This window comes from Bartonella sp. CB10SXKL (genome assembly GCF_042195515.1).
In the GTDB taxonomy this organism is placed as follows: domain Bacteria; phylum Pseudomonadota; class Alphaproteobacteria; order Rhizobiales; family Rhizobiaceae; genus Bartonella.
The window spans coordinates 1-57,671 of the sequence record NZ_JBHION010000010.1; the positions used below are offsets into that span (position 1 = coordinate 1).

Below are 57,671 nucleotides of genomic sequence, written 5' to 3' on the forward strand. Positions count from 1 at the left end.
CGTATTAGAATACGCGGCACCTATGGAACGCAAGAGTTTGTTGATAACTACAAAAGCGCACTTGCCGAGTTACAAGGACTCATACTTCCTAAATCAAAAACCGGTAAACTTGTTGAAGGGTCATTTGCATGGCTACTTAAACAATACTTTAACAGCTCCAATTGGCATAGCCTTTCTAAAGTCACCCAAAAACAAAAAGAACTCATCCTTATGAAGGTATGTGATACCATAGGAAACATTCCATACCAAGCAATTGAAAAGAAACATATCATAGCCGGTGTTGAACGGCGTAAAGAAACACCAGCAATGGCTAGAAATTTTCTGAAAGCCCTTAATGGACTTTTTAATTGGGCGATTGATCAAGGTCTTTTGGAAAATAATCCAGCTTTAGGAATAAAAAGACCCCCCCTCAAAAACAAAGAGGGATTTCCTGTTTGGACAGAAGAAGATGTCGAAAAATATTATCAAAGATGGCATCATGGTACCCATGAACGTGTCTGGATTGATGTTCTTTTATATACGGGCTTGCGTCGTGGTGATGCGGTACGCATTGGCTGGAAAGATGTCAAAGACAATATTATTCATCTCAAAACAGAGAAAAGTAAATTCCAAACAGATGTTTTTCTTCCCATTTTACCGGAATTAGCTAAAACGCTTGAAACTGGTCCTATTGGAGAAGAAACATTTATCTGTAGTAAAGTGAATCAAAAATTCACCAAAGAAAGCTTTGGGAATGGATTTAGAGACGCTTGTAATGCGGCTGGAATTAAAAAATCGGCGCATGGATTAAGAAAATTAGCCGCAACACGTGCAGCTAATTCTGGAGCAACAGTATCACAATTGAAAGCAATTTTTGGCTGGACAGAAGATCAGATGGCATCCCTTTATACAAAGAGTGCAGATCGTAAAAGACTAGCTCTTGAAGCTATAAAAAAGCTCCAAAAAAGTTAGGGGCAGAGACAAAAAAACATAATAGAATCAAAGTTCATTAATTCCCTTATATTCTATATAATTCTTTGATTTTATTTACTCTATACCCGCCCCTTGGGCGTACCATCCTCCTTTTTTCTATGTGTAATATATTCATTTTATTTGTGTTTTTAAAAATGAGGGATGCATAAATAAAAACGAGAGAACAAGATTTTAAAAGGAATTTCTTCGTAAATTAAAAGGAATCTCTTTGTAAAAAGGATACAAGAATCATTAGGTGATTAATTTCTTTGTTGCATTTCGAGGATAGTGCTTTACTGCGCACAGTTATAACAATAAGAATCTATAAAATATAAGAATTAGAGTATTCTAGCTCGCGATACGGTAATTTTATAAGTCATATTCTTGCGTATGCTGTTAATTTTTAAATTAAACCAGCCACATCATTTATACGTTTTTTCCAACCTTCAAAACTGAAGTTTATCCCAAACGCATTTTATATGAAGCATTTCTAATTACAGTGCCTTTGTTATCACATTAAACTTTTTATAAATAAACAAACCGTAATCTTAGAGTTGAAATAGCAATATAAAAAATAGATGCTTATTCACCTCACACAACAAATCAAGAAACTATAATTCAGAATACGATCAATTTATTAAATGGAATCTCTGATAATAAAAACGCATAATCCCCGTCCCTCGGTGATCTAACTACCTTATCTATTAAACAGATTCTTCATCAATCATAGAATACTTATAGATTTATAAACACATCACTTCTTTTCAAGGATTAAACCCTCCAACAAAATTTTACACTCTATTGATAATATATTCTAAAAGCTCATATTTGAATGCTTTTTTCCCTTGTTTTTACTTTTCATTATAAAGTTGAAAGTGTTATATAAGTAGTATCGCTTAAAAGAAAAAGGATTTCTAATGGTAAAGATCAAAGTAGAAAACCCCGTTGTTGAACTTGATGGGGATGAGATGACCCGCATCATCTGGAAATATATCAAAGATAAATTAATCCATCCCTACCTCGACATTGATCTAAAGTATTATGATCTTTCCGTCGAAAATCGTGATGCAACCAATGATCAAGTAACAATCGATTCTGCCAATGCTATAAAAGAATATGGGGTTGGTATAAAATGCGCAACCATCACACCTGATGAGGCACGCGTTAAAGAATTTAAACTAAAAAAAATGTGGAAATCACCTAATGGTACAATCCGCAATATTTTAGGAGGAGTCATTTTTCGCGAACCCATTATCTGTAAAAATGTCCCTCGCCTTATTCCTAACTGGACAAAGCCAATTATTATAGGACGTCACGCTTTTGGCGATCAATACAAGGCAACAGATTTTAAATTTCCAGGAAAAGGGAAATTAAGTATTAAATTTGTAGGTGATGACAATCAAGTTATTGAACATGATGTTTTTGATGCTCCAAGCGCAGGGGTTGCCATGGCTATGTATAACCTTGATGAGTCAATTCGTGATTTTGCCCGCGCATCCTTTAATTATGGACTACAACGGAATGTTCCAGTTTATCTTTCAACAAAAAATACCATTCTAAAAGCTTACGATGGTCGTTTTAAAGATATCTTTCAAGAAATATTCGATATGGAATTTAAAACTGAATTTGAAAACCGTAAATTATATTACGAACACCGTCTTATTGATGATATGGTTGCTTCTGCATTAAAGTGGTCAGGTGGATACGTATGGGCATGTAAAAACTATGATGGTGATGTCCAATCTGATATTGTTGCCCAAGGCTTTGGTTCTCTTGGTCTCATGACTTCTGTTCTCATGACACCTGATGGTAAAATTGTTGAAGCAGAGGCTGCACACGGCACCGTAACACGCCATTACCGTCAGCATCAAAGAGGCGAAGAAACATCAACAAATTCTATTGCATCTATTTTCGCATGGACACGTGGACTGGCGCACCGTGCTAAACTAGATAACAATGAGAAATTAAAAAACTTTTCCACGACATTGGAAGAAGTTTGTATTAAAACCGTCGAAGAAGGTTTTATGACTAAAGATCTCGCACTTTTGATTGGGCCTAAACAAAAATGGCTTTCTACAACAGGTTTCCTCGATAAAATTGATGAGAATCTCAAAAAAGCAATGGGCAATTAAGTTATTAATTAAATTAAAATTCAAAGCTCTAAACAGAGCTTTGAATTTCTCTTGGCAAATTCAAAGAAGTACCTTATAAGTAAAAAGAGGATAAATTTTTATTAAATAGCAAAAAACGGTGAAAAAACAAAGCTGGTCTGCGCTTTTATTGGGTAAAAATGGTCTTTGCTTTTTAACATTTACAGGTGGTGTTGTATTACACGCTACCAATGTTTATATTGTTATTACTATTTTACCTTCCCTTATAAATCATATTGGCAATGAATATTATTCTTGGGTGGCGACTGTCTTTATTACAGCTTCACTCCTTGGTACTTCACTTGCAACAAAAATATTAGGGAAATTAGGTCCTCGCAACGCTTATGTTATCTCTGGTCTTATCTTTACCCTAGGCACTTTCTTGTGCAGCATTTCTTCATCTATGCCATTATTTTTAATAGGACGCTTTATTCAAGGATTGGGAAGTGGTTCTTTGTTATCTCTATCCTATTCCATGGTACGTATTGTTTTCAGCCCATCTTTATGGTCACACGCATTAAGTGTTATCTCTGGAATGTGGGGAATATCAACCTTGTTAGGACCAGCAATCGGAGGAATTTCTGTATATTATGGCCTATGGAGAGCATCCTTTTGGATCATTGGCGCATTAGCTATATTCTTCTCACTCATAGCCTTTAAAATTTTACCCAAAAAGAATGAAAACTATGTTCCAACATCCCCCCTCCCTCTTCTCCAGCTTCTCACACTCACCTTATTGATTTTTATCATCTCTGTTGGAGGAGCTATGGACACAACAATGGCAAAAATTTGCGGATTAGTTATCGGACTTAGTCTTCTCTTTGTTTTAGCAAAAATCGAATCATATAGCTTTCATCCTATGTTGCCGCGCAAATCCTTTTCTTTCTCTTCTGAAATTTTTCCTGTTTACGCATTAATACTCGTTATGACAACAGTCGTGTACAGTATAGAACTTTATTTACCACTTTTTCTTCAAGAACTTCATGGACAAGCTCCACTTATAGCCGGTTATATAGCAACACTTATGAGCCTAGGGTGGACGTGTGGAGCCCTCTCAAGTGCTGCTGTCTCCACAAAAAAAATTCGCAACATCATTATATACTCGCCCCTATTAAAACTGTTAGGCATAGCGATTCTTTTATGGCTCATACCAACAGAAGTTTCCACGCTTGAATATATTTTTATTATTTGCTTAGCACTATTTTCTATTGGAATCAGTGCAGGCATAGCATGGCCACATTTGCTCACACGAATTTTACAATGTACAAATGATGAAGATGCTCTCCGTGCCAGTGAATCCCTTACCTCCGTACAACTATTTTCAGCTGCATTGAGTGCAACTCTAGCCGGAGTTATCACCAATCTTGCCGGACTCTTTAATCCTGGAGGAACAATAGGAATGATCTTAGCAGCAAAAACTCTTCTTGTAGTGCTCATTGGTTTTTTATTTTGTTTTGCTATTCCATTAGCGCTGCGCATTTCTTACTGCATGTTAAAAAATCCAACAGGACATTCCAATAATTAAATAAATATAAAAATACCTTCTTCATTTTAAAAATGAAAAACATTAAGCATGCTTCTCCATATACCATGAGACGCAAAAAACCATTAATCCACACAAAGTTAGAACACTTCCTAAAACAGCTGTATATTCATAACTATAACCCAATTTTAAAACTAATGCTCCAGATTCTGCACCAAGAGCGTTGGCAATATTAAAAGCAGACTGCATTAATGCTCCTGCCAAAATCTGTCCCTGTAGTGCAACATCCATAATTTTTGTTTGTATAGAAGGCATAGCAGCAAAAGAAGTTCCAACAAAAAAGCATCCTATTGCCGCTGTTAACGGAGCATAGGATAAAAAGAAAAAAATAAAAAAAACAAATACGCTCCAAAGCATAGAAAAAAATATCATCGGCGAAATACCAATTTTAACAGCTAATTTAGGCCCCAAGAGATTTCCTATCACCATTCCCAATCCAACTAACGGCATAATAAATGGTACCAACTCAAGTGAAACACCAGAAATATGCATTAATGTTGGCTTGATATAAGTGAAAACAGAAAATAATCCTGACGCTCCCACCGACACCATCAACAAAAGAAGCCACACCTGCTTTTGCTTTAATGCACCCATTTCTTGCAAAGGATTCGTTTTTGGAAAACTTGAATCACAAGGAAAAAAATTCCAAATAAGCAAACAACATAATAAAGCGATCATCCCCACAAGGACAAAAGCAATCTGCCAACCAATAAGTTGACCAATCCAAGTAGCACTGGGTGCTCCCAAAACGGTTGCAATTGTTAAGCCAAGCATAACATATCCAACAGCTTTAGAACGTTCTTTCATTTCTACCATTGAAGAGGCAACCATAGCCGCAAGTCCAAAATAGATTCCATGGGGAAGTCCACTGAGAAAGCGTAATACTACTAATATGCTAAAATCAGAAACAAAGGCACTAGCAATATTTGCTAAGGCATAAAAAAGCATCAAGCCTATCAAAACAGTTTTGCGTGATACCTGAGCTGTTGCCACAGCTAAAAGAGGTGCTCCAATCACAACTCCTAATGCATAAGCAGAAATATATTGACCAGCGGTAGGAATATCAACATAGGAACTTCGTGCCATCTCTGGCAGTAGCCCCATTGCAACAAACTCTGCAGTACCAATAGCAAAACTGCCCACGGCAAGAGCTAAAATTATTAAACGTCGTATTCTCGAATCAATTCCCAATGCAAGAACCTTTTGTTGATAAGAATCCCTCATATCATCACTTCTGGATAGGAGTTTTAACTGTAAATATCTGTAATACACACAAACAAAAATTCAAAACATTGTTATACGCATGCCCAATAGTCCCCAATAAAGTTTTAGAAATATTTTTATATATAAAGCATTTTATGGAGTTTTAAGTAAGATTCTTTAATGGAAAATCTTTGAAAACCTCAAGATCATAGACGTATTCACCTATTTCTATCAGATCTACCAGATAATAAACTTTGTCTCCTCTTTTCAGCCGTTGAAATTTTACAGTGAAAACTTTAACAACGATATACTATACCCTATAAATAATTCTAAAATTTGCTGAATAATGCATTTCAAACAAGTGAACAATATCTCATCATTATCTTGATACAAAGATAAAACTTCTCCCCCAATTATTGTTGCTTTATTTTTGCTACCTAAATGCAGATCCCCCAAATCGATAAGCTATAATTTTAACTTTAGGCCATTCTTATAAATTATTATAGAGTCTTTTAAAAATTCTCATGATAATAGTGCTTGGTTTCTAGATTTATTAAATATCCTCTTTTAGGCATCTTTCCCCCTCCCTCACAGAGGAATCGCATCAGATATCTAACTCACTATCTGTAAATTAAAATATCCACGTAAATATATTATGATTATTTTCATATAAATTCTATAAACAAAGCAGAAAACAAATATAATAAGTTTTGTTTCAATATATATATTGATATTTTATAATATATGATAATTATTGTGATTAATATTTAATTTTTATTACATTAAAACTATAGCTTTTTAGTTTTACAATATTAATAATATTATATAAATCTCTTTAAATAATATTTATATTAATATATAAAAATAATAACAATATAAAATTATAACATTTTAAATATGTAATCTTATTTTAGTTTTATTTTAATTTTCTAAAAATTTATCTGTTCGATTGTATATAATCCATTCTTTACCTTTAATAATAAAAAACACAAAATATCTCATAAAAATACAATTTTCATACTTCTTTAAGAGTTCGCTAACGCCTCATTAACATTGTTGCTGTAAACAGTCATCAGAAACAGAAAAACTGTTTTTCTCCGGATCAGGTAGCGCGTACCGGAGTAACAGTTTCTGTTTTTATATAGTAATTAGAAACAGAATATGTGCCCTTATAAAACCGCACTGTTATATTTTAAGATAGTGAAATTTTATAATTTTGGAAGATGTTTCTAATTTCATATTTTTAACTAAATTTGTAAGTGCGAGAATAAATTCAATAAAAAAATGAGGCGTTATATTACGATTAATATTTTAGCGTCCTTGTGCCCATAGAGCACGCGTTTCAGCGCAAAAATCAGCATAACAGCCTTCCTCAATGGCATCACGAATTCCCTGCATAAGTTGTTGATAATAAAAAAGATTATTCCAAGTCAACAACATCCCCCCAAGAGATTCACCAGATTTGATCAAATGATGCAAATAAGCACAACTATAATCATGTGCTGCTGGACAAAGTGACTGTGGATCAAGAGGATGTGGATCTTCTGCATAACGCGCATTACGCAAATTAATTCTACCAAAGCGGGTAAAAGCTAAACCATGACGTCCTGCACGCGTTGGCATAACACAATCAAACATATCAACACCACGTGCAACACTTTGTAAAATATCATCAGGTGTCCCTACTCCCATAAGATAGCGTGGTTTATCCTCTGGTAAAATCGGACAAGTAGTATCCAATACTGCTGTCATAACACTCTGCGGCTCACCAACAGCAAGCCCTCCAATAGCGTAACCTTTTAAATCCATTTCTTTTAATGCTTGAGCAGAACGTTCACGCAGTTTCATATTATCACCACCTTGAACAATCCCAAACAATGCTTTATCTGGCTGATCTCCAAAAGCTGTTTTACAACGCAGCGCCCACCGCAATGAAAGTTCCATAGCTTCTTCCATTTCTTTTTCAGTTGCTGGTAATGCAATACATTGATCCAACTGCATCTGGATATCCGCACCAAGAAGTCCTTGAATTTCGATAGAACGCTCTGGACTCATTTCATAGTAAGCTCCATTAATGTAAGAGCGAAAAATCACACCTTGTTCAGTAATTTTACGGATTCCCGCCAATGACATAACCTGAAAGCCACCAGAATCGGTTAAAATAGGTCCGCTCCAGCGTGAAAATTCATGTAATCCTCCCAAACGCGCAACACGTTCAGCTCCTGGACGTAACATTAAATGATAAGTATTCCCCAAAATGATATCTGCACCAAGATCACGAATTTGATCCATATACATAGCCTTAACAGTTCCTGCCGTCCCAACAGGCATAAATGCGGGTGTACGAACACATCCTCGCCCCGTTATAATTTCTCCTCGACGTGCATACCCATCTTGAGCAATTTTTCTATAATGAAATGTCTTTATCATAACTCTCGTCTTTTTGATTCCATCAATGCATATCTCTATAGAAAGAAAAAAGATATCCCCTTACGCGCATTGTCATAAGCTTTATGAATTAATTTTTGATTCGCTCAATATTGTAACCAGCATCAAAAATTAAACGAGATAAAAGAACATTTCTTGTTAAGAAATCACCATAATAAAAGTGATAATCTAACTCTAGAAAAATAGTAAAATCCTTATAATATCATACCTCAAAATACCTACGCTTATCCTTAACAGAACTGCAAAATTATTATCACAATAATTTCATCTTCACATACTTCCATAAGCAGTAACTTTGTACCCATAAAAGAAAATTTTGAACGCATTGTACAGCTCACAATATTCTTTAACTTTTACAGATAAAAATTTTTCATCTACTGGGCACAGCGATCCTCACGCTTAATAAAAGTGCAAATGAACATAATCATTTATCCACTCACAATATTGAGATAGCTCTTGGCATTGGAGATAATTCACAAAAGAAATTAACGTGTAAATAAAAATACTTTAAAAAACTAAAAATGCTTTTTGTAAAGATTCTCAAATACCAAAAGCTCTATCGTAACATTAGAGGCTGAAAAAGCGTATGATGGTACCCGTTTGCTCCTTCACAAGCTTTAAAGATGGTGGTGCATAATATTTTATACTATTTATAGCTTTAAAACTATACATGCCATGAATGTCATCGTGGAAGTGAATGTTGATATGTACTGAGAAATGCTTCTTAAAAAACACGTAAATATGCAACACAAGTGTATTCCGTTTGGAGCGTTCCTCTATAAAAAAACGAGAAAAATAAAAGCGTAAGTCCATGCATAATCTTCATTATTTAAAAGATATTGCGTTAGATACTTAAAAAAGTAAAGTTGAATTAAAAAGGAGATGGCAAGACTAGCCATTTATTTCACTTCTGCGCCTTTATTATATTCTTCTAAGATTAAACTGTCTTCTTATTTTAAAGATTACGCCAATATATATATATAAATGCTGGTTTTCCACCTTGCTAAGAAAACTGGATGAGCGAGTAAAGCTCTTATCCGTCTTAATATGTGTTTCAAACATGCTTCTGCATTAGGATTGGATGTTGATTTACAAGCAGAAACAAAAGCACACGCTCTCTCAGGAAAGTAACATCATAAAACTATTAAGACCAGCAATGGATGGAAGAGAACTGCCAAATTTTTTATAAAACACTTTGCCAAACAACAACCATAATACAACAGACTTTGCGTTTTCTTATTCTGACAAGTGTTTGTACAAATCCTTTGCGTTATATTCTTAAGGAAGATCCGATTGAAGGAAATATATGGACAATGCTTAGCTCGAAATTATAAAAGGTAAGCGTGATACTACAAAAGAGTTTTGTGTGCCTTTATTGATCAGAAAAGAGTATTTTTTTCTTAGAAACTTACAATTAAAATCAGTATAGTTTATACTATTTTGCATCCGCAGCAATAATGGCTTTGGTAATTGAATCTGGATCTGAAACAGGTTCACCACGTTTAATTTTATCAACATTTTCCATACCTTCAACAACCTGCCCCCATATGGAATATTGACGATCAAGCCACGGAGCATCTGCAAAACAAATAAAAAACTGAGAGTTAGCAGAATTTGGATTCTGACTCCGTGCCATAGAAACTGTACCACGCTTATGAGAAAGATTTGAAAACTCTGCTGTTAAATTTGGTTTTTCTGCCCCCCCCATACCCGCACGTGATAAATTGAATTTTTCACTATCCTTCTTTCCAAATTGCACATCCCCTGTTTGCGCCATAAAACCATCAATAACGCGATGGAAAATAACATTATCATAAGCACCTTCACGTACCAATTCTTTAATACGTGCAACATGACAAGGTGCTAAATCAGCAAAAAGCTCAATAACAACTCTGCCCTTTGTTGTTTCAAGAATTAAAGTATTTTCTGGATTTTTATTCTCAGCCATATGGAAAGCTCCCTTGATTCATTTCTCAACTTGTAAAGTAGCAGCATTAATAACATCAGGATTTTTTACAGATCCATTATTATTTGTCGTACCTTTTTTTATTTTATCAACAACATCCATCCCCTTTATAACCTCTCCAACAACCGTATACTGACCGTTTAAAAAAGCAGCATCATCAAAACAAATGAAGAATTGAGAATTCGCGGAATCCGGATCTTGTGACCGTGCCATCCCAACTGTACCACGCTTAAACGGCTGTTTTGAAAACTCTGCCGGTATATTGGGATAATTTGAGCCACCCATACCAACGCGTTTCAGATCAAAATCTCTACTGCCTTTTTTTCCAAATTCTACATCACCAGTTTGTGCCATGAAATTAGGAATAACGCGATGAAACACAACATTATTATAGGCCCCCTCCTCTGTTAATCTTTTGATTTGCGCAACATGTTTTGGCGCCAAATCAGGACGCAGACGAATAATGACATCACCATCTTTGAGAGATAAAACAAGAAGGCTTGCATCGCTTGCTGGTCTAGGATTACCAGCGACAGCGGACAATGAAAAAAAACAAAACACACATATCAAAACAGCAAAAATTCTACGAGACACAATTATTCTCCCCTAAAAGATTGGAATTTCGAGCTCAAAGCTTGTGCAACATTGGGCGGTACAAATGGTGTCACATCACCTCCCATAGAGGCAATTTGGCGTACCAATGTAGAAGTTATCGCACGCCCAGAAACACTTGCCGGCAAAAAAACAGTTTGCAATTCAGGAGCCATAACGCCATTCATCCCGGCCATTTGCATTTCATAATCAAGATCAGTACCATCACGCAATCCACGAATGAGAAATGAAGCACCAACTTCACGCGCCTTCTCAATGAGAAGGTTGCTAAATGAAAGAACCTGCAATCGATTAGAATCTGCACCAAACAAGTCTTTCCCGACCTGCGTAATGAAATCAACACGCTCTTCGAAGCTAAAAAGTGTTTTTTTGTCAGCCTGTATCCCTATAGCGACGACCACCTTATCAGCTAACACAAAACACCCTTTCAAAACATCAAGATGACCATTTGTAAGAGGATCAAAAGAACCCGCGTAAAGAGCAATTTTCATGACTTTACTCCTTCCTCTTAAAAATTATTTTTCTTCGCTCATATCAACTGTATCAGAATGCTTCTCACCTTCATCATCTAATGAACTCGTATCATCTTCAGGTTCAGAAATACGTTCAACCGATACGACTCTTTCACCTTTGGCTGTATTAAAAATTGTGACTCCCTTAGTTGAGCGCCCAGCAGTACGAATTCCCTCAACAGGGACACGAATAAGCTGCCCCCCATCTGATACCAACATAATTTGATCTTGCGCCTTCACCGGAAAAGCCGCTACTAATTTACCAATTTCAGCTGTTTTAGATGGATCTGTTGCGCGAATCCCCTTTCCGCCACGTCCCGAAATCCGGAACTCATAGGAAGAAGAACGTTTACCATAACCAAATTCACTCACTGTCAAAAGCATTTGTTCACGTGCATGAAGTTCTGCATAACGTTCATCTGTTAACTCTGTTTCAGCACCCCCATCTTCTTCATCAAGAGTTATAACATCTTCAACATCAGCATCTGCACCAGAAGCACGCCGTTCATTCATTACACGTTTAATATAAGCAGAACGCTCAATGGACGTCGCCTCGACATGCTCTAAAATTGTCATCGAAATGACTTTATCGCCTTTAGCTAAATTGATACCACGAACTCCCACAGAATTACGCCCAGCAAAGACCCGAACATCAACAACTGGAAAACGGATACATTGTCCATTGGCTGTTGTTAGAACAACATCATCATGTTCTGTACAGGTTTCAACAGAAAGAATTTCATCTTCTTCATCAAGTTTCATCGCAATTTTACCATTACGATTAACCTGAACGAAATCTGATAATTTATTACGACGCACAGTTCCACGTGTTGTCGCAAACATAATATCTAATGCACTCCAGCTCGCTTCATCTTCAGGCAAAGGCATAATCGTTGTAATACGCTCACCTTGTTGTAAGGGAAGCATATTGATCAAAGCCCGCCCACGCGATTGGGGTGTCCCCAGCGGCAGTCGCCAAACTTTTTCCTTATAAACAATCCCACGTGATGAAAAGAAAAGAACCGGAGTATGCGTATTGGCAACAAACAACCGCGTTACAAAATCCTCATCCTTCGTGGACATACCAGAACGCCCCTTACCACCACGTCGCTGTGCACGATAGGTATTAAGAGGCACACGCTTAATATAACCACTATGGCTTACCGTTACCACCATATCCTCTGGCGCGATCAGATCTTCACTCTCCATCTCAGCGCTACCAAAACCAAATACGGTACGTCGCGGCGTTGCAAACTCCTCACGAAGAGCACTCAACTCATCCTTAACAATACACATAATCCGCACGCGTGATGCCAAGATCTCAAGATAGTCAGCGATATCCACGCCAATTTTATTCAATTCATCAGCAATTTCATCACGCCCAAGGGCTGTCAATCGTTGCAAACGCAATTCTAAAATAGCACGCGCCTGTTCTTCAGAGAGATTATAAGTACCATCCTCATGAATAATATGACGAGGATCATCAATAAGTTTAATCAAAGGCGCGACATCCATCGCTGGCCAGCGTCGCTCCATTAACTGTGCACGTGCTGTCTGCGGATCAGGAGCTTTGCGAATAAGCGCTATAATTTCATCAATATTGGCAACAGCAAGGGCAAGACCAACCAAAACATGTGCTCGCTCACGCGCTTTACGCAAAAGATATTTTGTTCGCCGACTGACAACTTCTTCCCGAAAAGAAACAAATGCACGAAGCATATCAAGCAACGTCATCTGTTCGGGTTTTCCCCCATTCAAAGCAACCATATTACAACCAAAGGAAGTTTGCAGCGGCGTATACCGATATAATTGGTTTAAAACAACTTCCGCAACAACATCTTTCTTCAGCTCAATAACGACCCGATATCCATCACGATCAGATTCGTCACGCAAATCAGAGATTCCTTCAATGCGTTTATCGCGCACCAATTCGGCCATTTTCTCAATCATCGTTGCCTTATTAACTTGATAAGGGATCTCACTCACAATAATTGCTTGTCGACCACTGCGAATCTCTTCGATCTCAACTTTAGCACGCATAATGATTGAGCCACGCCCTGTTTCATAAGCTGCACGAACACCAGAATGTCCGAGGATAATGCCCCCTGTAGGAAAATCCGGACCAGGAATAATTTCAATTATTTTATCGAGTGTGATATCGGGATTATCAATCAAAGCGATACAACCATCAACGACTTCACCAAGATTATGGGGAGGAATATTGGTTGCCATTCCCACAGCAATCCCCCCTGACCCATTAACCAAAAGATTGGGAAAACGCGCTGGCAAGACAACCGGTTCACGCTCACGCCCATCGTAATTATCCTGAAAATCAACAGTATCTTTATCAATATCAGCTAAAAGTTCTTCTGAAACTTTTTCTAAACGACACTCAGTATAGCGCATGGCCGCAGGTGGATCACCATCAACGGAACCAAAATTTCCCTGACCATCAATTAATGGATTTCTTAAAGAAAAGTCCTGCGCCATACGCACTAATGCATCGTAAATTGAAGCATCACCATGGGGATGAAATTTCCCCATAACCTCACCAACAACACCAGCAGATTTACGATACGACTTATTAAAAGAAAGCCCCATCTCATTCATAGCATGAAGGATACGTCGATGAACAGGCTTAAGACCATCACGGACATCAGGGAGTGCACGTGAAACAATCACGCTCATCGCATAATCGAGATAGGAGCGTTGCATTTCATCAATAATACTGATTGGTTCAATACCGGTTAGCACATCACGTTCTGGGTGTGGAGTAAGATCGGTCACAATTTCAAAACTTTCAAAAAAGAATCATTTCACTTTATTTATAGCGAAAAATACACCAAAATGCTAATTTCTCTCCCATGACAAAAAAGAAATTTAACAATATTTTTCAAGATGTTATTAATTTATATTTTAAATTACCAATAATAATTAACAATTTTCACTTCGCTAAACTTCAAAAATCTGAAACAAGCAAACCATAAAATGATCATAATACTGCAAATTAAAGACTCTTAAAAAGGGACATCATCATCTAATTTGTGTGAAAAACTTTCTCCCAATTGATTATTATTTTGACCAAAAGTATTTCTCTGATTTGAGTGACTATCGGCAAAGCCACCACTATAACTCCCTCCTTGACTTGCTCCTTGCTCCCCGCTCGCAGCTCCCCGCCCATCAAGCATTTGTAATTCGCCACGGTACTTTTGCAAAACAATCTCTGTTGTATAACGGTCATTTCCATTTTGATCTTGCCATTTTCGTGTCTGTAACTGCCCCTCAATATAAATTTTGCTGCCTTTTTTTAAATATTGCTCTGCAACTTTGACAAGGTTTTCATTAAAAATAACAATACTATGCCACTCAGTGCGTTCTTTTCGCTCATTTGTATTCCGATCGCGCCAACTTTCTGAAGTAGCAATACGCAGATTTGCCACTTGATCACCAGAATTCAAACGGCGGATTTCAGGATCGGCACCAAGATTACCAATCAAAATAACTTTATTAAGGCTACCAGCCATCGTATAAACTCCAAAATTTTAATTCGTAAAGTACTCTGTTCTATAACAGTTATAACCATCTTGACCTTCAATTTACATGTCGCAATTGACCATCAATATGGGTATGCTATCCTTTACCAATATTGTATTCAGTGTAATTATAACAAAAGATGATAAAAACGCATAGTTTATTCCACCACGAGAGAATAAAAAGCTGCTCATTTGTATTTTTTTCACAAAACTTATACCTTCCTTTTGCATTAAAGCAGTTAAACACATTGTAATTCTAAAAAAACAGTTTTATTCCATTTTAGGTGCTCAATTTTTGCCACATATGCCAAGGATAAAGTATGACTCATCAAAAATATATCTCCATTCGCGGTGCACGTGAGCATAACCTTAAAAATATTGATCTTGATCTGCCTCGTGACAAACTCATTGTTATAACAGGACTTTCTGGATCAGGGAAATCATCTTTAGCGTTTGATACAATTTACGCTGAAGGACAACGTCGCTATGTCGAAAGCCTTTCAGCCTATGCACGCCAATTTTTGGAAGTCATGCAAAAACCCGATGTCGACCGCATAGACGGTCTCTCTCCAGCTATCTCCATTGAACAAAAAACAACCAGTCGCAACCCTCGTTCAACGGTAGGTACCGTTACTGAAATCCACGATTACATGCGTCTTCTCTTTGCACGTATTGGTATTCCTCATTCTCCTGCAACAGGACTTCCTATTGAAAGCCAGACAGTAAGTCAAATGGTGGATCAAATTATGTCCTTACCAGAAGGAACACGAATTTTTATTATGGCACCCTTAGTGCGAGGACGAAAGGGAGAATATAAAAAAGAGCTAACAGAACTTTTAAAAAGAGGATTTCAACGCGCTAAAGTTGATGGAAAATTCTATGAAATCGCTGATATTCCACCTCTTGATAAAAAATATAAACACGACATCGATGTCGTGGTAGACCGCATTGTTGTACAGAAGGATATCACCTCTCGCTTGGCTGATAGTATAGAAACCTGTTTACAGCTAGCAAATGGGCTTGCCATAGCTGAAATGGCAGACCAACCCTTAGCACAAAAAGAAACGACAAAGGAATCTGCTCATAAATCAAAAAATGATACACACAAACGGCTCATTTTTTCAGAAAAGTTTTCCTGCCCAGTATCGGGTTTCTCTATTCCTGAAATTGAACCACGCCTTTTTTCGTTCAATAATCCTTTTGGGGCCTGTCCTCTCTGCGATGGATTGGGTATCAAAAAGGCAATGGATCCACTAAAAATTGTGCCAAATAAAAACCTTACCCTAAAGAATGGAGCCATTGCTCCTTGGGCTAAATCAGATTCACTTTATTATAGTCAAACCTTAGAAGCATTAGGAAAAGCTTACGGTTTCAAACTCACAGATCAATGGTGTGAACTCTCTAGTGAAGCACAACAGGCTATTCTCTATGGTACAAAAAGAGATGAAATTTCTTTTATCTATAAAAATAATTCTGGTTCGCATAAAATGACCCAACCCTTTGAAGGAATCATCCCTAATATGGAGAGACGCTGGAAAGAAACCGATTCTGCTTGGTCTCGAGAAGAAATCGAACGTTATATGTCTTCTTCGCCCTGCCCAGCTTGTCACGGTTATCGTTTAAAACCAGAGGCACTTGCTGTAAAAATAAACGGAATGCATATTGGGCAAATATCAGATCTTTCTATTCTAAAGGCAGATGATTGGTTTGCCAATGTTCATCAATATCTCACAGAAAAACAACGTAATATCGCGGTACGTATTTTAAAAGAAATTCGTGAACGCTTAGCTTTTTTAAATCATGTAGGATTGGAATATCTTACCTTGTCTCGAAATTCAGGAACGCTTTCAGGGGGAGAAAGCCAACGCATTCGGTTGGCATCCCAAATTGGTTCTGGTCTTACAGGCGTTCTTTATATTTTAGATGAACCATCTATCGGTTTACACCAACGCGATAATGAACGCCTTTTGGAAATGCTGCGTCATTTGCGCAATCTTGGCAATACAGTTATTGTTGTTGAACATGATGAAGATGCTATTCTCACAGCAGACTATGTTGTTGATATGGGGCCTGCCGCGGGCGTTCATGGTGGAGAAATCATAGCGCAAGGGACACCGCAGGAAATTATAGAAAATTCAGCCTCTCTCACAGGCCAATACCTTTCAGGAAAAATGGCTGTTAAAATGCCGACAAAGCGACGCAAAATATCAAAAACGAAAACACTTAAAGTCATTGGCGCCAAAGGCAATAACCTCAAAAATATCAATGCGAATATTCCTCTTGGAACCTTCACATGCATAACTGGTGTTTCTGGAGGAGGAAAATCAACATTTCTTATTGAAACGCTTTTCAAAGCAGCATCACATCATATCATGGGCTCTCATCACAGCCCTGCCAGCTATGACAAAATTGAAGGATTAGAATTTCTTGATAAAGTCATTGATATCAACCAGTCCCCTATTGGACGCACCCCACGCTCTAATCCCGCAACCTATACAGGTGCTTTTACACCGATTCGTGAGTGGTTTGCTGATCTTCCAGAATCAAAAGCCCGCGGTTACAAAGCTGGGCGTTTTTCATTTAATGTTAAAGGAGGACGGTGCGAAGCATGCCAAGGCGACGGAGTCATCAAAATTGAAATGCACTTTTTACCTGATGTCTATGTTACTTGCGATGTCTGTAAAGGAAAACGCTATAACCGAGAAACACTAGAAATAAAATTCAAAGGACAGTCTATAGCCGATATTTTGGATATGACAATTGAAAAGGCAGAAGAATTTTTCCAAGCTATTCCCGCTATTCATAATAAAATGGAAACTCTCATTAAAGTAGGATTGGGTTACATAAAAGTAGGACAGCAAGCAACCACACTTTCTGGTGGGGAAGCACAACGTGTAAAACTTGCGAAAGAACTTTCTCGTAAAACAACGGGACGTACACTCTATATTTTGGATGAACCGACAACAGGTTTACATTTTCATGATATTTCCAAACTTCTTGAAGTGCTTCACGAACTAGTCGAGCAGGGCAACACAGTTATAGTCATTGAACATAACCTTGATGTTATAAAGACAGCCGACTGGATTATTGATTTAGGACCAGAAGGTGGAGATCGCGGTGGTGAAATTGTTGCAATTGGACGCCCTGAAGACATCATTAAGGTTCCCGCTTCCTATACGGGAAAATTTCTAAAAGATGTTTTACTACGCCCATCTCTCTATAATTCCAATTCTTAGAAACGCTTTTTATTGTAAAATACAGCATACTAACAAAGCCTGTACTTTTATTATTACCTGTAAACCAACACCTAATTCCAGTAGTGCAACACGTTTGAAGCAAAGACTAAAAACAATTTAGCGCTTTATAAGCTGTTTCAGTTGTCGTATTGCCAAATAAGAATGCGCGCATAATTGCATATTTATTCTCTGTTTTGTTTATACCTGAAACGACCAGACAGCCTAAACTGGGAAAAATACGAAGTTTTAAGGGTATAAATAAGTTCCTATCTTTACATCACTTCTTAATTTATCTTTATGATTTCAAAGGAATCCGCGGCAATATCTTATAATGAAGATTGCCATTGCTTCACGCTTTTATTCATCGCGTTCCTTAATGGGATCATATTCCTCACGAAGGGACAAAACGCCCCAAACGGAATATATTTGCATTGCCAATTCACACATCTGTTTTAAAGAAACATTTCTCAATGCTCCCAAGCCCATTTCACAACAGCAGCTATGAATGCTATAATGATAAACTCATTTATTGTACACCACCATTTTTACGTTTATGAAGAAGCATAATCAGCAACATCACACTCTTTTCCAATATTTATCTCCCCTACTCCCTAATATTGTAAAGCCTTTAGTGATAGAAAGCTTTCATAAAAAACATTTTATTTTTTTTCAAATGTTGTTACCCACACACTCGTACTATTTATGATATATAAAGGTATTGTTTTGATTGATTGACGACAAAAAGATCTAAAATGAGAAAATCCTACGCTATTAGAGTTTCTCATTTAATGTGGAAAATGTCTAATTATCCTTATAAGTAAATGTGTTATCTAAAAAAAGAAACAAAACTCTTTTATTGTATAATTTGAATTCTTGTAAAAGAATTGTAAGGTTTTTTCCCAAAAAACAGTGTTTGACTGTATTCTACAAAAGAAACTCTCCTAAAAGAGCTTAGAGTATCATTATTTGCGACTTTTTGTGCACAAAGTATCTGTTGGACATCTTACAGTTGTCAATATAATGTGATGCAGTCTAAAAAGACAAAATAACGTTGGAGATAATTTCAGCATGAAAAAAATTGAAGCCATTATAAAACCTTTCAAACTTGATGAAGTGAAAGAAGCGCTTCAAAAAATTGGGTTACATGGTATTACAGTAACAGAAGCGAAAGGTTTTGGTCGTCAAAGGGAACATACAGAACTTTATCGTGGTACGAAATATGTTGTTGACTTTCTACCTAAAGTAAAGATTGAAATTGTTGTGTCCGATGAAAAACTGGAACAAACTGTTGATGCAATACGTAAAGCAGCTCAAACCAAACATATAGGAGATGGAAAAATATTTGTCTTTTCCATTGATGATGCAATTCGTATAGGCACGGACGAAACCGGTATCGATGCCCTTTAATAAATAACGAGAAAATTCACTTTTTTATCCACCTCAACGCCACATTAAGGAAATTGAATATGACAACCGCATCAGATATTATCAAACAGATTACAGACAACGAAATCCGTTTTGTTGATTTACGTTTTACTGATCCACGAGGAAAATTGCATCACATTACAATGGATATCGCAGAGATCAGCGAAGATACTTTTAGTGATGGTGTCATGTTTGATGGTTCTTCAATTGCTGGTTGGAAAACAATTAATGAATCTGACATGGTTTTAATGCCAGATCCAGAAACAGCACACATTGATCCTTTTTTTGCTCAATCTACTTTGGTCATATTTTGTGATGTACTTGATCCTGTCTCTGGTGAATTTTATCGTAGAGATCCTCGTTCTATCGCCAAAAGGGCTGAGGTTTATATGAAATCTTTAGGCATTGGAGATACAATCAATGTAGGTCCAGAAGCAGAGTTTTTTATCTTTGATGATGTGCGCTATAAAACGGACCCTTACAACACAGGGTTTAAACTCGATTCAAGTGAACTTCCCTCCAATGATGATACGGAATATGAAACAGGAAATCTAGGGCATCGCCCACGAATAAAGGGAGGCTACCTTCCTGTTCCGCCAATTGATTCCTGCCAAGATATGCGTTCTGAAATGCTCACAGCACTCAAGGATATGGGCGTACAGGTCGAAAAACACCATCACGAAGTAGCAGCAGGCCAACATGAATTGGGTATTCGTTTTGATACACTTGTTCGCGAGGCTGACAAGATGCAAATTTTTAAATATGTTGTACATCAAATAGCAAATAGTTATGGGAAAACAGCAACCTTCATGCCAAAACCAGTTTTTGGTGATAACGGCTCTGGAATGCATGTCCACATTTCCATTTGGAAAGATGGCAAACCCATTTTTGCAGGAAATGAATATGCCGGACTATCAGAAACCTGTCTGTTTTTTATCGGTGGTGTTATTAAGCACGCAAAAGCAATAAATGCTTTTACCAACCCATCCACAAACTCCTATAAACGTTTGGTTCCTGGTTATGAAGCTCCTGTTCTTCTTGCCTATTCAGCACGTAATCGTTCTGCATCTTGCCGTATTCCTATGAGCTCCTCACCAAATTCAAAACGCGTAGAAGTGCGTTTTCCAGACCCAACAGCAAATCCCTATTTGGCATTTGCAGCCCTTTTAATGGCTGGTCTTGATGGCATCAAAAACAAAATTCATCCCGGACATGCTATGGATAAAGATCTTTATGATCTTCCCTTAAAGGAACTTAAAGAAATCCCTACTGTTTCAGGAAGCCTGCGTGAAGCGCTTGAAGCACTTGACAAAGATCGTGGCTTTCTTAAAGCTGGCGACGTTTTTGATGATGATCAGATTAATTCCTTCATTCAAGTAAAGATGCAAGAAGTCTTGCGTTACGAAACAACACCCCATCCTGTTGAATTTGATATGTACTATTCTGTTTAAACAATCAATACGCATTCTTTTGATTTTTAAAATGGAGGCAAAAGCCTCCATTTTTGTGGATATTCTTCTCATGCAAAAGCGCAAGAGGCTTTTTGCTCGTCCGCTTTTCCTTTATAATGTGTTGAATCTCTTCAAATGAATTAACAAAGGTTTCTAATGCCGCGAATTTGTTTTCTCGTTCCCGTTCTTTTATGCATTGTCTTTATCACATCAACAACTAAAGCACATACAATAACCAACCAAAAACTTACAACTCTTGAGAAAGCAACATCTGCTTATAGTAAAGCACTTAAAAATGCCGATGCAAATGCCATCTTAAATGCTATTCCTCCCCAAGTCATCAACCGCTTAACCGCCAAAAAAAATCTTAATCAATCACAATTTCTACAAATCATGAAAAGCCAAATAGAACGGTTGGCAGAAAGTTACAAGATTGAAACGATCAACATTGATCAAAAACAAAAACGTGAAGGTACCCTTGATAATGGTACCCCTTATTTTGTTATACCCGTGGAGCTTGTAACCACAACAAATGCTGGAAAAAAATGCTCTATTCAAACTGAAATTATTGCCCTACTTCACGATAACCAATGGTATTTTATCCGTGGTAATGACGAAGCGCTCTTAACCATAACCAATGAACTATTTCCTGGACTTGATAAAGTAAAAACCAATCCTCAAAAAGTCACAAAAATACTCTGAGCCAAAAGAATGCACGTAAATAAAAGATTTACCCCTATAAACAAGTTGTAACAATTGTAGCAGCAGCCTTAAATTCAACTTTTTTATGAGCACGACGTGCTATTGTTTCTTTATCTATTCCCCATTGTTCCATCATCCAATCTTCATCTAAATGGGCAATAGACCAAGCATGATCAGCATCAATGTTTCCCGCAGCAACAGCAAGAGCAATGAGAGCAGATCCCGTTAAGGTTGTCATCATATGAAGTGCAGCAAGCATATAAGCAGACTCAACGCTACGTAAATAATGACTCACAGCTTGAAGTGCTTCTGGTGATTGTTCCACATGCATCAGCCCTTCTGTCAAATAAAACCTTGCACCCAGTTTTTTTTCTGCCCAATCTAATAAAGGATCCCATTGCTCAGATTGTTTTTGCACCAACTCTTTAGGTGTCTGTGCACGATAAAAGATCATATCACATGCAACGAAACGCAATAAATCTTCAAAAACCACCTGCATATCATCAGCGATACCATCAATAACAGTATTAACCAAACGCGTCATCGGCATTTTTGCAGGATCAACAACGTGCTTTTGGTTCTCAAATTCCTGAGCAACATATTCAGCAAACACTTCTGTTGGCACATGAAAATGACGCCTTGCGGGCGTTTTTACAGGACGTTCATCCAACAAAATCGTAAAGCCGACCTCCTCACAAGCGATCTTCACTTGCTTATAAAACCGTTTTGGGTGTGATTGGCATGAAAGATTTTGAATCTTTTGAACAGAACTCTTCTTATTCAATGGTATATCAAAACGATCCAAAATCTCACGCATATTGTTTACCTCTGATCTTTTCAAAAAAAACGACTGTTTTTTTAGGTTCTGTAGCTTCAATAAGGTTTAATCTGACCTTCTTAACGATTCCAAAGAAGAAAAAAGACCTTACCACCCCCCACTCTAATTTAAGAGTTATATTTCATGTTTCTTTTACAAACAAGACAATGATGATTGCCTTTTATATATTCAATACAATCATAATAGTAAAACAATTTTTAAAAGTATGATCTTAATTAAGAAATTAAATATATTGAGTTTTATGGCAAAGATGTTCACGCCTTACCAATTTGCTTATTATTCATCTACAATAGTATTATCAATATGAATAGATTCAAAAACGCTGCTCATCCAAAAAATGATAGAGCAGTACGGTTTACGTGTCATTCACCTTCGCTTAACCATTCCAATAATTCTCTAACATATCCAATAAATACCCTGCATAGAATTTTTCCTGCTCAATCACTCCCCTAAACGACGATGTTTTACGGCATGATAGAATAATGACAAGACAAAATTTATCGTAAATTTTCTTTCACATATACATGATTTTATAAAGCACTAAATTACTTAACGCATTGTGCTTGATGTACTCTACATATTACACTAGTTTAAATTTAGGCACATAATTATAAAGAATAGAGATCATGCAATCTGAAAATAATACTTTTATCTATACACTTGGCCCTGCAGATACTAACTGTGCAACTGCAGAATAATGGTGGCTTAACAATCACAATAAAAATATTTTGTCCACTGACTCGAGATCCCGTATTATCTTATACGCAACTCTTGAAGAAGCATTTAATGAACTTGCTCAAAAAAAAGATAGGTATCTCCTAAGCCGTGCTACTTACCCTGATTTGCATACACTCATATTTACCCGTTTAGGTGATATGCAATTATTTGACAGCTTTATCATGCCTACTCACTCTATGGTTTTAGCTAAACGCAATAACATTGATGAAATTAAAACCGTAGCGACTCATCCTGCCCCACAATCTCTGGTAGCTCATCAATATGACAAAGTATTTGCCAACAGCAATGCTGATGCAGCCGTTCTTTGTAAGGCTGAAAAAGCAAGATTCTTGTATCACAACATCGGTTGCGGCAAATCGCTATAGGCTGAATATTGTCGAAAATTTTGGACAAGTGCCAATGGCCTTTTTGCTCCACTCACTAAAGTCAACTAATCATGAAAAAATCTGAAGCGCTTCTTTCCATTGTTAACTTGGTTGACAAATTCCGTATGCGCCAAGAACGAGATGGGAGCATTAAAGAACCAACTTCAGCAGATAATAATATGATCAATGAATTGATCACTCTGCTGAACCACCATGCCAATATTCTTGACGGATTATCTCCAAAACTTTTAGCGACCATTTCTGATGATCTTCATCAGTGGATAATCAGCGGTTTAACGACCCCTCCTAAATTTGATAACACTTTGGCTGCTTTCAAAGCCCCATTACCAGATGCTCCCTTGTTTTTCTTGGCTCCAATGCGTGCAACAAATGGACCTGATCCAGAAGGATTCCGGCTGGAATTAGTTACAGGATATCGTCATGAAACGGCCTATCTTGCTGACGCCTCAAAATATACAAATAATTATGTATCACCTTTTCAATGTATAAAAATGGGAATAGCATCAAGAGGTTTTTTAGAAGGCAATTGCATTGTTCTATTCCCAGAATCTGTAGCGGCTGCTCAAAAAATTGATAAGCAAGCATTTGCTTTGTTTTTTTTTCAGTAAATTCTTTGATATTTACAACAAGCAAACAATTGTGGAAGCTGAACGTTTACTCGGTCGAGATAGTAAATTCCTGTTCGGTCAATTGCATAGTCGTAACTTATCTAAAGAAGACATTTACGATGCTCGCTGTTTGTGGGGCTATTATCATGACTATGCACATCATACCGGACCGCGGCCATTGGATAAAAATCTGTATATAAAATTAAATTGGTTTACAGGTCTTCTAGAAGAAACTAAAGTTGATTTAATTATAGTGCGTATTATGCTACAAAATCATCCAAAATTTTGGAAAGAAATAACTGAATTTATCCTATTAGAACGCATATTTCGTTATCCAAAAGATTCTGATCAGCATATGACATTCGATGCTGGTACAGGGATCTTGCTTTTTGAAATATTGATGCGGAACAAAGCATTGATTGAAACAAATCAAGGTTATCTTCAATTTGATTTGGAGCGTCTTGAAAAAGTAATAATATTGATGATAGCAGATATAGAAGCACTTGAAGCATTAGATGATGACGCTTATTTGGCAGGAGCTAAAGATTATATCCAAAATAATCTTGGAAAACCACAGACCTCAAAGTCACGATTTAATTTTTCAACATCATCTTATGCACAGCGAGTGATTAGAGGATTAAATCATTGAGTTTTATAAAAGGACGATTATTATTATTTACTTTTGCCATTCTAGCATTGTTTTCCATAAGTTGGTTATTATCTAAGAATTTGGTTAGCAATATACCCGTCATGCATGCGGTTGGACTTAGGTTGTTTGCCACCGCTGCCACCTTATGGCTGATTGCAATATTTCGTGAGAAAGCTGTTTTCAGATCCCTACCATTGCTTTCCATGATACCTTCTTTTTTAATTCTCTCAGTGTTAGGATTTTCGCTGTATTTTGTATGCAGTTTTGGCGCATTAAAATCACTCAAAGCCAGTGATTTAACCATGGTGCTCGCTACTATTCCAGGAATTACTTATATATTAGGTGCATTGACAAATGTCCTTAAATTCTCATGGCTGAAGCTTAGTGGAGTGATAATTGTCAGTGTAGCAGCTGTAGTATTCAATATAAATAGTGGAGAAGGTGGATATTATAACCTGATAGGAGTAGTGCTTGCCTTAACAGCAGCACTTTCTTATTCTGCTTATGGCTTATTGTCTAAACGTTATCTTAAAAATCTACCTTTGCTCACCTCACTGGCTTGGATCACGACAATTTCTGCAGCATCATTTATGCCATTATTTATTTTTGATCCTGCCCCACTCTTCTATCTTAAGTTAGAAGATATATTTAAAATATTGATTTTAGGAACTGTTTGCTCGGCACCAGTTTACGTATTATATCAAAAAGTTTTAGCCGAAGGAGGCGTATTATACGCCAACACTATCGGCGTATTATCCCCTTTTGCAGTGATTGCATGTGAATGGATAATCGGCTCGAGCCCTTCTCTCAATATGATCAAAATAATTGCTATGATTGTAGTTGTTATAGGGATGACACTCTTATTTATAGATGCATCAAAGGTATCTACATGGCAACATAAACGTCGTGCCCAAAATTCCAAATTTAATGAGGAAACAAAATGAAAAAACTTGCGTTAATTTGCCAGCGCAATGCAAAATTACCATTTATATTTGAAGCAGCACAAGCAGCTAATATCGAATTAATAATGATCTATGATACCGCTGAAAGCGCTCCCTCTCAACACCCCGCAGCAGTAACTTCAACTTGGCAACTTCCTGTTTTTGATAACCCAGAGGCAGCTCTAGACATTTTTGCAACAGGAGCAAAAGAACGCAATATTTCTGGGGTTATAACCCTTCGCGAAGAAGCCATCCTATGGACAGCTTTGGCTGCAAAAAAAATCAATACTCCAAGTATTGAACCAGAAATAGCAGCATTAACCCGAAATAAATATCTCATGCGTCAAGCTTTCGCTAAAGCAGGCTTAAGAACACCAGGATTCTTTTATATAGATCATCCAGAAGACCTATCAAAAACACAAGCCTTGGATTATCCACTCGTTATTAAACCCGTCTCTGGATGGGCAAGTACAGGCGTAATGTTAGCTAAAAATTCCGCCGAACTTCCTGATCTCATTAAAGCCGTATGGAATGTTCAGCATAAAGACATGGCACGTTTTAATGATAAAAGTAAACCTGTAGGTTTAGTCGTAGAACAGTATTTGCCAGGAAAAGAGTTTGTCGTAGAATGCTTTGTTGATACAGCAGGTGTACACGTTCTGGCCGTTGGAGACAAGGGACAGCCTGAGGGACCATGGTTTGAAGAAACAATTTATCGTCAACGCTGTGATATAGATGATCCTTTAATTATTGCTTTATGTGAGGCTGCATGCTCTGGAGTTAAAGCTCTTGGTATAAATATAGGTGCTGCCCATGTAGAGCTACGCCTAGATGCTCATAATTTACCTTATATCATTGAGATTGGCGCTCGTATAGGTGGATCGGGTGTCTCCCATTTTATTGTTGAGCAAGGTACAGGGATTTCATTTGCAAAACTATGTATGAATGCCGCTTTAGCTGAACAAACCCCAGACCTTCCCGATATACTCCCAGCTGAAAAAGTGGCGGCAAATTATATTATTCCTCTTCGTGGTCATGGACGGTTTTCTGGATTTTTAGGTCTAGATAAGGTTGCACAGCATCCTCAAACCGCCAGAACTATCATTTTCTTTGAAACCAATCATCTTTCACCACCTCCACCAGCATTTGGTGGATATCCTGGTTTTATTTTCTCTGTTCATAACTCAAACGAAGAAGCACGCAATTACCACAAATGGCTCGATGACACCTTAAGCATCATATGGAAACACCATGTTTATCAATAGTCCGATAAAGATATTTTTACTGCCCCTGAACTTTAATATAAATCTTATCGATACAAACGAACTCACAATGCGAATGCGATTGCCTAAAACTTTGCAAACATCTTCCATTAAAGGTACATATTTCAAAAAACAGGAATTGAGGAAGATATAATCTACTTTTACACCCCATTTTAATAAAAGCTCTTCAATGTTTCTATATTTGAAACAATAATAAAAACTTCTAAACGACTTTTTTGATACGATCAACCTCTTCTCCCCACGTCTTAAAAGAAGAAAAAAAGATCTTACCTCCCCCACTTTGATTTAAAACTTATATTTCATATCTATTTAACAAAGAAGACATGATCTTGTTCATATATTCAATACAGCCATTAGAACAATTTTTTTAAAGGATTTATCTTTATTAAGAACTGAAAATATTGAATTTGATGTTAAAAGTGTTCAAGCTTTACCACTTTTCTCATTATCCACCTACAATAATGCGATCGATACGAACAGCTTCAAAAACGCTTTTTGCAAAATTTTAAAGCATAAAAATACGCATCATCCACGAAACGATCGAGCTGTATATTGTACATATCTCCTCCTTTGCTTAACAGCAAAAGCTTTTAATCAACAGTTAATATCTCCCTGCCTTTCATGATTGATATCAGCGACCTCAAACGCCAGTACTTTACAGCATGATCGGATAATAAGGCTACTATTTTAAAAAGCTGATGACAAACACATCCCCAATATTTATAGCCAAAATAACACAAATAGATTCACAGTCTCATTATCATTTTTTTTGAAGCATTTAAGCTCCCCTATCAACCAGATAAAAAAATAAATCAACGTGATCCTTCCATACTTATTAAAACACATGATAGCATTATTAAAAGAAGCAATTAAAATTCTGCACCATCAATGGTTTAAATCCCGACAATAAAATAAAACTTTAAAAATTACATTTATTATTTTTAAAAAGATTTATTAAAAATGATAGCGCAAACCACCAGAAAAATGAACTCCAGAAAAACCAGCCTTGGTTAACCTATGCTGATAGCTAAGATCACTGTGAAGTGTAACTTTAGAAGAGAACTGCGCATTGATACCCAAACCTGTTTCTAAAGAAGACCCGAAAGAACCCAACTGGAAAACATCTTTAAAATGAACAAATTGTTCTTTATCAAAACAATGAGCAAGATGAATAGTGCCATAAAAAGAAATGATACGATCCTTTTCGGAGGCTGTAAATGTTTTACTTAAACGCCCACCAACACGCATAAACCATTGATCTATTTTTTTCATCTCAACATCAAATCCGTCAATATCACGAAACTTATCAAATTGAAGATGTTGATAAATAAGCTGAAATTGCGGATCAAAAATAAGACCTTCACGTCCTATCATAGACACTTTACCAGCAGAAAAAGAAACGTTGAGAGGTTTTGCTTTTAATGTCGCCGTCTTACCCCAAACACGGCTATGCACATCCCCTTTAAACAAGCCATAAGATAAAAGACCGTCTACGTAAAAATCAGTGTAATGTTTCACACTAGCATATGCCGTAAATGACCATTTATTAAATGTACTCTTTTGACTTTGTTCCACATTATGAGGTTGTAAGGAAAGTTTTCCATAGGTTCCCATAATCCCAAAAGATGTCGTATTATGTGCACTCTCTACCGTTTTAAGCAAAAGATCTGTTTCTATAGCGTTATAATCAACATGTCCATCGTACCCATATTTAAGTGTAGAAAGATCTGAGACATAACGATAACGTCCACCATAACTCTGAACAGATAAAGCAAAATTCCCTTCAACTTTTAATAATTTACGAGGAATAGACCGCCTAACGTGCAACTGCTTTTGTTGATGACTAATATCCATGAGCCCAACATGAAACAAAGCATTTGGTACCAGAAGGTAAGTGGGAACCTGTGGAACAACCTCCCTGATCTTTAACTCAGAAGGGGGAATAGCAGACACCTCTAAAGCAGGCTGAATATATTTACTTTCAAGGCGGAAATCCCAAAAATCTCCATCTCCTTCAACCAATCTTTGAGAAGTTTGTGCATTTCCAAGAGCAGAAGCTGGACCATAAGCATGAAGATAATATTGGTAAGGCAAACCCTCTAATGCGATATAAGCACGATTTAACTGAAAAGAATCCTCTGCCGCTTTTCCAGAAACCTGAATAAGTGAAATACTATGAGCATTTTCACCGGTTGCTATCTCACCCTGATTTCCTGAAACAAATTGCACATAAACTGTCGTTTTTCCAGAAACATCACCATGTATCAAAAGCCGATCAGTTTTTTTATTATCGAGCAAACCATCACTACTGAGATGTGTATTGAGATAAATATCTGCCCTATCTTGCGCACTATAAACTTCTTTTTCTCCCTTCCCAATATAAAGTGTCTGATACTCCTGAAACATTGGAATCTCAAAAGCAATAAAACTATCAGAAACTTTCACAAATGAAATAGACGAACTTGTACGGTTTGCAACTTGCAAATCTATCCCTTTTCTTTTTGTCAAAAACCATTTTGATCCCCCTGTTAAATAAAGTTCAGCAATAGAATCATCGGCAACACGAGTCCCTCCTATCAATGAAGAGGAATCAGCCAAAATCGCTACAGTCCCCCCCTTTTCAGCTGTTAATAATAAATCACCAAAAATTTTTGTACCTTCTGTTACTCCAATATAACTACGACTTTTATTACTATGAATAGCTGTTCCGTCTGGAACCTCAAAAATTGTCCTTTTCAAAAAGACAAGTCCCTGTTCATACGCATCATTTTCCCCATCCCTCTCAAAATACATACCATGTTTGTTACCGATTGCTTTAATTGTTGAATCTTCAATATTAACCCGTGAAATTAAAATATTTCCTTCCCTGCCATTATTGGATGGTGTGTTAGAATCTTGTCCAACTGTTAAAACATGAACATCCGTAGAAATAATATTCGTATTTTTTACATAAACAGAACCATGATGTTTTACATTGAAAACTGTATGTGTAATTTTTTCATTTGTATTTTCTTTGTCTTCTGTTTTTTGATATTTTGAAGCAATGGTAACACCATCTAAAGTCGCACTACCCCCTCTCCCCACATAAAGCGCAGCAGCATCATTCACATCAATAAATCCACTTTTCATCTGAATACTCGCATCAGCCCTAACGAAAAGAGCACTCTCTTGACCGATACCCAAACCTTCCACTTTAATTTCTGTATCCGTTAACGTAACAGATGCTCCTAGATTCTCTGCATAAGCAGCAATCTGAGAAGCCTCAATTGTTCCACGATTAACCTCAATCATTCCACTATCAGCTTTAAGACCTATTGATACATTTTTAAAAGCTGAATCGCTCAAAACAATTCTTCCTCCTCGTGATACAAAAACACCATAAATATCTTCTATACCTGCAGTAGCTTCAACCTCTACACGCATTGCCTGAATAACTGTATTTGGCTCCTGCACTACTATAGCAGCAGGTAAAATGAGAGACCGCCCCTCCCCATTCTTTTCTTTAACAGGTGCCGTGAATTTATATACTTTATCACTAATTGTATGCTTTGAACCATCACTGCATTCATAAGGTAATTTGTTTTTGTCACATGACAGTGATGTATATGAATGAGAATGTGCCTCATTTATATTTAACAAAAAAGAAAAAATAGCTGCTGTAAAAACGCACGAATACAAGTGATTGTTAGATACCTTGACTATCATTGTTTTTCAAAACTTTCTTTTTTCAACAAAAACAAAAAATGCTGGCAAAAAAAATAAACCACAAATTAAACACAACAAGAATGAAACAAACAAAATTATTTTATTTTTTATGATAAATTACAGCACTAAATAATATGTTTTGTGTCTTATGTAAAGAAAGAACAAAAAGTTTAAAAATACCATTTAGGATGACAATCCCTTTAAAGAATGCATCTCAAAAACCGCTGAAAACTGCAATTACAAAGTGCCGAAAAACCAATCTTTAAAAAAACGTGAAAAAATGCGAACTTTGAAGAGATACAATATTCAATTTATCTCACCACCGAAAAATTAAAATACAACAAAATGAGAATAACTTTTAAGATTAAACGATTAAAACGTTTTAATAAAACACAGCACAAATAAGATACAGTATACGAAATCTATAACCGCATTATCTCTTCAACCACAACAAAAAAACAAGAAATTGCACACTAATGTATAAGCTAATCTACATAATTTCTATATTAGAAATGCTAGACATCTGACAAAAAAATTTGAATTAATAAATGTAATATTTTAGATCTTTTGATAAAATCTAAATACAGTAAAACACTCACCATTTTGAAATTTAAAAACACAAAAATAAAATTTCATCAAAATCAGCTCTATGAAAGCTATCTGTTTATTATCGTTAAAGCAAATATTTTAGCAAAGCTATTATTTTCCATTCTTTATATTGAATAAATTTCTCTAAACAACAACTCACTATCCTCCGTTATCATCATCTGACAACGACATTATTGCTAATCTCGTAGCTGATGAATATAACTACATTGGAAACAAAAGACCGATATTTCTCTCTTCTCCCGTTTAATATTTTTATTCAATTATTGCTTTAAAAATCAACGTTCTACTGTTGGCGATCACTTGTGCAAAGCTTTTTTTATTTTCTGGCGCTTTTTATCATTTTCAAAACGTAACATCAAATCTCGCTCTTGTTTTGTCGAGTTGGTTACACCAAAAGTATCATTGTCCATAACCTGCTGATACCCTGCTACCATTAAATTGACTAAAAATGAATCACTTCGCGGCGCTGATGAAAAATAGATTCCCTTTGAATCTTGTAATTTGTACCGATAACCTGCTTTAGTCATGCACTCATAAACTGCTGCAAAATCACTTGCACGCGAATCCATATTTTCAGAAGAAGCGTAGATTGGTTTCCAACCACATTTTGACAGTGCTTGTTGGACCATAGACTTATTGACACCGGGCTTTTCCCATAATTCTAATGTCGATGGGGGAGGTTTGCTAATACACCCAGCAGTGCTTAATAAAATTATAGCACTCAATAATTTCAATGTTTTTTTCATTCCCCCTCCTTCAATATTTACGATAGAAAGACTGATAAGTCTTCTAATATTTGCTCACACGCAAGATGACTCTTGTTAGCATATAGATATTGAAGAAACAATCCCACCCACCCCATGCAAAAACAAGAATGTAAGGATTTTTGATTACAGCAGCCTCAACACTTAAGGTTGACATTCAGGTTGTTCTTTATGCTCTTGACAATGAGGACTATTCAAACGCCTCTCTACACTTCGCTGAGGAATAACTGCATCAGGTTGACAAATTGGAAGATTTTCATATTTCTCACACCACTTCATTCTTCCCAATTTATCTTGAAAACCTGCTTGGATCATACATGCATTCACAGACTCCTCTGCATTGAATTTCTCATCCATACTTTTTTCTGTATCAAGACGACCATCAAAATGCTGCATGCCACATTCTAATAGAGCTTTTTTGATCTCAAGCTGATCTGCACCGGGCTTTTCCCATGCATCTACAGCTGTTCGAGAAGGCTGCTCTTCGTAACATCCAGCCATAACAAATAAGGTTATCCCGCTTAACAATTTTAAAATATGCTTCATTTTCCTATCCTTGAGTAATTTTGATATTACGAAACAATCTATAAATTATTTTACATGCTGTTTTTTATTTCCAAAACAATGATGAACATTATCAGCCTATATTATTTTTATCTTTCCGAAGATTATGCCATAATTATTATAGCAAAAATACGGTAAAATTATTACTAAAACCATATTCTATCAACGATATGCTTATAATTATTATCAATATTTTGATTACAACCAAAATAGATATTTTATATCATTGCACCAACAGTTGTGGTCCCCATAAATAATTAGCATTGACATGCTGAATTAAGCTATCCCCGCACGGGCATGAGAAGCATGAAGGTAGGGATTGTTGATCATCACAAACAGCAAAACTTAAGGTTTGCATTCAGGTGCATTTTTATACTGTTTACAATAAGGGCTGTTCAAGCGCTTCTTGACACTGCGCCTCGGGATGACAGCACCTGGACGACAAATGGGAAGGTTTTCGGCTCTAAAAGTATAACATGGCCCACCCGCTCTTGCTACTTCTTCATCTTTATAGCGAAAACCTGATTGAAGCATGCAAGCATAAATTGTTGCTTTTGCATTGATGCTCTGCTTTCTATTTTCTGGATCGACATCATAAGGTGTTGGCATGCCACATTCTAACAGGGCTTTTCCTATCTCAGTAAAATCTGCTCCTGGCTTTTCCCACGCACTCAAATACCCTCCAGGAGTTTTATTAAACTGACATCCGGCTATACTCAATAGAGTTATCGCACTTAATAATTTTAGAGTTTGTTTCATTTTTTACTCCATGATTTAATTCAAGGCTTTTGTTCTAAATGAAATGTGCCATAAAAACTTTTGGCATTTATAACCCACATCTCCAAGACAAGTATAGGAGCTTATGGGATTCATGATCACTCTCCACCATTCTGTCCACCAGTTACTACCAGCAGGTATTGTCGCGTAGGTATAGCCATTACCGCCAATCCATCGGCTTACAAAGTCATATCTATGCCCATCAAAAAACCTGTTTCATGCGTCTGTGAATGGCTGCTATGATGGTCTGTCATGCCAACAATCGTCATACTTTCTCCCATTACATTGATATCTTGACCGGAAATCAGATGAGAAGCAGAAATCTTGGCTTCTCCTTGTGCGTCTAACACGATGTTGCCCGTCGCCCCAAGGATAGAGGAGACCGTTGTGGTATGCGATTAAGAACTATCGGACGATTTCTCATGCAAAAAGCCACTTGATGACGACTGTTTTTGCTGATCATAGTGTTCTTGAGCACCTTTTATGGTAGTATTGAATAATTTTGCACCGCAATACAGTTGCGGAGTGTATTTTGTCCGCCTCCACTTGTGATAAAAATTACTCTCGTATCAATATTATAAAAAATAAGTTTGATCCTTGCTATTGTGAGCGCAATAACAACAAGAGTTGTAACACTGTCACACGTTCATTGTTCTCTTTAATTTACTCTTCTATGAGATTTTATTGTGATACCTTGCTGCTCTTTATTAAAGTTTTTGCAAATACAATCATACAATGCCTCTAATGACTTTGTTATCCACTATTTTCTACTAACGCCAATCCTCTTTGAGAAAAAAATACATAAAGAACTTTATCTTCGATTCTAAAAGCAATAGTAGTTTTCTAAACAATAAAATTTAAACAACCAATTTTTTAAAGAGCTTAAAGAACAATTTTTACAATAACTTCTCTTGTGGAACAGAACTTCATTAATACGTTTAGAAAAAGATATCTGCCTATAATCTTGTATCTGGTAAAATCTATTTGCACTATTAGGCATTTTTACCTGAAAGACTTATATTGATTGCAGGGCTCACCATCAAAAAATGCCTAATATTTATATGATTTGGTCGTTACCGTAAGCAATGGCTCACAAAACTTCCAAAGCAAAATAATAACGAGCAGATTTTTTCAATCTAGATTGTTCTAACCTTTAGAGAATAACAATCAAACACCTGTTTTCCTGATGACATCAGCTATTTGTTTTGAGCTTTATCTCTATTCACATTTTATTGCTGTTTCTTTTGCTTAAAATTATAAAGTTTAAGTGCATAGAAACAAATAATAAGCCAAGCAATCCAACTAAAACCTATAATTAAAACCGGTCGTGTCTCATCAAAATACCATAACAGAATAAAAATAAAAACCATAAATAAAATAGAAAAAATCGATCCTATTGGCCAAAATGGAATGGGAAATTTTAAACCATTCTGTGCTTCTTTAGGCATCTTAATTCGCATAAAAAATTGTGAAAGTAGAATCATCATCCAAACAAAAACTGTCGCAAATGTTGCCATTGCGGCAATAAGAAAAAAAAGCTTTTCATGGTAAAAATAATTAAGGACAGCACCAAGAAGAAAGATACCGAAGATCATCAAAATAACAAAAACTGGTATACCATTTTTTGATAAATATTGAAACTTTTTTAAAGCATAACCTTCCTGCGATAAACCATGGATCATACGACAAGCACCATACATTCCACTATTCATTGCTGAAATAGCCGCTGTAACAACAACAATATTTAAAATATTTGCTGCATACGAAATCCCAAGATTTTCAAAAATAGATACAAAAGGGCTATCCATAAGACCAATCTCATTCCAAGGATAAAGAGACATTAAAATAGCTAACGTCATGACGTAAAAAAGCAAAATACGAACTGGAGTAGAATTAATTGCCTTTGAAATCGTTTGATGAGGGTTTTGAACTTCCATGACTGCCATGCCAATAATTTCTATGCCACCAAAAGCAAAAACAACAACACTAAAGCAAGCTAAAAAACCAAACCAACCATTGGGAAAAAGTCCACCATTTTTCCATAAATTATGAACAGTAACGGTAGAAAAATTTGCACCTTCACCCCACCCCCAAAAAATAATTGCTATTCCTAAAATAATCATCGCAATGATAGCGATAACTTTAATAGAAGATAGCCAAAACTCTAGTTCACCATAGACTTCTACAGCAGCTAAATTAATACCTGTGATGATTAATGTAATACTCAGTGCCCATACCCAAGGAGCAACATCAGGATACCAAAACCCCATATAAGTCGCAAAAGCTGTAATATCAGCCAAACCAACAAGAATCATCTCAAATACGTATGTCCATCCCGTTAAAAAACCTGCTAATGGTGATATGTAATTTGCCGCATAACGAGCAAAAGAACCAGGTAAGGGATTATGAAGTATCATCTCTCCTAGAGCCCGCATAACCATAAAAATAGCTAAACCAGCAATACAATAGGCAATCAAAACACTGGGACCCGCAAGCTTAATTGCCTGTGCAGACCCATAAAAAAGACCTGTTCCAATAGCAGAGCCAAGAGCTAAAAAAATAACTTGGCGCTTACTCATCCCTCTTTTCAGTTTATTTATTGCCATTTCTTTCCTTACTTTTTGAAATGCTGACAATCCACACAACGATAACAGCTTTATGATAAATAAAGCCTCATGTTTCTTTCACAAATATATTTCAAAAAACATCGAAGACCAGCCCGTCAAACACTTTGTTCTAAACAATAAAAAATACTTTTATTGCGAATTACTCAGCTTTTATAGCCTGCAATTTCGTATTATTTTATTTAAATAAAGTGATAATGAATTTTTTTATAATTGTCATTTAATTCATTTCGTATTCTCTAGTTTTTTACAGAGAAAATTAATCTTAATGTAATCTAAACTTTTAGGCTTCTATTTCCGTGCGCGGAAATAGAAGCCTAAAACTTCATAACAAACGCATTAACTATGCGTACAATTAATTTTTTGTTACTTTAAGAAAACTCTCTTTGAGCCCACAAAGCAAACTTTTTACGCCAATTGAATAGCTCAATCAATGATAATACGAATCTCGCAAGCCTTCAAAAGTATGAGAAATTGTATTTACAACCCATCTTTTAAGGACTCCAACTGTCTTAAAGATAAACTTTCCAATGGAAAAAAAATATGCGCTAAAAATAGAATCTTTGACTGTTGGCCTAATGATAGCATTCTCCTTATCTTCGGGATTTTGCCCTGAGATAGCAATAAAATCTTTGTTTTTCGCTAAAATCAGAGGCTCCTTCTCTTGGGCCACTATTGTAATGAAAACTTCCTCTGGAAAGCCACCTCTCCTACAATTTGCATGAATCTCAAGAATTTGAGAGAAAAAAATAACTGTTATTGATACACATAATCTAGCACTTTTAAACATTTCTTTCTCCTTTTTTATTTAAAATATCAAAAATGAAATATAAAATTCATAAAGTATTAACAAATAAGAAGAATCTACAATAAATTTTTTATTTTTACTTAATATAATACATATATTATAATTTGTACTTATAAAAATATAATATTACAACATATAATTTGTGAATATTATTTAACTTAGATTAAAATTTCTGATAGAAATCAGAAAGTATAGGTACTTTAAATTTATAGTTTCTATAAAATTATGATGCTAAATCAGATCCCTATAAAATAATAAAATATCTAGTTGACTATAAATAACATATATATACATAATTCATTAAATAATTCAAATATAGTATTGATCTTCTATATTTTCATATGAGGAAGTTTCAAAATTCAATATCCGCCCTTCATCATTGTCCTTAAAACAAATATTATTGAAAACTTAATGAAGGAAAAATTGTTTCTGGTAAAACAGATAATAAGTGCCCTTCACGCACAAGTATATGTGCTTGATGAAGATCTGGAGCCAGATAGCGATCTTCCTTAAGAGAAGCAACATTTTTGCGTAAACATTCCATAACAGATTGCAAAAAAGTACTTGTTTTTAAAGGTGCACGATATTCAATTCCTTGTGCTGCAACAAGCGTTTCAATGCCAATAAGTGTAAAAAGATTTTCGCTCATTACCAATAACCGACGAGCTCCATGACAAGCCATTGAAACATGATCTTCTTGATTGGCTGAAGTTGGGGTTGAATCAACGGAAGCAGGATGGGCCATTTGCTTATTTTCAGACATTAAAGCTGCCGCTGTTACTTCAGCAATCATAAAACCTGAATTAAGACCCGCATTGTGCGCTAAAAAAGCTGGAAGTCCATAAGAAACTGCTGGATCAACCATAAGAGCAATACGCCGTTGAGAAATAGATCCTATTTCACATAAAGCAAGAGCAATCTGATCAGCAGCAAACGCTACAGGTTCAGCATGAAAATTCCCACCTGATACAACTTCACCATTCCTTAAAATCAATGGATTATCTGTAACAGCATTTGCTTCAATAATCAGTGTTTTTGCTGCTGCCAGCAAAATATCAAAACATGCCCCCATGACCTGTGGCTGGCAACGTATACAATAAGGATCTTGTACACGCTCATCACCCCGTAAATGTGCTGCACGAATTTCTGAATCCTCTACAAGCTTTTCTAATGTTTTCGATACGGCAATCTGCCCATAATGTCCTCGTAAAATATGAATATCAGGATGAAATGGCGCCGTTGATCCCATGATGGCATCTGTCGTCAAGGCCCCTGCCAACAATCCACCACACAATGCCCGATAACCTCGAAAAAGACCGGCAAGTGCGAGGGCTGTTGATGTTTGAGTCCCATTAATAAGAGCTAGACCTTCCTTTGCCTCTAAAATAATAGGGGACAATCCCGCTTTCTCTAATGCAACAGCTCCACTCATACGAATATTTTGAAAAAATGCTTCCCCTTCTCCCATCATAACAGCCGCCATGTGAGCAAGTGGAGCTAGATCACCTGAAGCACCAACAGACCCTTTTTCAGGGATGACAGGAATGACGCCCTTTGCAAGCATATTTTCCAGCAAATTTACCAATTCTAGACGAACTCCTGAAGCTCCTCTTCCTAAAGAGATAAGCTTTAAGCTCATTATCAAACGCACAATATTTTCAGCTAAAGGTTCTCCTACCCCACAACAATGGGACAAAATAAGATTTCTCTGTAAAACAGTAACATCGTCCGCATCAATTTTAATGGAAGCCAACTTCCCAAAACCAGTATTAATACCGTACACAGGCTCACTTCCAGCAGCAATTTCAGCAATGCGCAGTGCCCCTTTCTCGATAGCTAAATGCGTGTCATTATGAAGTTTACTCACTTCACCATTAAAATAAATAGCCGCAAGTTCACTAAGCGTCACCTCGCTCGGTTTCAGTATAATAGTCATAATTTACTTTCTTTTTTATCAAAGTACAATGTTTAGCATTATTGATGCTTCTATAAAACAAAAAAACTATAACGACTCTTTAAAGCGAGAATACTTTTTTAAAGGTATTCCTTATAATGGAGTTATTATTCAAAAGTAGAATAGTTGACGATAAATGAAAATGAAATATTGACAAACACAACTAAGGTCATGGATTTCAAAAATAGATAACGCATTAATTTATAATTATAATCTAGCATGATTCATATTAAATGAGAGAGCGGAATATCTTAAGACTCTCTCATTCCAAATCTGTGTATGTTGAATCAATCAACACCATTCGCTTGCACGTCATAAGCGAAATTGGCGTATAGATAAAACTGTAAAAAAAAGGACTACTCCTCTTATGAGCCGTGTCAAGAGCTGTCGCAACATTGGGAGATGACAAAGTGTGTGATAGTGCAGGCTTATTTTTTTATGACGCGTAAAGATGAAGAACTCAATGGATTTATCATTAAGCTATTCCTACTAAACTTATAAAAATCTTAGACAGACAGCTGTCACAATCTATCATGATTGCAAAAATTAAACTCTATAGAAAATTAAAAAACTTATTCAACACATCACAACAGAGAAGAAATTGAGCTTTTTTGCTACTTCTAAAATTGTATTTAAAGCGCCAGATTTAAACCTAAAAAGCACATCTTCAATAAAACCACACAAGACTCGCCCTAACCCGTTATTTAAAATAAAAATAAAAGAAGTTTTCTTATATCAAAAAATTTAATTAACATATTGTTTTTATATTATATCTTTAAAAAAGAGAAATGCTCCATATAACATATTTATATTTTACTTTTTTGTTATATTGAATCTGAATTTAGAGATAATTTCAAAATGAGTTGTTTTTTAAAGGTGCTTCCAAGCCATTACCTTTTTTACTACAAATTTCTGATTATGATAATTTTTATACTTTTTCAGTTGTTTTTGTCAAAATTTATTAAAAACACTCTCATTTAATAATAAAAAACAATCATAAAAACAAAGAATTATCAAATATTTCTATTCAATCTACCTCTTCTTATTTTATAAAATAATCTGTTGTTAAACTGCAGTAAAGAAAGCGCTTCAATACTATAATGCAGTGCATAAATTTTCTATTTAAACTCTCTCATATCAAGTGAACAATGAAAATCAGACGTAATAAGATGTCAACGTGAATGCTGAAGAAAAAAACCGTCCCCCTCAAAATCTGCCTTAATAAGGCGTTAATTTCCTGAATACCGCCTACTCTGATGTGCTAAAAGAGCAAAAGTAATCATCGATATCAGATTATCCCGCATACATATAGAGCTCACTTCGATACAAAAGCTCCAAATTGCCTTGCACTTCATATTTCTTTATCAATGAGACCAATTGCCGCAAATATTCTTCCCCATAGCAAGCAATAGCGCGTTGCGCTTGCGTTGAAGAGCGGCTCATTCCAATAAAAGCTTCAGATGGGATCATCATCGTCCAATTATGCGTATGAAAAAAAATCTTTTCTGGATCTACCCCAAAGCCATCACTCATTTCCTGTAAAAAATCAAAATTACGATAATAACGGGAATAGTTCGGACTCATTTTTTCTAACAATGTCTCATAAGCCTCTAGAAATTCGCTATGCTTGAAATCGCGATTATTTTGAATAACCGCCATGACACCATTGACTCGAAGTTGATCTGAAACAGAACAAAGCAACTTGGGACGATCCATCCACTGAAACGCTTGCGCTGCAATGACAAGATCAACCTCGCCAATTTGAGGCAATAGGTCTTCGGCACGGCCCTGATACCACTGCACCGTAGGAAATTTTTTTCGCCCCTGCTTAATCATATCTGCCGATACATCGATAGCATGATATTGGTGCTCATTTCCTAAAAATTTAACAATTCCCTCTAATGCGATGCCTGTCCCAGCACCCACATCCACAATGGACAAATGCTTTTTGTTCTTAAAAGAATGGAGCATGGTTTTAAATAAAGTGAGGGGGTAGCGAGGACGATAACGATCATAATCATTAGCCAATCCATCAAACTTTTCACTTTGCCGTTGAACACCTTCTATCACAGGATTTTCCGCCTCCTTCACAATTACTACCATACATAGTTAAAAAGCCTTTTTTGTCCAATCTATTAAACATAACTTCTAAAGGAGTGAAAATAAGAACTGCCCTTACCTTCTATCTTTCCATAAGATTGATACTTACATTTTTCCCTTTTCCAATTGTGATCTGCACGTTGTGAAACACAAAAATACTACGAAAATAATATAATTTTCTGTAATAATAATTGATATAAATATTATTGAACTTTTATAATATGACATCTATATTACCCGTATTATTTTAATATCAACGAGTCACTTAAGCGTGCCTAAAACGCATAGAGATGTCGATTTATTGATAAATATGCCTGTTTATAAAATTTAAAATACTTTCCACCAAGAAGATAAACCCTATATAATACATAAAATATCTGTGGAGACATCTTTATGTTAAATGTACAAACTTCTTCAATTTCAATGTTTAAAATATTAAAACAATTTTCAATCGTGATTTTTTTGGCATGGTTAGTGCCATTTTTAAGTGGGTGCGGATTTAATACGATACCAACAAATGAAGAAAAAGCACATGCAGCATGGAGTGAAGTGCTCAATCAATATCAACGTCGTACAGATCTCATCCCCAATCTTGTAGAAACAGTTAAAGCTTACGCAGCTCATGAACAAAGCGTTTTCACAAATGTAATTGAAGCACGTGCTAAAGCAACGCAAGTCAACATTAATGCAGATATGTTGAATAATCCAGAAGTTATGCAGCAATATCTCAAAAATCAAGCAAATTTATCAAGTGCACTTTCGCGACTTATGGCTGTTGTTGAAAACTATCCGGATCTTAAAGCAAACCAGAACTTTCTTGCTCTTCAATCACAATTAGAAGGAACAGAAAACCGTATTTCCGTTGCGCGCCGCGATTATATTGAAACAGTACGTGCCTACAATACTGCACTCAAAACAATGCCGACGATGATTTGGGCAAAATTATGGTTTCGTGATGCTAAACCTATGCCAACTTTTACCATCGATACTGATAGCCAACAAACACCAAAGGTTAATTTTAATTAATGAAATCATTTCGATACTCTTTGCAACGTATTGTATTTCCACAATTATGGGCTTTTATCTGCTCTCTGTATTTAGTTGCTGCATTGGGAAGTATCGCTTGTTCGCAAATAAAATTTCCTCATTTAACAGGCTATGTTAATGATGTGGCTCATTTGCTCGATAATGCAACCAAGGAAGACTTGACAAAAAAACTGGCAGCACTCGAAGAGAAAACGGGAGATCAAATTGTTCTTGTGACACTCCCTACTCTTTCGGGCAATGATATAGAAACATACAGCAATTCTCTTTTTCGTACATGGGGATTAGGCCAAAAGAAGATCAATAATGGTGTATTACTGGTCATTGCACCGAATGAACGCACAGCACGTATCGAAGTAGGATATGGTTTGGAAGGAGAGCTAACAGACGCTCTTTCCTCTGTCATTATTAATAGCTTCATGATTCCTAATTTTCGCGAAGGAAATTATCAAAAAGGAATTGCTGAAGCAGTTGATGCAATTATCAAAGTTATTACAGAAAGTAATTCTGATTTTACTTTTCGTATCAAAGAAAAAGCTAAAATCGTTGAAGAACAACGTAAACAAGCTGAAAAAGAAGAAATGGTAATCAATGCAATTATGTTTTTAGCCTTTTTTATAATGTTTGGTCTTCCTATTCTTGCAATGATTTTTGGTAAAAAAGTGGGTCCACAAAAGTATCTCTGGCTGGGGATCATCTTCACACCTTGGTTTCTTAACTTAAGTGCCGGTGGCAGATATCCTGGTGGAAGGTTCGGTGGTCCTCGAGGTGGAGGGGGCTTTAGGGGTGGTGGTGGATCATCAGGTGGGGGCGGTGCAACAGGAAGATGGTAAAAGGAACGTGGATTTTTAAGCGTAGCAAATCTTCTTAAGATAAAATTTATGAACGTATTCTCTTTTATTCAACAATTCTATACCTTACTCTGTAATCACTTTTATTGATTACAATATAAACTCAAACATCAAGATAAATATTACCAATGACATTTGAATTGAAACATACGGATCGTAATCACTTATCACATCATTTTAATGCAATTCTAGGAAATCCACCCGTTGAATGGAAGATAAGTGATCATCTAGTTGAGTATCCTGAAGCTCTGCGTTATATGCAAGAACGTGTAGAAAAAATTCTTGCAAAAACCGCGCATGAACAAGTTTGGCTTCTTGAACACCCTTCCCTTTATACAGCGGGGACGAGTGCAAATAAAAAAGATCTTTTGGCGCCTAATTTATTCCCTGTTTATGAAGCAGGACGTGGAGGTGAATTTACATATCACGGTCCAGGACAGCGTATTGCTTATATCATGCTTGATCTTAAACGCCGAAAACAAGACATTCGTGCTTTCATTAGTGCATTAGAAGAATGGATCATACAGATGCTTGCAAACTTTAATATTAAAGGCGAACGCAGAGAAGATCGCGTTGGTGTCTGGGTTAAACAATCTCATTTCCCATCAAAACAAAATGATATTTATTCCGAAGATAAAATTGCAGCTATTGGCATTCGAGTGCGAAAATGGATAAGTTTTCATGGAGTTTCTATCAATGTTAATCCTAATTTAGCCCATTATTCAGGAATTGTTCCTTGTGGAATTACAAACCACGGTGTAACGAGCTTTCTTGATCTAGGTTGCCCTGTAGCAATGCATGATATTGATATTGCTCTCAAACACGCTTTTGAACAAATTTTTGGTCCAACAATTGATGTTTTCTAAGTGCATTGATTTTTAAATAAAAAACAGGCATAAAATTATTTTAATAAATATTTTATTTTATGAGGTAGATAGTTAAACGCTATGAGCGATAACAAAAAGGATCTTTTTAGTGTTTTAAATAAAGCCCAATCTCGGGTAAATACAAAAGAAAACACTCTGCAGCCTCCAATGAAATCAAAAGCGATGATTTCAAGAAAAAGTGCAAAAGATACGCAAGAAGATGACTATAATGCCCTCTCTATTCGAGTTCTTGAGGGTTTAGAGCCCGTGCGTTTACGCCCTGGCATGTATATTGGTGGAACAGACAGTAAAGCGCTTCATCATTTATTTGCCGAAATTATTGATAACGCGATGGATGAAGCTGTTGCGGGTTATGCAGATTCTATTGAGGTCTCATTAGATAGGAACGGTTATATAACCGTTACAGATAATGGACGCGGTATTCCTGTCGAAAATCATCCTCAAATGCCTGAGAAATCTACTCTTGAAGTTATTATGACACAACTCCACTCTGGGGGAAAATTTGATGGAAAGGCTTATCAAACTGCAGGTGGACTTCATGGAGTAGGAATTTCTGTCGTCAATGCTCTTTCTGATGATATGGAAGTTGAAGTTGCACGAGAACGAAAACTGTACCGCCAACGTTTCTCACGCGGTATTCCTCAATCTGGATTGGAAGATCTGGGAGATGTTTATAATCGTCGTGGTACGCGCGTTCGTTTTCATCCTGATCATGAAATTTTTGGTGAAAAAGCAGCTTTTGATCCAGAAAAAATCTATAAGATGACATGCTCCAAAGCCTATCTTTTTGGTGGCGTAAAAATTCGCTGGACTTGTGATCCCGTCATACTTGAAGGCGCAAAAAATATTCCTGAAAAAGCTGTTTTTCATTTTCCCAATGGGCTTAAAGACTATTTACTTGCGTCACTAAAAGATGAATATCGAGTAACGTCAGAAATTTTTTCTGGCAAAACACAACACAATAATGGCCATGGCTCGGTTGAATGGGCTATCGCTTGGCATGGTGGTGATTCTTGTGTGCAATCTTACTGCAATACGATTCCTACAGGAGAAGGCGGAACGCACGAAATAGGATTACGTCAAGCTCTTTTGCGTGGATTGAAATCCTACGCTGAGTTAATAGGAAACAAGCGCGCAGCGATTATTACGTCTGACGATATTATGATTTCAACAGCCGCAATACTTTCAGTCTTTATCAGTAACCCTGAATTTGTTGGACAAACAAAAGATCGCTTAGCAACCATTGAAGCACAGCGTATCGTTGAGAATGCAATCCGCGATCCTTTTGATCATTGGTTAGCAAATTCCCCGCAAGAAGCAACAAAACTTCTCGATTGGGTTATTGAACGTGCTGAAGAACGCGTTAGACGACGCCAAGATAGAGAAATAAGTCGAAAAACTGCTGTCCGCAAATTACGTCTGCCCGGTAAACTTGCAGATTGTAGCCAGAACCATGCTGTGGGTGCTGAACTATTCATTGTTGAAGGGGATTCTGCAGGAGGATCTGCTAAACAAGCAAGAAATAGAGCAAACCAAGCAATTTTACCTCTTCGTGGTAAAATCTTAAATGTCGCCAGTGCTGCACATGAAAAAATGAACTCAAGCCAAACAATTAGCGATCTTATCCTTGCTCTTGGATGTGGAACACGCTCCAAGTATCGTGAAAAAGATCTTAGATATGAACGTATTATCATCATGACAGATGCTGATGTTGATGGTGCTCATATTGCGTCACTGCTCATTACCTTCTTCTTTCAAGAAATGCCTGACCTTATTCATCAGGGACATTTATATCTCGCCGTCCCTCCCCTTTATAGAATATCGCAAGGAGGAAAAGTTGCTTATGCTCGTGACGACATTCATAAGGATGAATTGCTCAAAACTGAATTTACTGGAAAAGCTAAAATAGAAATCGGGCGTTTTAAAGGGCTGGGTGAAATGCGCGCAGAACAACTTAAAGAAACGACTATGCATCCTCAAAAACGTACATTGCTTCGTGTTTCTATTGATGCCGTGGAAATGCAAGAAACGAAAAAGACTGTAGAAAGTCTCATGGGAACAAAACCAGAAGCACGATTTCGTTTCATACAAGAAAATTCTACTTTTGCTTCTAATCTAGACATCTAATGTAAAAAATATCCCTTTCAAACCACTGCGGCTGCGTCAATCACGCGCAGCTGCGGATTGATCGTTCCATTCCAATAATTCAAACTAAGATGACCAGCTAAATGAATCATTTCACCAATATTTTCAAAAAGAAAATCACCAAGCGATGTCCCTACAGCACGAAAAGCAATTCCTTGCAGTTTTTTTCCTTCAACATTAGATACAATGAGGCGAAGATGTCCTTTACCAACTTCAGATAGATTCACCAGTCGATGAGAGGGAAGAACAAAAACAGGTGTTGCATTCCCTGCCCCAAATGGCCCTGCTTTTTCAAGCAATTCAAACAGCGCTTCATTAACACCAGAAGCAGAAAGAGAACCATCTATACTAAGAGATTTTTTTGCACGCAACTGTGAAACCATTAAAGAAACTTTTTCTTCTAGCCATTTTCGAAAAATTTCAATTTTTGTTGATTGAATTGTAATTCCTGCTGCCATACTATGTCCCCCTCCTTTTTCTAATAAATTTAATGTAACAGCTTCACGAACGAGTGCTCCTAAATCTATACCATTAATTGAGCGTCCCGACCCTACGCCATTTCCATCTTCTTTCAAAGCAATAGCAAAAACAGGACAAAAAAAACGCTCTTTGAGACGGGAAGCAAGAATACCAATAATTCCCGGATGCCATTCTTTATGTGAAATTACAAGCGATAATGGTATTTCTTGATCTTGATAAAGAGAAGTAATGTAAGATTCCGCTTGTGCTAATTGAATGTTCTCCATTTCTTGGCGTTCTTGATTAAGCCGATCTAATTGTTCTGCTATTCTGTCCACTTCATCTTTATTCTCACAGCTAAGCAAACGTGCTCCCAAAGCTTGATCACCAATGCGCCCTCCTGCATTAATTCTAGGACCTAACAAAAAACCTAAGTGAAAACTATTAAGCGGCTCCCCTATTCGTGCAACCTTTGTTAAAGCTGTTATTCCTAGATTATGCATAGAACGAGCAACTTGAAGCCCTTTTATCACAAAAGCACGGTTAACCCCCTGTAATGGAACGACATCACATATGGTTGCCAATGCAACAAGATCAAGCATACTTAAAAGATCAGGCAGCTGCCCTTGGAATTGTTTTTTCCGCAGCAAATGATGAACCCAAGCTAACGTAACAAAAACAACGCCAGCTGCACATAAATGCCCCTGTTTAGAAAAATCATCAGGGCGATTAGGATTGACAAGAGCAACGGCTTCTTGATGAATCTCTGACATTTGATGATGATCTAAAATCACAACATCAGCACCAGCAAGCCTCGCTGCTTTTACGGCATCAGGACTGTTTGCGCCACAATCAACAGTGATAATTAACCGAGCGCCTTCTTGCACAAGCTTCCTCATTGCTTGTTCATTAGGACCATAGCCTTCAACAATACGATCAGGAATATAAATTTTGACTTCAATACCAAAATAACGAAAAAAACGCGCTATGAGTGCCGATGAACAAGCACCATCAACATCATAATCCCCAAAAACAGCAACCTGTTCTTGATTGAGAAGAGCCTTAACAATACGCTCTGCAGCGCATTGCATATCCCTAAAACTTTCTGGATCAGGCATAAGCGTACGTAATGTTGGATTAATAAAAGCAACAGCCTCAGCTTCATCCACATCTCTTGCTGAAAGTACTCGAGCTAACTGATCTGGAAAGCCAAATTTTTGAGAAATAGCGCGCGCATTATTTATCCCTTGAACATCAAGGGCATCTAACCAAGCTTGACCACAAGCAGAAGATTCAACATTGAGAAAATAACGAGACCACTGCATTATTTCTTATTTTATAATGAAGAACAATAAAATACAATCATGCGTTAAAGATAAAATAGTTTTTTGCAACATTCATTTTAAGTTTAAATGGTCTACAAACTTCTTTTAATGGGGTATTATAATACCTTTCTCATAACATGTTGTTTTATAAAGTTTTTATTTTCTCTTGACGTCAATCAAAAGACATTATATCAGAGCAAGTAGTATGCGTTAAATATTTCGCTATGGTAACAATTTTCAACGCAAAACAGTAAAAATTCCCTTATATTAAAAGGGTTCTAATAAAGGATACTTCTATGGCAACTTTTTCACAAAAGCCAACTGAAGTGGTGAAAAAATGGGTTATTATTGACGCAGAAAACCTTGTTTTGGGTCGTCTTGCCACATTTGTTGCTAACCGCTTACGTGGCAAACATAAAGCTACATTTACTCCACATGTTGATGATGGTGACAACGTTATTGTCATTAATGCAGATAAAATAGCTCTCACTGGCAAAAAATATACGGATAAAAAATATTATTGGCATACCGGCTATATTGGTGGAATCAAACAACGTACAGCACGTCAACTTCTTGAGGGACGTTTTCCCGAACGCGTTATTGAAAAAGCAGTAGAGCGCATGATTCCTCGAGGGCCTCTTGGTCGCCGTCAATTGAAGAATCTACGTGTTTACGCTGGAAGCCAACATCCACATGAAGCACAACAGCCTGAATCTCTTGACGTTGGTGCTTTAAACCGCAAAAACAAAAGGATTGCTTGATTATGGCTGAAATTAATTCTCTTTCTGAGCTTAGCATAGTAACAAGTATTACAGAAACACATGAAAATGTTGTTCCTGTCCACGTGCAAAAGCTTGATTCACAAGGACGTGCTTATGCAACAGGAAAGCGTAAAGACGCTGTTGCACGCGTATGGATTAAACCAGGTTCTGGAAAAATCACAATCAACAATAAGGAATTTGACAAATATTTCGCTCGTCCTGTTCTTAGAATGATTCTTCGTCAACCAATTGTTGCAACAAATAGGGATACCCAGTTTGATATTATTGCAACCGTTGCAGGCGGTGGTCTTTCCGGACAAGCCGGTGCAGTGCGCCATGGCATTTCCAAAGCTTTAACCTATTACGAACCAGAACTTCGCTCAATCTTGAAAAAAGGTGGTTTTCTTACCCGTGATAGCCGCGTTGTTGAACGTAAAAAATACGGTAAAGCAAAAGCACGTCGTTCTTTCCAATTCTCAAAGCGTTAATTTCAATTTTTGTACAATGCATAAAGCCTCGGACAAAACCGAGGCTTTTTCCCCTACTAAAACAGACTTTTAGATGAATGTAGGAAAAATCTATACCGATTAGAAAAAACAAGAATGCAAAACAACCGCTTCTCTTAAGACAAAAGGCAAGAAAAATAAGCCGAAAAATCTCGAAACTTCAGTTTCAATTTTTAAAATCTGTTTTACTAACTTGAATATATCCACGTGCTAAAGCAGAAAAATATTTGCACGAAAACTTTAGCAATTTTATAGGCTTCTCAATATTTTTTTCTATCATCACTTAACAAGCTTTAGTCCACAAAATGTTTTACCATTGTGATAAAATGAGGGACAGAAATAGGCTTTGACATATATTCTTCACATCCACTGGCACGAATTCGCTCCTCATCGCCTTTCATAGCAAAAGCTGTTACAGCAACAACAGGAATTGATCGAAGTTCTTCATCTTCTTTTAATTGTTTAATAACATCTATTCCAGAGACCTCTGGCAACTGGATATCCACAAGGATAAGAGATGGCATTGATGAACGCGCCAAATCTAATGCCATAAGACCATTACGCGTTTCAACAGTTTCATAACCACTCGCTTCTACAAGATCACGGAATAACTTCATATTAAGCTCATTATCTTCCACGATCATGACTTTTTTTGACATTCGTATAACTCCACCCTTCTCAAATAAAATAGAGAAATAGAAATGAATCCACATTCTCTTTGCTTAAGATAAAATGATAAAATGAATTGTAAACCACAAAGAGATTAAAAGATTCCAATAAAAGCATTTTTTACAAATATTTGTAAGACGCATCACTATACTTATTCAGTTCATCAGTATAAAATCCACAATAACCATAAGTATTGTATTACCCTATATTTTTGAGTGAATACGCACCGTTTATGAATATCTCAATTCCAGCATATGCATTTTCATCATAGAAAAAATATCAAATACAAACTTAGCTCAAATGCGTATTTTGAAGAGAAAAAATTTAATTAACTTTAAAAAGCAGCTGATTATTTAAATTTAATGTCCCCTATACTGCCATCCCCCAACAATATCTTAATGATATTAAAGGATAAATTTACCATATTATTAAAAGTAAAAAATAAATAAACCGTGATTAAACATCACGGTTTATTTAATATAAAATATTCAACAACAGAATAATTCAAAGTTCATAAAGGAATTATCTTTTAATTCAAAGCCCATGCACTATAAGCAAAAGCATCGAATGCTCTTCCACCTGTCTCTCTGTTAGGACTCGGCGGTTTTCTAGTAAAGAAATATACAAGATATGCGATTAAACCAAAAATCGCTGCTTCCATCCCCATTAAACCCGCGACTTTTTGGACATTTTTCTCAGCCCCTTGTCCTCCAAACTGGCTAATAATCATATCAACAGCTTTAATAACTCTATTTTCCTGTGTCATTACAGAAATGAAACCAGCATTTTGAAATCTATCATTTAAAGAATCAGCATTGGCTCCTAAAACCTGTGAAAAGAAAATAGCTACTGCAACAAAACATACTATACAATGCTTGAATATTTTCATCATAAACACCTATTACAATATTTAATAAAATAAATTTTCTTTACCGCCCCCTCTAAATAGAAAACATTACATCATCTATCGATAAAGTATATTTATCTTCTAATAACAAAAAATATAATACAAAATTTAATTAACAGTTTTATTTTAATTGTTAATTTTATATTATATTACATTTACAATATATCCGTTACATGTTTATTTGAATATTGTCAATTATTTTATTCGTGTTTTAATAATGTATAATTTAATGGTAAAAATGTATTAAAATAAAATTATTTTATTATTTTTATTATAATTTTATCTTTATTATCATAAATATTATTAGATATTATAACATAAAAATATCAATATATTGTTTTTTTAGTTACACGTAATGTTTTTTATTTTTTGTATAATATAGTAAGATAAATATTTTTAAAATTTACAAAAAACAAAAAAATATTTTATTGAAATATTCTGTTAAAATAATTTTTTCTTAGTATAGATTGAGAAGAAATAGTTTTCCCAGCAAAAATTAGCGTAAGTATCAACTTAGCTCTTTGATTGAAAAAGCTAAATTAAGTAAGATAAGGGATAACTTTGGTGAACGCGCCAAATCTAATGCCATAAGGCCATTACACATTTCAAAGATTTCACAGCCATTCGTTTCTACAAGAACGTGGAATAATTTTAATAAAGTTCATTGTCTTTCAAGATTCTAACTTTCTAACATTAATATAATTCTACGACTTAGAGAAATAGAAATAAATACACATTCTTTCTAACCAAGATAAAATGATTAAAAATTTTAAACCTCAAAAAGACTATATTATGTACAATAAAGTATTTCTGTAATAATATTAAAAAAAGAGTACAGCCTAAAAACTTAAAGCTTAATGGGCATATTAATAAATATAAAAATAGCTAAACCGTGATTAGAAATCACGGTTTATTAATTATAAAAGATTCAAAAACAGAATAATTTAAAATTCATCAAATCAACATTTTTAATTAAGAGCCCATGCACTTCGAGTAAAAGCAGTGAATGCTTTTTCACCTGCGCTTTTTCTAGGATCCGGTGGCTTTCTAGTAAAGAAATATACAAGAAATGCGATTAAACCAAAAATCGCTGGCTCCATTCCTATCAAACCAGCCACCTTTTGGACATCTTTTTCTCTGCTTTGTTCCGAAAATTGACTAATAATCTCCTTAACAGTTTTAATAACTCTATTCTCTTGTTTCATTACAGAAATAAAATCAGCGTTTTGAAATCTACCATTTAAAGAATCGGCATTGGCTCCTAAAACTTGTGAAAAGAAAATAGCTACTGCAACAACACATGATATACAATGTTTAAATATTCTCATTATAATAACCTATTACAATATTTAATAAAACCTTACTCTCTAAACAGAAAACATCACATCATCTACCGATGATTCATATTTTCCTACTGAGAAGAGAATGATAATATAATACAAAAATAATTATCATTTTGTATTATATTTTTATTCTTTCCATATTTAATTTGTTTTGTCAATTATTCTATTTTTGTTTTAAGCTGACTGATTAGATGATAAAATTTTATTACAATAATATGATTATATTATTGTTTAAATTGTATTTTTTCTTCAAAACGATTGATTTTCTTAATCACAACATTTTTAAATCACAACATAAAAAATATTACTAAATTGTCTTTTTTATTACACATAATGGATTTTTTATATTGCTAGCATACAGTAAGCTAATTTTTTTTTCTTATTGTATGTTGAGAGGAAATAGCTAACCGAGTAAAAATTTAGCGTAAACAAAAATTTCGCTCTTTGATTAGAAAAGCTAAACGAGATAAGATAAGAGATAATATTGATGAAATCGCCAACTTTAATCCATAAAGCCATTAAACATTTCAACGATTTTACGACAATTCGTTTCTACAGAATCGCAGAATAACTTCAGTTTAAGCTCATTATCTTCCACGATCATTACTTTTTGATATTAATAGTGCTCCACCCATTCAAAATAAAATAGAGAAATAGATAATGAATACAAATTCTCTCTCTAACCAAGGTTAAAAAGATAAAAAATGTAAACTATAAAGAAACAAAACAACACCTAATAAAAGCATTTTTGCAAATATTTGTAATGCTCAGCATTATGTTTTTCAGTTTATCAAAATGAACTCCACAATAATCGTAAAATTATATTATTCTATATTTTTGAATTGATATGTAAAATTCATAGGTATCTAATGAATACCAATAAACTCACAAGTATTTTCATCGTAGTAAAGCTATCAATCACAAAAATTAATTCAAATACACATTTTGAAGAGAAAAAACTTACGTAACTTTGATATGCATAGATTTTTTTATCTGTAAGCAATCGGTAGTTTATATACCCAATTAAAAATTTATTCTTGTGATCTTATATTGTCTCAAACGCTTTTGTTATACATCAATACGAGCGATGCAATAACAAATCAAAATAGAACTTACTTATGTAATTTTAAACAAAACTTTAAAATGGACCACACATGTTGTTAATGCATTGTTAAATGCAAAAACAATCACAAAACTGTGAAAATAAAAAACTCATTATAAATGCTAATAACTTAACAGAATTTATTTTTTTGCTTTATATAATTTTTCAAAAAATTTGGTAAGAAAATATGAGTGATACGCGAAAAAGTTCTCAATCTTTTCAATCTCTATATCAAAAATCACATTATTTTCATCACTGATAATCAAAAACATATGATCGTTATCAGTTATTTTACAACATCAAATTAAAGCATTATTTTTGTTTATTGAAAAAGAAGCTGTCTGGATTTCTCTTTATTTTTTTGGACAAATTTAAAAACATAACTTTATTAATAACATATCTCATAATCTCTATAGAAAGATACTTAAATAAAGAATACTATAAAAAATAAAATGAATATTATTGATGATTTTTTATAATATCAGTTTTAATATGCGCTTTAGAAGCATAATATAATTTAAATCAATTTATTAATAATATTAATAGTATTTAAAGTATCTATAACACTTAAAATTTCTGAACTAAAATATATAGACTTATAAATAATATACCATTAAAAGATATTCTAACAATATTTCTTAGACATATTTTTTAATAACATATCTACAAAATTATTATGATTTTAGAGATATATTGCAGATATTCTATAAATTACCGTACACAATTATAAAAATGATGCACAACTCTAAAGGCCTCCTACTAGAGCACCATTTATAGTGCTGCCTACTGCTTCTCTTAGTATAGCTCCCTCCACAGCAGCAGCTACGATTAACAGGAACTATACCATCTATTTTCTATTGCAACTGCACCCGCTATACTTACGATTCCTCCAAGCACAGCACCTCCAACTGTCCCAACAGGCGCCACTATCATTGCTCCTGTTTGTCCTGTAGATTTTATTGTATCCCAATAATAACCCGAAGGACGGCATGAATTACCTGAAGCACGTGATGAGCTTGAACTCTCCTTTTTCTTTTATAGAAAAACGCATCATATCGATACAATTAAATTTGATTATTACGCGTTTTAGACAATTGTCAAACCTAATTTTAAATTAAAATAAAATAAAAACACCGTACAAAAAAATAATATTCGCAAATACTATTAAAATATAACACATTAATTTTTCTTTTTCTTAACAAAATCATAACTTAAAATGAGTTATGCATAAGAAAAATTAAGAGACTTCTCTTGATTTACTTGCACAACAAAGAAATATATTTATTACGTTATTGAAATTAATCTTATTGCTATCGTTTTACAGCTACTTGACTTGGTGAATACTTTTATTTTTCAAGCAATTATTGATGGAATTTTGCCTACTCAGCATGCTGAAAGTCTCTATGTGATTGTTGTCTTGATAATTGCTATCATGTTGTTTAGCACAACTCTTAGCTTTCTATCGGGCAACTTAAAAGCTTTATTCTATCAATTTTCTTATTGTTTAAGCAAAAAACTCATCCACGTAATAATATATTGAATGCACCAACAAAATCCGCACGAATAACCACATTCTACGCATATAAAAATTACCCACTTTGACAATTTTTTAGCACTATAACCGAAAAAGAACACATCTGGCTCGTATTATGAATGATACTAAATTGTATGCCATCTTACCATTGGCTTTTGTCATCAAGCTGCCATCTAAAATCGAACAGTTTAAACCTCTGATTTCTATTTCACGCTCCTTGCCAGTAACTGTGGGAATGCGGCCTATATTATTGTTCAATCTTATCTAACAATAAAAAAATCCTCATGTGAAAATTCTACATGCCTTATATCGCCAGAATAAATAACGATAATTTATGGTACAATAGAATTATTCACTCAATTTTTTTTATTTTTATAATCATGCTGACTTTCATTTCATCCCCCTAATCCATTAAATTTACGCATTGTTTTCTTATAACTTATGAAAGTCATGACCATGGAAAGAAAAGCGCTCAACAGAAGATATCCAATATTCCATTCGCCTTTACCAAGCAACAATGACACAGGCAAGGAAGCAGAAAAAGCCATGGGAAGCATAAACAAAAGCCATTTTACGATGCTTAAAGGATAAATTCCTATTGGCACAAATGAAAGCTCGTAAATCATTTCATGAAAATATTCGACAGGCATCTTACGGCTAATAATAAATGTTACAAAATTAAACATCATGAAAAAACAAATATTGACAATAAAAACACAAAATATTGCAACAATAAAAGAGATCCATCTTAGCTTAAGATCGGATATATTCGGTAATGATACAAATAAATAGGCACTAACATAAAGAACAAAGAGCTTGATCAGATTAAGAGGTTTACACCAACCAAACAACATCAACAACCAGATTGAAACGGGCTTTATCAAGTATGGTTCAATTTTACCATCCGCTACTTTTTCAAAAAACGTTTCAATAGAATTAGTAAAAATATTCAAAAATATTCCAAGTAAAACAAAGACAACAAAGATAAAATGGATTTCATCTCTGCTATAGTTACCGATCTTTCCTGAAAAAGAAGATATTCTATCAATAAATATGAATTGAATAAAATAATAGCATAGAGAAAGAATAAACTCCCCAGCCAAATTCTTACCATAAACAATCTGTCGGCGGATATTCAAACTGATAAAATGAAGGATTATTTTCATCTCAACCACCCGCTCCATTATATGCTTTCATCCCTTTATTCCAAGCAATATAAATTAAGAATAAAAAACACAAAATATAAGTAAAACTTCCGAAAATAAACTGCTGAAACAACGCTAAATTTTGCGTCGCGAAAAACTCGGCAGGAGCTGATATCATGAAACGATAAGGATTAAATTGCATAAGCGGAATAAGCCACACCGGCCAAAAAGATGGTGGTAAAAGAACACCACCAAGAAGCGTTGAACTGAGGATACTGAAAGAGAGTAATATATTGTACTCAATCACCCAAAAGCTTAATAGGGCAATTCCAAAAGAGAGTAAAAAACAAAGCAATTGTGATAGAATAACAACCAGAAAAAAGAACAGAAAAGCGATAACCAATCCCAGAATATTTTCATAGGATAAAACAAGCTTAACAACAAAAAGAGCCAATAACGGGATGCTATATAATACACTCTCCCCTAAAAAAGTAAAAAGCATTTGTGTCATATAACTAAAGGGCTTTGTAAGATATACTTCTAATTGACCTTCTTTAACATGATGAGAGAAAAACTTAATCACATTATAACCATTATTTAAGCGACCTAGGACTAAAGCAAAAGCATAATAATACATCATATCATAAAAGCTAAAGCCATTGATGGTGTTGCCCGTATCAGAGAAAAGTGCATTCCATAATAGAAGTTGAATAACAAATGGCGAAAGTGTCCCAATGATAATATCGGTAAAAAACATTGCTCTATCACTTAGAACAGTGAGTAATCCATTCTTGGCAAAAAGAAACATACCAAAGCAGTGGTTAGATAAATTCTTTAAATTTAACACGGAGCATCTCTTCAAGCGAGGGAGTGGATACAGAGAACGTACAGTTCAATTCGGTTGTAATTTCGCGTACAAAACGCGCAAAATCCTCACGGGGCAGCGAAACCTCCAGCGAGCATTCTTCAGCGTTAAAGTGCTTATCTTTTAAAGGAGTAGATAATTTCAACGCAATCTCATCAATTTTTTCTACAACAGCTGAAGGTGCAGCCATGTGTTCACAAAAAAGTGTCATTCTCACCAAAGAAGGAATGACATTTTTAAGCGCATGAAGATTACCATGAAACTGTTTCTTTCCTTTATGCAAAAGAATAATATCATCGACGTATCCATCAATATCTCCCATATCATGACTTGTAATGATATACCCAGTGCCACACTCCTTTTTCAGTTTTTTAAGAAGCTCCCTGATTTCATGCTTAGATGTAATATCAAGACCAATACTTGGCTCATCGAGAAACAACAGTTTAGGTCTAAAGGAGAGATTAAATGCCAATTCACTTTTCACTCTCTCACCCAGACTAAGCATCCGCACTGGCTTATCCATAATATGCTCAAGACCCAGCAACTCAGCGATCTCTTTAAGATCACGGGTAAAAGAGGAGCGTTCAAGACCATATAATGGTTGAACCATATCCAGACTGTAGCGTAAGGGCAAATCCCACCATAAACAATTCTTGTGACCAAAGACCACACCCAAAGACTTGAACAGATTTTTCTTCGCTTTATAAGGATCAACACCAAGGACTTTAACACATCCCTCATCAGCGTATTGTATACCAGAAAGTATTTTAATCAGTGTCGATTTACCCGCTCCGTTAGGGCCAAGAATTGCTAACGATTGCCCTGAAAAGAGGGTGAAACTCATATCTTTTAACACATGATGATTTGTATAAACCGGCTTGAAGAGAGAAAACACCTTGTTTTTAAAACCAATTCCTCTGTCAATGTTGCGATATATTTTTGAGACGTTATTAACGTCAATCAATAATGATCCCATCAGTCACTCCTAATTTCAATTTATCCCCCTTTTGAATGTTCCCATAATAAATATCTGTTTTGTTCACTAGAA

At 35.6% G+C, this 57,671-nt stretch carries 40 protein-coding genes and 2 pseudogenes; 18 read left to right on the forward strand and 24 right to left on the reverse strand.

The window, feature by feature from the left end:
* The 3 genes from ACFIK3_RS06310 to ACFIK3_RS06320 all read left to right on the forward strand — a co-directional run.
* Positions 1 to 951: tyrosine-type recombinase/integrase (locus ACFIK3_RS06310; protein WP_375676424.1), on the forward strand; the 951-nt coding region annotated here is incomplete at its 5' end.
* Between the two features lie 917 nt (positions 952 to 1,868).
* Positions 1,869 to 3,083 (forward strand): NADP-dependent isocitrate dehydrogenase, encoded by a 1,215-nt coding sequence (locus ACFIK3_RS06315; RefSeq protein WP_273791677.1) that lies wholly within the window; start codon positions 1,869 to 1,871, stop codon positions 3,081 to 3,083.
* 118 nt (positions 3,084 to 3,201) lie between these two features.
* A complete protein-coding gene (locus ACFIK3_RS06320) occupies positions 3,202 to 4,626 on the forward strand; it encodes an MFS transporter (RefSeq protein ID WP_375676425.1) in 1,425 nt (474 codons plus the stop codon).
* A 42-nt stretch (positions 4,627 to 4,668) separates the two neighbouring features.
* On the opposite strand, the gene ACFIK3_RS06325 is transcribed toward ACFIK3_RS06320, so the two are convergent.
* The 7 genes and pseudogenes from ACFIK3_RS06325 to ssb all read right to left on the reverse strand — a co-directional run bounded on the left by ACFIK3_RS06325 (position 4,669) and on the right by ssb (position 14,909).
* Positions 4,669 to 5,868, reverse strand: a complete 1,200-nt coding sequence (locus ACFIK3_RS06325; RefSeq protein WP_375674653.1) for an MFS transporter — start codon at positions 5,866 to 5,868, stop codon at positions 4,669 to 4,671.
* 1,290 nt (positions 5,869 to 7,158) lie between these two features.
* Positions 7,159 to 8,277: a tRNA guanosine(34) transglycosylase Tgt gene (gene tgt / locus ACFIK3_RS06330; RefSeq protein WP_273791486.1), complete on the reverse strand. Its 1,119-nt coding sequence runs from the start codon at positions 8,275 to 8,277 to the stop codon at positions 7,159 to 7,161.
* Positions 8,278 to 9,730: 1,453 nt separating this feature from the next.
* On the reverse strand, positions 9,731 to 10,243 hold the full coding sequence (locus ACFIK3_RS06335) for a peptidylprolyl isomerase (RefSeq protein ID WP_273791487.1): 513 nt from the start codon (positions 10,241 to 10,243) through the stop codon (positions 9,731 to 9,733).
* Positions 10,244 to 10,261: 18 nt separating this feature from the next.
* The gene (locus tag ACFIK3_RS06340; protein ID WP_375654505.1) at positions 10,262 to 10,855 is read right to left on the reverse strand and encodes a peptidylprolyl isomerase; all 594 of its coding nucleotides are present in this window, start codon (positions 10,853 to 10,855) and stop codon (positions 10,262 to 10,264) included.
* Positions 10,845 to 11,364 (reverse strand): annotated as a pseudogene (gene coaD, locus ACFIK3_RS06345) (pantetheine-phosphate adenylyltransferase). The gene ACFIK3_RS06340 and the pseudogene coaD overlap by 11 nt, the downstream one beginning before the upstream one ends.
* A 24-nt stretch (positions 11,365 to 11,388) precedes the next feature.
* On the reverse strand, positions 11,389 to 14,172 hold the full coding sequence (gyrA, locus tag ACFIK3_RS06350; RefSeq protein WP_273791490.1) for a DNA gyrase subunit A: 2,784 nt from the start codon (positions 14,170 to 14,172) through the stop codon (positions 11,389 to 11,391).
* Between the two features lie 230 nt (positions 14,173 to 14,402).
* Positions 14,403 to 14,909: a single-stranded DNA-binding protein gene (ssb, locus tag ACFIK3_RS06355; RefSeq protein ID WP_273791491.1), complete on the reverse strand. Its 507-nt coding sequence runs from the start codon at positions 14,907 to 14,909 to the stop codon at positions 14,403 to 14,405.
* A 329-nt stretch (positions 14,910 to 15,238) separates the two neighbouring features.
* On the opposite strand from ssb, the gene uvrA reads away from it, so the two are divergent.
* From uvrA to ACFIK3_RS06375, 4 genes are all read left to right on the forward strand, one after another.
* Complete coding sequence (gene uvrA, locus ACFIK3_RS06360) at positions 15,239 to 18,154, forward strand: excinuclease ABC subunit UvrA (RefSeq protein ID WP_375660585.1); 2,916 nt, start codon at positions 15,239 to 15,241, stop codon at positions 18,152 to 18,154.
* Positions 18,155 to 19,222: 1,068 nt separating this feature from the next.
* Positions 19,223 to 19,561 (forward strand): P-II family nitrogen regulator, encoded by a 339-nt coding sequence (locus ACFIK3_RS06365; RefSeq protein WP_015856528.1) that lies wholly within the window; start codon positions 19,223 to 19,225, stop codon positions 19,559 to 19,561.
* A 59-nt stretch (positions 19,562 to 19,620) separates the two neighbouring features.
* The gene (gene glnA / locus ACFIK3_RS06370) at positions 19,621 to 21,030 is read left to right on the forward strand and encodes a type I glutamate--ammonia ligase (RefSeq protein WP_273791493.1); all 1,410 of its coding nucleotides are present in this window, start codon (positions 19,621 to 19,623) and stop codon (positions 21,028 to 21,030) included.
* Between the two features lie 156 nt (positions 21,031 to 21,186).
* Positions 21,187 to 21,732: a hypothetical protein gene (locus ACFIK3_RS06375; protein ID WP_375621407.1), complete on the forward strand. Its 546-nt coding sequence runs from the start codon at positions 21,187 to 21,189 to the stop codon at positions 21,730 to 21,732.
* A gap of 34 nt (positions 21,733 to 21,766) precedes the next feature.
* Here ACFIK3_RS06375 and ACFIK3_RS06380 read toward each other — a convergent pair whose 3' ends face one another.
* Positions 21,767 to 22,549 carry an ATP12 family chaperone protein gene (locus tag ACFIK3_RS06380; RefSeq protein ID WP_375676426.1) on the reverse strand — a complete coding sequence of 261 codons (783 nt, stop codon included), beginning with the start codon at positions 22,547 to 22,549 and terminating at the stop codon, positions 21,767 to 21,769.
* A gap of 749 nt (positions 22,550 to 23,298) precedes the next feature.
* On the opposite strand from ACFIK3_RS06380, the gene ACFIK3_RS06385 reads away from it, so the two are divergent.
* From ACFIK3_RS06385 to ACFIK3_RS06405, 5 genes are all read left to right on the forward strand, one after another.
* Positions 23,299 to 23,673, forward strand: a complete 375-nt coding sequence (locus tag ACFIK3_RS06385; protein WP_375676427.1) for a hypothetical protein — start codon at positions 23,299 to 23,301, stop codon at positions 23,671 to 23,673.
* Between the two features lie 71 nt (positions 23,674 to 23,744).
* Positions 23,745 to 24,302, forward strand: coding sequence for a DUF6421 family protein (locus ACFIK3_RS06390; protein WP_375676428.1), 558 nt, complete (start codon positions 23,745 to 23,747; stop codon positions 24,300 to 24,302).
* A gap of 31 nt (positions 24,303 to 24,333) precedes the next feature.
* Positions 24,334 to 24,951, forward strand: a complete 618-nt coding sequence (locus ACFIK3_RS06395; RefSeq protein ID WP_375676429.1) for a DUF6421 family protein — start codon at positions 24,334 to 24,336, stop codon at positions 24,949 to 24,951.
* 80 nt (positions 24,952 to 25,031) lie between these two features.
* Positions 25,032 to 25,895, forward strand: a complete 864-nt coding sequence (locus ACFIK3_RS06400) for a DMT family transporter (RefSeq protein WP_375676439.1) — start codon at positions 25,032 to 25,034, stop codon at positions 25,893 to 25,895.
* Positions 25,892 to 27,157 (forward strand): acetyl-CoA carboxylase biotin carboxylase subunit family protein, encoded by a 1,266-nt coding sequence (locus ACFIK3_RS06405; protein WP_375676430.1) that lies wholly within the window; start codon positions 25,892 to 25,894, stop codon positions 27,155 to 27,157. Before ACFIK3_RS06400 ends, ACFIK3_RS06405 begins: the two co-directional genes overlap by 4 nt.
* A 972-nt stretch (positions 27,158 to 28,129) precedes the next feature.
* On the opposite strand, the gene ACFIK3_RS06410 is transcribed toward ACFIK3_RS06405, so the two are convergent.
* From ACFIK3_RS06410 to ACFIK3_RS06450, 9 genes and pseudogenes are all read right to left on the reverse strand, one after another.
* Complete coding sequence (locus tag ACFIK3_RS06410; protein WP_375676431.1) at positions 28,130 to 30,880, reverse strand: autotransporter outer membrane beta-barrel domain-containing protein; 2,751 nt, start codon at positions 30,878 to 30,880, stop codon at positions 28,130 to 28,132.
* A 905-nt stretch (positions 30,881 to 31,785) separates the two neighbouring features.
* The gene (locus ACFIK3_RS06415; RefSeq protein WP_273791501.1) at positions 31,786 to 32,235 is read right to left on the reverse strand and encodes a hypothetical protein; all 450 of its coding nucleotides are present in this window, start codon (positions 32,233 to 32,235) and stop codon (positions 31,786 to 31,788) included.
* Between the two features lie 162 nt (positions 32,236 to 32,397).
* The gene (locus ACFIK3_RS06420) at positions 32,398 to 32,799 is read right to left on the reverse strand and encodes a hypothetical protein (RefSeq protein ID WP_273791502.1); all 402 of its coding nucleotides are present in this window, start codon (positions 32,797 to 32,799) and stop codon (positions 32,398 to 32,400) included.
* A gap of 363 nt (positions 32,800 to 33,162) precedes the next feature.
* Positions 33,163 to 33,576, reverse strand: coding sequence for a hypothetical protein (locus ACFIK3_RS06425; RefSeq protein WP_375676432.1), 414 nt, complete (start codon positions 33,574 to 33,576; stop codon positions 33,163 to 33,165).
* 215 nt (positions 33,577 to 33,791) lie between these two features.
* Positions 33,792 to 34,082 (reverse strand): annotated as a pseudogene (locus ACFIK3_RS06430) (hypothetical protein); the annotation flags it as partial.
* A gap of 741 nt (positions 34,083 to 34,823) precedes the next feature.
* Positions 34,824 to 36,200, reverse strand: coding sequence for an amino acid permease (locus tag ACFIK3_RS06435; protein ID WP_273791505.1), 1,377 nt, complete (start codon positions 36,198 to 36,200; stop codon positions 34,824 to 34,826).
* 448 nt (positions 36,201 to 36,648) lie between these two features.
* The gene (locus ACFIK3_RS06440) at positions 36,649 to 37,008 is read right to left on the reverse strand and encodes a hypothetical protein (protein ID WP_375637448.1); all 360 of its coding nucleotides are present in this window, start codon (positions 37,006 to 37,008) and stop codon (positions 36,649 to 36,651) included.
* Between the two features lie 415 nt (positions 37,009 to 37,423).
* Positions 37,424 to 38,962, reverse strand: a complete 1,539-nt coding sequence (hutH, locus tag ACFIK3_RS06445; RefSeq protein ID WP_273791578.1) for a histidine ammonia-lyase — start codon at positions 38,960 to 38,962, stop codon at positions 37,424 to 37,426.
* Positions 38,963 to 40,273: 1,311 nt separating this feature from the next.
* On the reverse strand, positions 40,274 to 41,083 hold the full coding sequence (locus tag ACFIK3_RS06450; RefSeq protein ID WP_273791579.1) for a trans-aconitate 2-methyltransferase: 810 nt from the start codon (positions 41,081 to 41,083) through the stop codon (positions 40,274 to 40,276).
* A 390-nt stretch (positions 41,084 to 41,473) separates the two neighbouring features.
* Between ACFIK3_RS06450 and ACFIK3_RS06455 the strand changes: the two genes are divergently transcribed.
* The 4 genes from ACFIK3_RS06455 to parE all read left to right on the forward strand — a co-directional run bounded on the left by ACFIK3_RS06455 (position 41,474) and on the right by parE (position 45,989).
* Positions 41,474 to 42,106, forward strand: a complete 633-nt coding sequence (locus ACFIK3_RS06455) for a LemA family protein (RefSeq protein ID WP_273724085.1) — start codon at positions 41,474 to 41,476, stop codon at positions 42,104 to 42,106.
* A complete protein-coding gene (locus ACFIK3_RS06460) occupies positions 42,106 to 42,957 on the forward strand; it encodes a TPM domain-containing protein (protein ID WP_375664707.1) in 852 nt (283 codons plus the stop codon). Before ACFIK3_RS06455 ends, ACFIK3_RS06460 begins: the two co-directional genes overlap by 1 nt.
* A gap of 146 nt (positions 42,958 to 43,103) precedes the next feature.
* On the forward strand, positions 43,104 to 43,841 hold the full coding sequence (gene lipB, locus ACFIK3_RS06465) for a lipoyl(octanoyl) transferase LipB (protein WP_375631295.1): 738 nt from the start codon (positions 43,104 to 43,106) through the stop codon (positions 43,839 to 43,841).
* An 81-nt stretch (positions 43,842 to 43,922) separates the two neighbouring features.
* Entirely contained in the window at positions 43,923 to 45,989 is a 2,067-nt protein-coding gene (gene parE / locus ACFIK3_RS06470; protein WP_375660572.1) for a DNA topoisomerase IV subunit B, read from the forward strand.
* Between the two features lie 17 nt (positions 45,990 to 46,006).
* Here the strand turns inward: parE and recJ are convergent, their stop codons facing one another.
* The gene (gene recJ / locus ACFIK3_RS06475) at positions 46,007 to 47,791 is read right to left on the reverse strand and encodes a single-stranded-DNA-specific exonuclease RecJ (protein WP_375676433.1); all 1,785 of its coding nucleotides are present in this window, start codon (positions 47,789 to 47,791) and stop codon (positions 46,007 to 46,009) included.
* Between the two features lie 296 nt (positions 47,792 to 48,087).
* Between recJ and rplM the strand changes: the two genes are divergently transcribed.
* On the forward strand, positions 48,088 to 48,552 hold the full coding sequence (gene rplM, locus ACFIK3_RS06480) for a 50S ribosomal protein L13 (protein WP_015856544.1): 465 nt from the start codon (positions 48,088 to 48,090) through the stop codon (positions 48,550 to 48,552).
* 2 nt (positions 48,553 to 48,554) lie between these two features.
* Complete coding sequence (rpsI, locus tag ACFIK3_RS06485) at positions 48,555 to 49,040, forward strand: 30S ribosomal protein S9 (RefSeq protein WP_015856545.1); 486 nt, start codon at positions 48,555 to 48,557, stop codon at positions 49,038 to 49,040.
* Between the two features lie 311 nt (positions 49,041 to 49,351).
* On the opposite strand, the gene ACFIK3_RS06490 is transcribed toward rpsI, so the two are convergent.
* The 6 genes from ACFIK3_RS06490 to ACFIK3_RS06515 all read right to left on the reverse strand — a co-directional run bounded on the left by ACFIK3_RS06490 (position 49,352) and on the right by ACFIK3_RS06515 (position 57,599).
* Positions 49,352 to 49,717, reverse strand: coding sequence for a response regulator (locus tag ACFIK3_RS06490; protein ID WP_005773308.1), 366 nt, complete (start codon positions 49,715 to 49,717; stop codon positions 49,352 to 49,354).
* A gap of 539 nt (positions 49,718 to 50,256) precedes the next feature.
* On the reverse strand, positions 50,257 to 50,616 hold the full coding sequence (locus ACFIK3_RS06495) for a hypothetical protein (protein ID WP_273791584.1): 360 nt from the start codon (positions 50,614 to 50,616) through the stop codon (positions 50,257 to 50,259).
* A gap of 986 nt (positions 50,617 to 51,602) precedes the next feature.
* Positions 51,603 to 51,962, reverse strand: coding sequence for a hypothetical protein (locus ACFIK3_RS06500; RefSeq protein ID WP_375676434.1), 360 nt, complete (start codon positions 51,960 to 51,962; stop codon positions 51,603 to 51,605).
* 3,046 nt (positions 51,963 to 55,008) lie between these two features.
* Entirely contained in the window at positions 55,009 to 55,797 is a 789-nt protein-coding gene (locus ACFIK3_RS06505; RefSeq protein WP_273791430.1) for an ABC-2 family transporter protein, read from the reverse strand.
* The gene (locus ACFIK3_RS06510) at positions 55,781 to 56,605 is read right to left on the reverse strand and encodes an ABC-2 family transporter protein (RefSeq protein WP_375631291.1); all 825 of its coding nucleotides are present in this window, start codon (positions 56,603 to 56,605) and stop codon (positions 55,781 to 55,783) included. Before ACFIK3_RS06510 ends, ACFIK3_RS06505 begins: the two co-directional genes overlap by 17 nt.
* Positions 56,580 to 57,599 carry an ATP-binding cassette domain-containing protein gene (locus ACFIK3_RS06515; protein WP_375676435.1) on the reverse strand — a complete coding sequence of 340 codons (1,020 nt, stop codon included), beginning with the start codon at positions 57,597 to 57,599 and terminating at the stop codon, positions 56,580 to 56,582. The genes ACFIK3_RS06510 and ACFIK3_RS06515 overlap by 26 nt, the downstream gene beginning before the upstream one ends.
* Positions 57,600 to 57,671 lie beyond the last annotated feature (72 nt).

Coding starts and splice junctions, on each gene's coding strand:
- ACFIK3_RS06315 (WP_273791677.1), top strand. CDS start 1,869: ATGGTAAAGATCAAAGTAGAAAACCCCGTTGTTGAACTTGATGGGGAT.
- ACFIK3_RS06325 (WP_375674653.1), bottom strand. CDS start 5,868: ATGAGGGATTCTTATCAACAAAAGGTTCTTGCATTGGGAATTGATTCG.
- tgt (WP_273791486.1), bottom strand. CDS start 8,277: ATGATAAAGACATTTCATTATAGAAAAATTGCTCAAGATGGGTATGCA.
- ACFIK3_RS06335 (WP_273791487.1), bottom strand. CDS start 10,243: ATGGCTGAGAATAAAAATCCAGAAAATACTTTAATTCTTGAAACAACA.
- ssb (WP_273791491.1), bottom strand. CDS start 14,909: ATGGCTGGTAGCCTTAATAAAGTTATTTTGATTGGTAATCTTGGTGCC.
- uvrA (WP_375660585.1), top strand. CDS start 15,239: ATGACTCATCAAAAATATATCTCCATTCGCGGTGCACGTGAGCATAAC.
- ACFIK3_RS06365 (WP_015856528.1), top strand. CDS start 19,223: ATGAAAAAAATTGAAGCCATTATAAAACCTTTCAAACTTGATGAAGTG.
- glnA (WP_273791493.1), top strand. CDS start 19,621: ATGACAACCGCATCAGATATTATCAAACAGATTACAGACAACGAAATC.
- ACFIK3_RS06375 (WP_375621407.1), top strand. CDS start 21,187: ATGCCGCGAATTTGTTTTCTCGTTCCCGTTCTTTTATGCATTGTCTTT.
- ACFIK3_RS06380 (WP_375676426.1), bottom strand. CDS start 22,549: ATGCGTGAGATTTTGGATCGTTTTGATATACCATTGAATAAGAAGAGT.
- ACFIK3_RS06390 (WP_375676428.1), top strand. CDS start 23,745: ATGAAAAAATCTGAAGCGCTTCTTTCCATTGTTAACTTGGTTGACAAA.
- ACFIK3_RS06405 (WP_375676430.1), top strand. CDS start 25,892: ATGAAAAAACTTGCGTTAATTTGCCAGCGCAATGCAAAATTACCATTT.
- ACFIK3_RS06410 (WP_375676431.1), bottom strand. CDS start 30,880: ATGATAGTCAAGGTATCTAACAATCACTTGTATTCGTGCGTTTTTACA.
- ACFIK3_RS06415 (WP_273791501.1), bottom strand. CDS start 32,235: ATGAAAAAAACATTGAAATTATTGAGTGCTATAATTTTATTAAGCACT.
- ACFIK3_RS06420 (WP_273791502.1), bottom strand. CDS start 32,799: ATGAAGCATATTTTAAAATTGTTAAGCGGGATAACCTTATTTGTTATG.
- ACFIK3_RS06425 (WP_375676432.1), bottom strand. CDS start 33,576: ATGAAACAAACTCTAAAATTATTAAGTGCGATAACTCTATTGAGTATA.
- ACFIK3_RS06435 (WP_273791505.1), bottom strand. CDS start 36,200: ATGGCAATAAATAAACTGAAAAGAGGGATGAGTAAGCGCCAAGTTATT.
- ACFIK3_RS06440 (WP_375637448.1), bottom strand. CDS start 37,008: ATGTTTAAAAGTGCTAGATTATGTGTATCAATAACAGTTATTTTTTTC.
- hutH (WP_273791578.1), bottom strand. CDS start 38,962: ATGACTATTATACTGAAACCGAGCGAGGTGACGCTTAGTGAACTTGCG.
- ACFIK3_RS06450 (WP_273791579.1), bottom strand. CDS start 41,083: ATGGTAGTAATTGTGAAGGAGGCGGAAAATCCTGTGATAGAAGGTGTT.
- ACFIK3_RS06455 (WP_273724085.1), top strand. CDS start 41,474: ATGTTAAATGTACAAACTTCTTCAATTTCAATGTTTAAAATATTAAAA.
- ACFIK3_RS06460 (WP_375664707.1), top strand. CDS start 42,106: ATGAAATCATTTCGATACTCTTTGCAACGTATTGTATTTCCACAATTA.
- lipB (WP_375631295.1), top strand. CDS start 43,104: ATGACATTTGAATTGAAACATACGGATCGTAATCACTTATCACATCAT.
- parE (WP_375660572.1), top strand. CDS start 43,923: ATGAGCGATAACAAAAAGGATCTTTTTAGTGTTTTAAATAAAGCCCAA.
- recJ (WP_375676433.1), bottom strand. CDS start 47,791: ATGCAGTGGTCTCGTTATTTTCTCAATGTTGAATCTTCTGCTTGTGGT.
- rplM (WP_015856544.1), top strand. CDS start 48,088: ATGGCAACTTTTTCACAAAAGCCAACTGAAGTGGTGAAAAAATGGGTT.
- rpsI (WP_015856545.1), top strand. CDS start 48,555: ATGGCTGAAATTAATTCTCTTTCTGAGCTTAGCATAGTAACAAGTATT.
- ACFIK3_RS06490 (WP_005773308.1), bottom strand. CDS start 49,717: ATGTCAAAAAAAGTCATGATCGTGGAAGATAATGAGCTTAATATGAAG.
- ACFIK3_RS06495 (WP_273791584.1), bottom strand. CDS start 50,616: ATGAAAATATTCAAGCATTGTATAGTATGTTTTGTTGCAGTAGCTATT.
- ACFIK3_RS06500 (WP_375676434.1), bottom strand. CDS start 51,962: ATGAGAATATTTAAACATTGTATATCATGTGTTGTTGCAGTAGCTATT.
- ACFIK3_RS06505 (WP_273791430.1), bottom strand. CDS start 55,797: ATGGAGCGGGTGGTTGAGATGAAAATAATCCTTCATTTTATCAGTTTG.
- ACFIK3_RS06515 (WP_375676435.1), bottom strand. CDS start 57,599: ATGGGATCATTATTGATTGACGTTAATAACGTCTCAAAAATATATCGC.